The sequence below is a fragment of the Streptomyces misionensis genome, from assembly GCF_007896895.1.
GTDB classification, from domain to species: Bacteria; Actinomycetota; Actinomycetes; order Streptomycetales; family Streptomycetaceae; genus Streptomyces; species Streptomyces misionensis_A.
Window position 1 is genome coordinate 10,280 of the sequence record NZ_VOGW01000074.1, and the last position, 51,476, is coordinate 61,755.

Sequence of the window (51,476 nt, forward strand, 5' to 3'; positions counted from 1 at the left end):
CCATAATCGTCCCGTGAGCGACGAAACCGGCACCCCGGGCACCCCGGAGGGCCCCGCGGGCGGCCCTCGCCCCGAACCCCTGCGCTTCTTCGGCACGTCCTGGGTGCACCACGACGACGGTTACGCGCTGCGCCGCGCCGGGGTCGCCATCGGCTCCCTGGCCGCGGCGGTCGTCTCCTGCCTGGTGCTGCGCTTCGCCTTCCAGGGCATCCGGATCGCCGCCACCGGCACCTTCGTGACCGTGCTGATCGTCGTCATGTTCACGGTCTGCACCGCACTCGCCTTCGGCAACACCTGGGGCGGCTTCGGCAAGCGCCCCGATCCAGAGCGCCAGTCCTCCCTGCGCGGCCTGCTCGCCATCGGCTTCGTCGGCATCCTGCTCGCCTACTTCCTGCGCTCCCTCACCGAGGCCCCCGGCGAGCGGCTGCACCGCGCGGAGTACGAGACGGCCCGCGCGGAACACGCCGCACGCACCACCCGCCGCTCGGGCAACCCGGCGAAGAAGAAGCGCCGCCGCTGACCCGGCGAGCCGAAAGTCGCTGTCGCCGGCACCGGCCACCGAGCACCATGGGGGGATGACGACCACGCAGCCGCCCGCCGCCGAGCGCTCCGCCCGCGCCCACTCCTTCAACGCGGCCGCCGCTCAGTACGCGGCCAACCGCCCCTCCTACCCGCCCGCCCTCTTCGACACCATCGAGAAGACGGCCGGCCGGTCCCTTTCCGGCGCGCGGGTGGTGGACGTCGGCGCGGGCACCGGCATCGCCACCGCGCTGCTGCACGCGCGCGGCGCGAAGGTCCTCGCGATCGAGCCCGGCGAGGGCATGGCCGCGGAGTTCCGCCGCGGCAACCCGGACATCCCGCTGCTGCGGGCCGACGGCGACGCCCTTCCCCTCGCCGACGCCACGGCCGACTTCCTCACCTACGCCCAGGCCTGGCACTGGACCGACACGGCCCGCTCGGTGCCGGAGGCGCTGCGGGTGCTGCGACCGGGCGGCGCGCTGGCGCTGTGGTGGAACACGGACGCCTTCGACATCGAGTGGATCGCGCGGGCGGCGGAGCGCGAGGGCCGCTTCTTCGGCTTCGACCCTGCCGAGCGGTACGCGAAGGCCGACGAGCGGCTGGACCTCGCCGACCCGAGCGGCCGCCTCGACTTCACCCGCCACAAGATCCGCTGGAGCCGCCGGGTCACCCTCGACACCCACCTCGCCAACATCGGCAGCCACTCGCTCTTCCTGGTCCTGGACGAGCCCCGGCGCACCGCCTTCCTCGACGAGGAGCGCGGTCACCTCCTGAAGGTCTTCCCGGACGGCGTCGTGGAGGAGACCTACGACGTGCTCCTGCTGGTGGCCAGGAAGGGCTGACGGAGTCCCGGGGACGCGCCGTCCCGCCAACCGGACAACCGCCCCGCCGCCCGGACGAGCGGTGCCAGACTGAACCGCATGAGCCAGAAAGTCGCAGTACTCGGCACCGGCAAAATCGGCGAAGCCCTGCTCAGCGGAATGATCCGGGCCGGCTGGGCCCCCGCCGACCTCCTGGTCACCGCCCGCCGCCCCGAACGCGCCGAAGAACTCCGCGCCCGCCACGGCGTCACCCCGGTCACCAACGCCGAGGCCGCCAAGTCCGCCGACACCCTGATCCTCACGGTCAAGCCGCAGGACATGGGCACCCTCCTGGACGAGCTGGCCCCGCACATCCCCGCCGACCGCCTGGTCATCAGCGGCGCCGCCGGCATCCCCACCGCCTTCTTCGAGGAGCGACTCGCCGAGGGCACCCCGGTCGTGCGCGTCATGACCAACACCCCCGCCCTCGTCGACGAGGCCATGTCGGTCATCTCCGCCGGCACCCACGCCACCCCGGACCACCTGGCCACCGCGGAGAACATCTTCGGCGCCGTCGGCAAGACCCTGCGCGTCCCCGAGAGCCAGCAGGACGCCTGCACCGCTCTGTCCGGCTCGGGACCGGCGTACTTCTTCTATCTGGTCGAGGCGATGACGGACGCGGGCATCCTGCTCGGCCTGCCCCGCGACAAGGCACACGAACTCATCGTCCAGTCCGCGATCGGCGCCGCCGTGATGCTCCGCGACAGCGGCGAGCACCCGGTCAAGCTCCGCGAGAACGTCACCTCCCCGGCAGGTACGACGATCAACGCCATCCGCGAGCTGGAGAACCACGGCGTCCGCGCGGCCCTCATCGCCGCCCTGGAGGCCGCCCGCGACCGCAGCCGCGAGCTGGCCTCCGGCAAGAAGGACTGACCCCGGCCCGGGGGACCGGCCGAGAGTTGACACACCTCGGGGCGATCCGTAAGGTACTCCGAGTTGTCCGACGTGAGCGCCGACTCCGGTCGGTCCCCGGACAGCCATTCCGTGAGCACCACCCACTCTCGACACCTCGGTGTCGAAAGTTTTGGCGTGCGTATTTGCGAAATGAGGAATCCGCGTTCGAAAGGGCGCAGGACCCCGATTAGCTCGGGAGCCGGGAATCCGCTAAAGTCTCACTCGTCGGAACGGCCCAACGGCCGGGAAGACAAACCCCCCTGACTGGGAGTCAGACGCCGAAAGGATCTGATAGAGTCGGAACCGCCGGAAAGGGAAACGCGGAAGCGGGAACCTGGAAAGCACCGAGGAAATCGGATCGAGAAAAGATCTGATAGAGTCGGAAACACCGAAGGGAAGCGCCCGGAGGAAAGCCCGAGAGGGTGAGTACAAAGGAAGCGACCGTTCCTTGAGAACTCAACAGCGTGCCAAAAGTCAACGCCAGATATGTTGATACCCCGTCCATCGGATCACCGATGGTCGAGGTTCCTTTGAAAAAACACAGCGAGGACGCTGTGAACGATCGGACTATTCCTCCGGTCGTTCCGCTCTCGTGATGTGTCACCGGCTGAAATGTTTTTCGGCCGAGTAAACATTCACGGAGAGTTTGATCCTGGCTCAGGACGAACGCTGGCGGCGTGCTTAACACATGCAAGTCGAACGATGAAGCCCTTCGGGGTGGATTAGTGGCGAACGGGTGAGTAACACGTGGGCAATCTGCCCTGCACTCTGGGACAAGCCCTGGAAACGGGGTCTAATACCGGATATGACCATCTTGGGCATCCTTGATGGTGTAAAGCTCCGGCGGTGCAGGATGAGCCCGCGGCCTATCAGCTTGTTGGTGAGGTAATGGCTCACCAAGGCGACGACGGGTAGCCGGCCTGAGAGGGCGACCGGCCACACTGGGACTGAGACACGGCCCAGACTCCTACGGGAGGCAGCAGTGGGGAATATTGCACAATGGGCGAAAGCCTGATGCAGCGACGCCGCGTGAGGGATGACGGCCTTCGGGTTGTAAACCTCTTTCAGCAGGGAAGAAGCGAAAGTGACGGTACCTGCAGAAGAAGCGCCGGCTAACTACGTGCCAGCAGCCGCGGTAATACGTAGGGCGCAAGCGTTGTCCGGAATTATTGGGCGTAAAGAGCTCGTAGGCGGCTTGTCACGTCGGTTGTGAAAGCCCGGGGCTTAACCCCGGGTCTGCAGTCGATACGGGCAGGCTAGAGTTCGGTAGGGGAGATCGGAATTCCTGGTGTAGCGGTGAAATGCGCAGATATCAGGAGGAACACCGGTGGCGAAGGCGGATCTCTGGGCCGATACTGACGCTGAGGAGCGAAAGCGTGGGGAGCGAACAGGATTAGATACCCTGGTAGTCCACGCCGTAAACGGTGGGCACTAGGTGTGGGCAACATTCCACGTTGTCCGTGCCGCAGCTAACGCATTAAGTGCCCCGCCTGGGGAGTACGGCCGCAAGGCTAAAACTCAAAGGAATTGACGGGGGCCCGCACAAGCGGCGGAGCATGTGGCTTAATTCGACGCAACGCGAAGAACCTTACCAAGGCTTGACATACACCGGAAAGCATTAGAGATAGTGCCCCCCTTGTGGTCGGTGTACAGGTGGTGCATGGCTGTCGTCAGCTCGTGTCGTGAGATGTTGGGTTAAGTCCCGCAACGAGCGCAACCCTTGTCCCGTGTTGCCAGCAGGCCCTTGTGGTGCTGGGGACTCACGGGAGACCGCCGGGGTCAACTCGGAGGAAGGTGGGGACGACGTCAAGTCATCATGCCCCTTATGTCTTGGGCTGCACACGTGCTACAATGGCCGGTACAATGAGCTGCGATACCGTGAGGTGGAGCGAATCTCAAAAAGCCGGTCTCAGTTCGGATTGGGGTCTGCAACTCGACCCCATGAAGTCGGAGTCGCTAGTAATCGCAGATCAGCATTGCTGCGGTGAATACGTTCCCGGGCCTTGTACACACCGCCCGTCACGTCACGAAAGTCGGTAACACCCGAAGCCGGTGGCCCAACCCCTTGTGGGAGGGAGCTGTCGAAGGTGGGACTGGCGATTGGGACGAAGTCGTAACAAGGTAGCCGTACCGGAAGGTGCGGCTGGATCACCTCCTTTCTAAGGAGCACTTCTTACCGGGCTTGCCCGGTCAGAGGCCAGTACATCAGCGAATGTCTGATGCTGGTTGCTCATGGGTGGAACGTTGACTACTCGGCACGGTCCAGGATGGACCAGGCGCTAGTACTGCTCTTCGGGGCGTGGAACGCTGATCTGGTTGGCTGGTCGTGTCGGGCACGCTGTTGGGTGTCTGAGGGAATGAACTTCTCCTCAGTCGCCGGCCCCAGTGCACTCGGACCTTTGGGTTCGGGGTGATGGGTGGCTGGTCGTTGTTTGAGAACTGCACAGTGGACGCGAGCATCTGTGGCCAAGTTTTTAAGGGCGCACGGTGGATGCCTTGGCACCAGGAACCGATGAAGGACGTGGGAGGCCGCGATAGTCCCCGGGGAGTCGTCAACCAGGCTTTGATCCGGGGGTTTCCGAATGGGGAAACCCGGCAGTCGTCATGGGCTGTCACCCTTGCCTGAACACATAGGGCAAGTGGAGGGAACGAGGGGAAGTGAAACATCTCAGTACCCTCAGGAAGAGAAAACAACCGTGATTCCGGGAGTAGTGGCGAGCGAAACCGGATGAGGCCAAACCGTATGCGTGTGAGACCCGGCAGGGGTTGCGTGTGCGGGGTTGTGGGATCTCTCTTCTGCGGTCTGCCGGCCGTAGGGCGAGTCAGAAACCGTTGATGTAGACGAAGGACATGCGAAAGGTCCGGCGTAGAGGGTAAGACCCCCGTAGTCGAAATGTCAGCGGCTTGCTTGAGAGACACCCAAGTAGCACGGGGCCCGAGAAATCCCGTGTGAATCTGGCGGGACCACCCGCTAAGCCTAAATATTCCCTGGTGACCGATAGCGGATAGTACCGTGAGGGAATGGTGAAAAGTACCCCGGGAGGGGAGTGAAATAGTACCTGAAACCGTGTGCCTACAAGCCGTGGGAGCGTCGGAATGGAGCTTGCTCTGTTCTCGTGACTGCGTGCCTTTTGAAGAATGAGCCTGCGAGTTTGCGGTGTGTTGCGAGGTTAACCCGGGTGGGGAAGCCGTAGCGAAAGCGAGTCCGAATAGGGCGATTTTAGTAGCACGCTCAAGACCCGAAGCGGAGTGATCTAGCCATGGGCAGGTTGAAGCGGAGGTAAGACTTCGTGGAGGACCGAACCCACCAGGGTTGAAAACCTGGGGGATGACCTGTGGTTAGGGGTGAAAGGCCAATCAAACTCCGTGATAGCTGGTTCTCCCCGAAATGCATTTAGGTGCAGCGTCGTGTGTTTCTTGCCGGAGGTAGAGCACTGGATAGGCGATGGGCCCTACCGGGTTACTGACCTTAGCCAAACTCCGAATGCCGGTAAGTGAGAGCGCGGCAGTGAGACTGTGGGGGATAAGCTCCATGGTCGAGAGGGAAACAGCCCAGAGCATCGACTAAGGCCCCTAAGCGTACGCTAAGTGGGAAAGGATGTGGAGTCGCACAGACAACCAGGAGGTTGGCTTAGAAGCAGCCACCCTTGAAAGAGTGCGTAATAGCTCACTGGTCTAGTGATTCCGCGCCGACAATGTAGCGGGGCTCAAGCGTACCGCCGAAGTCGTGTCATTGCAGCATAAGGGCCAACGCCTGTTGTGATGGGTAGGGGAGCGTCGTCTGCCGGGTGAAGCAGCACCGGAAGGTAGTTGTGGACGGTTGACGAGTGAGAATGCAGGCATGAGTAGCGATTCACACGTGAGAAACGTGTGCGCCGATTGACTAAGGGTTCCTGGGTCAAGCTGATCTGCCCAGGGTAAGTCGGGACCTAAGGCGAGGCCGACAGGCGTAGTCGATGGATAACCGGTTGATATTCCGGTACCCGCTGTGAAGCGTCAAACATCGAGCATCGTGATGCTAAGGCCGTGAAGCCGCCCTGGAGCCTTCGGGCAAAGGGGAGTGGTGGAGCCGCTGAACCAAGCGGTTAGTAGGTGAGTGATGGGGTGACGCAGGAAGGTAGTCCATCCCGGGCGGTGGTTGTCCCGGGGTAAGGGTGTAGCCCGAGTGGTAGGTAAATCCGCCACTCATGCAGGGTGAGACCTGATGCCGAGCCGATTGTGGTGAAGTGGATGATCCTATGCTGTCGAGAAAAGCCTCTAGCGAGTTTCATGGCGGCCCGTACCCTAAACCGACTCAGGTGGTCAGGTAGAGAATACCGAGGCGTTCGGGTGAACTATGGTTAAGGAACTCGGCAAAATGCCCCCGTAACTTCGGGAGAAGGGGGGCCACACCTGGTGATGATCTTTACGGTCTGAGCTGGGGGTGGCCGCAGAGACCAGCGAGAAGCGACTGTTTACTAAAAACACAGGTCCGTGCGAAGCCGTAAGGCGATGTATACGGACTGACGCCTGCCCGGTGCTGGAACGTTAAGGGGACCGGTTAGCTTCACTTCGGTGGGGCGAAGCTGAGAACTTAAGCGCCAGTAAACGGCGGTGGTAACTATAACCATCCTAAGGTAGCGAAATTCCTTGTCGGGTAAGTTCCGACCTGCACGAATGGCGTAACGACTTCTCGACTGTCTCAACCATAGGCCCGGTGAAATTGCACTACGAGTAAAGATGCTCGTTTCGCGCAGCAGGACGGAAAGACCCCGGGACCTTTACTACAGTTTGATATTGGTGTTCGGTTCGGCTTGTGTAGGATAGCTGGGAGACTTTGAAGCGGCCACGCCAGTGGTTGTGGAGTCGTCGTTGAAATACCAGTCTGGTCGTGCTGGATGTCTAACCTGGGTCCGTGATCCGGATCAGGGACAGTGTCTGATGGGTAGTTTAACTGGGGCGGTTGCCTCCTAAAGGGTAACGGAGGCGCCCAAAGGTTCCCTCAGCCTGGTTGGCAATCAGGTGTTGAGTGTAAGTGCACAAGGGAGCTTGACTGTGAGACCGACGGGTCGAGCAGGGACGAAAGTCGGGACTAGTGATCCGGCGGTGGCTTGTGGAAGCGCCGTCGCTCAACGGATAAAAGGTACCCCGGGGATAACAGGCTGATCTTCCCCAAGAGTCCATATCGACGGGATGGTTTGGCACCTCGATGTCGGCTCGTCGCATCCTGGGGCTGGAGTCGGTCCCAAGGGTTGGGCTGTTCGCCCATTAAAGCGGTACGCGAGCTGGGTTTAGAACGTCGTGAGACAGTTCGGTCCCTATCCGCTGTGCGCGTAGGAGTCTTGAGAAGGGCTGTCCCTAGTACGAGAGGACCGGGACGGACGAACCTCTGGTGTGCCAGTTGTTCTGCCAAGGGCATGGCTGGTTGGCTACGTTCGGGAGGGATAACCGCTGAAAGCATCTAAGCGGGAAGCCTGCTTCGAGATGAGGACTCCCACCCACTTGATGGGGTAAGGCTCCCAGTAGACGACTGGGTTGATAGGCCGGATCTGGAAGCCAGGTAACTGGTGGAGGTGACCGGTACTAATAGGCCGAGGGCTTGTCCTCAGTTGCTCGCGTCCACTGTGTAAGTTCTGAGGCAACGAACAGTTGTCGGCTCAGAGCAGAACGCATAACTACAAAGTGTGCTTGTTCGCTCGAAACCATTAGGGTTTCGGTGGTTATAGCGTGAGGGAAACGCCCGGTTACATTCCGAACCCGGAAGCTAAGCCTCACAGCGCCGATGGTACTGCAGGGGGGACCCTGTGGGAGAGTAGGACGCCGCCGAACAATCTTTGGAGGACCCCTGGTCCCAGCGTTCAGCTGGGACCAGGGGTCCTTTCGTTTTTACAATGCTTGCGGTACCGAAGACAGGAGTCACCATGTCCACCAACTCTCCCGACGATCGACCGGAGCGCGACCAGCGGCGACGGGACAGTGGTGACCGGGGCGACCGCGGCGGCTACCGCGGTGACCGTGGTGACCGCGGCGGCTTCCGTCGCGATGACCGTCGTGACGACAACCGCGGTGGCGGGTACGGCCGTCGCGACGACAACCGTGGCGGCTTCCGCCGTGACGACCGTCGCGATGACCGTCGTGACGACAACCGTGGTGGCGGCTACGGCCGGCGTGACGACCGTGACCGCGGCCCGCGCCGTGACGACCACGGCGACCGTGGCTTCCGCCGTGACGACGACCGTGGCGGCTTCCGTCGCGATGACCGGCGCGATGACCGCCGGGACGAGCGGCGTGACGACCGTCCGTCGTACCGCCGTGACGACTCCCGTCCGCCCTACCGGCGCGACGACGACCGCGGTGGCTTCCGCGGCCGGGACGACCGCCGTGACGACAACCGCGGTGGCGGCTACGGCCGTCGCGACGACAACCGCGGTGGCTTCCGTCGCGACGACCGCCGGGACGACAACCGCGGCTACGGCCGCCGTGACGACCGTCGGGACGACCGGCGCGAGGGCGAGCGTTCCTCGCGTCCGGCGTTCCACCGTGACGACCGTGACCGTGGCCCGCGCCGTGACGACCGCGGCGACCGTGGCTTCCGCCGCGACGACCGCCGCGACGACCGTCCCTCGTACCGCCGTGACGACGACCGCCCGTCCTACCGTCGCGACGACGACCGCCCGTCCTACCGCCGTGACGACGACCGTGGCAGCTACGGTCGCCGGGATGACCGTCGGGATGACCGGCGCGATGACCGCCGGGACGAGCGGCGTGACGACCGTCCGTCGTACCGTCGTGACGACTCCCGTCCGCCCTACCGGCGCGACGACGACCGCGGTGGCTTCCGCGGCCGGGACGACCGCCGGGACGACAACCGCGGTGAGCGCGGCGGGTTCCGCGGCCGGGACGACCGTGGCGGCCGTGGCCCCCGTCGCGACGACCGCGGCGGCCGCCCCGGTGGCTTCCGTGGGCGTGACGGGCGCGACGACCGCCGTGGCGACGACCGCCGTGGCGACGACCGCCGTGGTGGTGGCCGCTTCCGCGACGAGCGGGACCGTGACCGGGACCGCGAGCCGATCAAGCGGCTGCCGATCCCGGAGGACGTCACCGGCGACGAGATCGACAAGGACGTCAAGCAGGAGCTGCAGAGCCTGCCCAAGACGCTCGCCGAGGACGTCGCCCGCAACCTGGTGATGGTCGCCCGGCTGATCGACGAGGACCCCGAGGGCGCCTACGGCTACTCCCGGGTCGCCCTGCGCCTGGCCTCCCGGGTGGCCGCCGTGCGCGAGGCCGCCGGCTTCGCCGCGTACGCGAACCAGAAGTACAGCGAGGCCCTCGCCGAGTTCCGGGCCGCCCGGCGGATGACCGGCACCGTCGAGCTGTGGCCGGTGATGGCCGACTGCGAGCGCGGGCTCGGCCGCCCGGAGAAGGCGCTGGACATGGCCGGCGCCCCGGAGGTGCACAAGCTGGACAAGGCCGGCCAGGTCGAGATGCGGCTGGTCGCGGCCGGTGCCCGGCGTGACATGGGCCAGCTGGACGCGGCCATCGTCACTCTCCAGAGCTCCGAGCTGGCCTCGCACTCCATCCAGCCGTGGACCGCGCGGCTGCGCTACGCCTACGCCGACGCCCTGCTGGCGGTCGGCCGGCAGGACGAGGCGCGGGAGTGGTTCGCGAAGGCCGTCGAGGCCGACCGGGACGGCAGCACCGACGCCTCCGACCGGCTCGCCGAGCTGGACGGCGTGGAGTTCGTGGACGCCCTGGACGAGCACGAGGGCGAGGACGAAGGTCAGAGCGGCGGCGCCGAGGGCGAGTCCGCCGACGCCGCCCCGCAGGAGGACGGCGACAAGGACTGACGCGAGTCCGTGAGACAAGAGAAGGGGGGTGGGTTCCCGGTGGAACCCACCCCCCTTCTCCATGTCCGGGGAGACTCAGATCTCCAGGGCCCGCAGCACCAGGCCCGTCGCCGGCTTCGGCCCGAACGACGTCGACTTGCGCGGCACCGTCACGCCCTGGCGGGCCAGATCGCGCACGACCTCCTCGCGCACCGGGTGCATCAGCACGGCCGTACCGCCGTCGTGCTCCGCCTTCGCGACGGTCGCGGCCGTGTCGTGGATGTAGGCGATGTGGGCGGGGGAGTCCTCGGGGATGTGCCAGACGTGTTCCAGCAGGGTCGCGTGCAGCACCGTCGCGTCCATGGAGCGCCAGGCCTCCGGGCGGTCGGCCGGCACGGTGCGGGCCAGCAGGGCGGGGTCCGGGCGGTCCAGCAGATGGAAGGCGCCGTCGCCGGCCAGCAGGAAGGCGTTGCCCGCGCAGGACGCGTCGGCCAGCGCCGCCAGCGCCTCGGACAGCGGCACCCGCAGGTGCCGTACCCGGAACAGGCCCTCCACGGCGGCCAGCGCGTCCGCCACCGGCAGGCCGTGCAGCAGGCGGTGGATGGCGCGGACACGCAGCGGGTAGCGGGCCGTGTCGACCAGCAGGACCAGGCCGTAGTCCCAGGGGCCGGGGGCCGGCTGCTCGGCGCGCAGCCGCAGATAGGTGGCCCAGCGGTGGTGGCCGTCGGCGATCAGGGCCTGATGCCGGGACAGGTCGTCCTGGACGCGGGCCACGTCGGCGGCGTCGGTGACGGCCCACAGCCGGTGCCGGACACCGTCCTCGGTGGTGGTGGCCAGCAGCGGGGGCTTCTCCGCGGTGCGCTCCACGACCTCGGCGGCGGTGCCGTCGCCGCGGTAGCTCAGCAGCAGCGGCTCCAGATTGGCGCGGGTGGCGCGCAGCAGGGCGGCACGTTCGGCGACGACGGGCGGCATGACGTCCTCGTGCGGCAGCACCACGCCCTCGGCCGGTTCGGAGACCCGCAGGGCGCCGATGACGCCGCGCTGGAGCATGCCCTCGCCGTCCCGCTGCTCGTACACGTACAGGGCGGGTTCCGGGTCCGCGGCCAGGACGCCCTCGTCCAGCCAGCGGCGCAGGGTGTCGGCGGCCTGCTCGGTGCGGGCGCTGGGGGTACCCGCCTCGGGCAGGATCAGCCGGACGATGTTGTACGGATCCGCCGACTGGAGGTGGTGCACCCCGTCGGGCCGCACGACGACGTCGTACGGAGGGGAGGTGACGGAGGCCAGGCTGCCGACCCGGTCGGGGTCGTAACGAAGGCCGCGGAACGGGGTGAGTTCCAGGCCCCGGCGCGCCATTGCTTCCGAGTGACCTGCAGTGTCCATCCCGGCATCGTACGTGTGCCGGCGGCATGCGGGATGATCGGGGGAAAGGCCAGTGAGCGAGGAGAGACACGGATATGAGCCAGGGCGTCGGTACCGGTCCGCGGGGCAGCGAGCGGCCCCTGAACGAGGCGTACGACACGGCGCTGCTCGACCTGGACGGGGTGGTGTACGCGGGCGGGCAGGCGATCGCGCACGCGGTCCCCTCGCTGGAGCGGGCCCGCGCGGGCGGGATGCACCTCGCCTACGTCACCAACAACGCGCTGCGTACGCCGCAGGCGGTCGCCGAGCACCTGACCGAGCTGGGGATACCGGCCGGGGCCGAGGACGTCATCACCTCGGCGCAGGCGGTGGCGCGGCTGATCGCCGAGCAGGTGCCGGACGGGTCGCGGGTGCTGGTGATCGGCGGCGAGGGGCTGCGGGTGGCGCTGCGCGAGCGGGGCCTGGTGCCGGTGGAGTCGGCGGACGACGATCCGGCGGCGGTCGTGCAGGGGTACGGCGGGATGGAGCTGCCCTGGGGGCGGTTCGCGGAGGCCTCGTACGCGGTGCGGCGCGGGGTGCCGTGGTTCGCGTCCAACACCGATCTGACGATTCCCAGCGGTCGCGGGATCGCCCCGGGCAACGGCGCTGCGGTGGAGGTCGTACGGATCGCGACGGGCAAGGAACCGCAGGTGGCGGGCAAGCCGCTGCCGCCCATGCACCGGGAGACGATCCTGCGCACGGGTGCGCGGCGCCCGCTGGTGGTCGGGGACCGGCTGGACACCGACATCGAGGGCGCGTTCAACGGCGGGGTGGACTCGCTGCTGGTGCTGACCGGCGTCACCGACGGGGCCCGGCTGCTGGCCGCGTCCCCGGAGCACCGGCCGACGTACGTGGACGCGGATCTGCGGGGGCTGCTCACCGGCCAGCCGGAAATCACCCGAGAGGGTGACGGTTTCCGGTGCGGCGGGTGGACGGCGACGGCCGGGGCGGACCGGCTGGAGCTGAGCGGCGACGGCGAGCCCCTGGACGGGCTGCGGGCGCTGTGCGCGGCGGCCTGGACGGCGGCCGGGGAGGGCTCCTGCGAGCTGGACGGGGAGAAGGCGCTGGCCCGGCTCGGACTCTGAGCAGTCCTCAGCTCGGCGGGGGTTTTCCGCACCCCGGGATCTCGACCGGAAGCGAGGATAGGCTAACCTAACCTCGTGTTGGTCGACAGTCCTCCGGAACAGCGCGCGGCGACCGCTCCCGCGCCCCCGACTCGCCGTGCGGTACGGCCCCTTGGGCTGCTGCTGGCCGTCGCGGTCCTGGTGCTCGTCGCCCTGGCGAGCATCGCGATCGGGGCGAAGGCGCTCTCCCCGGACCAGGTCTGGCACGGCCTGTTCCACGACACGGGGACCTACGGTGACGTCGTGGTGGACGAGCGGCTCGCGAGAACCCTTCTCGGGCTGCTGGCCGGTGCCGCGCTCGGTCTGTCGGGCGCGGTGCTCCAGGCGCTCACCCGCAATCCGCTGGCCGACCCCGGGCTGCTCGGCATCAACGCCGGCGCCTCGGCCGCCGTCGTCACCGCCATCACCTTCTTCGGCGTCACCAGCCTTTCCGGCTATGTGTGGTTCGCCTTCCTCGGGGCCGCGGCGGTGGGCGCGCTGGTGTGGTTCCTCGGCGGCAGCCGGGGCGCCACCCCGGTGCGGCTCGCGCTCGCCGGCACGGCGATCAGCGCCGCCCTGTACGGCTACCTCCAGGCCGTGATGATCATGGACGACGCGGCGCTGGGCCGGATGCGCTTCTGGACGGTCGGCTCGCTGGCCTCGGCCACCGACGCGACCGTCGTCCAGGTGCTGCCGTTCCTCGCGGCGGGCACCCTGCTGGCGCTCGCGCTGGCCCGGCCGCTGAACGCCATGACGATGGGCGACGACACCGCCCGCGCCCTCGGCGCCCGACCGCACCGCACCCGGGCCCTGGCCATGGTGGCCGCCATCGTGCTGTGCGGCGCCGCGACCGCCGCCTGCGGCCCCATCGTCTTCGTCGGCCTGATGGTCCCGCACGCGGTGCGCTCCTTCACCGGCCCCGACCTGCGCTGGATCCTGCCGTACGCGGCGGTCCTGTCGCCGGTGCTGCTGCTCGGCGCCGATGTCGTCGGCCGGGTGGTGGCCCGCCCGGCGGAACTCCAGGTCGGCATCGTCACCGCGGTCATCGGCGGCCCGGTCTTCATCTTTCTGGTACGACGACGGAGGACGGCCCAGCTGTGAGGACACACCCCACCAGGAGCCGTGCCGTACGCGTCCCCGGCGGCCTCTCGCTGCGCCTGGACCCGCGGGCGCTGATCGTCGTCGTCCTGCTGCTGGCCGCCGCGCTCGCGGCCGGCGTGGCGCTGATCGGCACCGGCGACGCGAAGATCCCGGCGGCCGACGTGCTGCGCACCCTCGCCGGACACGGCACCGCCTACCAGGACTTCATCGTCCGCGAGCTGCGCCTGCCCCGCGTCCTGGTCGGGCTGCTGGTCGGCGCCTCGCTCGGGCTCGGCGGCGCGCTGTTCCAGTCCGTCTCCCGCAATCCGCTGGGCAGCCCGGACGTCCTCGGCCTGTCGCAGGGGGCGACGGCGGGCGCGCTGGTGGTGATCGTGCTGATGTCCGGCAGCGCCGCCGCGGTCACCGCCGGAGCGCTGGCCGGGGGTCTGGTGACCGGGCTCGCCATCTATCTGCTGGCCTGGAGGCAGGGCGTGCACGGCTACCGCCTCGTCCTGGTCGGCATCGGCGTCAGCGCCGTGCTCACCGCCGTCAACGGCTATCTGCTCACCAAGGCCGACATGGTCGACGCGGCCCGCGCCGTCGTGTGGATGACCGGCTCCCTCAACGGCCGCGACTGGGACCAGGTCTGGCCGCTGCTCGCGCTGTGCGCCGTCCTCGTCCCGCTGGTCCTCGCCCACGCCCGGGGCCTGCGGATGCTGGAGATGGGCGACGACACCGCCGGCGCCCTCGGCGTTCCGGTGCAGCGCGTGCGGCTGGTGGTGATGACCGGCGCCGTGCTGCTGACCGCGGCCGCCACCGCCGCCGCCGGCCCCGTCAGCTTCGTCGCCCTCACCGCGCCCCAGCTCGCCCGCCGGCTGACCCGCTCGCCGGGCCCCAACCTGGTGCCCTCCCTCTGCATGGGCGCCGCCCTGCTGGTCACCGCCGACTGGGCCGCGCAGCGCGCCTTCGGCGCCGACCAGCTGCCCGTCGGGGTGGTCACCGGCGTCCTCGGCGGCGGCTATCTGCTGTGGCTGCTGGTCACCGAGCGCCGGGCGGGCCGGATATGAGCGGCCCGCGCACGAACATCCCTAGGAGCACCGTGAACCGTCTGTCCGCCGAGCACGTCACCCTCGCCTACGACCAGCGCGTCATCGCCGAAGAGCTGTCCGTGGAGATCCCGGACCGCTCCTTCACCGTGATCGTCGGCCCCAACGCGTGCGGCAAGTCGACGCTGCTGCGGGCGCTGTCCCGGATGCTCAAGCCGGACCGGGGCCGGGTGCTGCTGGACGGGCAGGCCATCCAGTCGCTGCCCGCCAAGCAGGTCGCCCGCACCCTCGGCCTGCTCCCGCAGTCGGCCGTGGCGCCGGACGGCATCACCGTCGCCGACCTGGTCGGCCGGGGCCGCTATCCGCACCAGGGCCTGCTGCGCCAGTGGTCGGCCGAGGACGAGCGGGTGGTCCAGGAGTCCATGCGGCAGACCGGCGTGGACGCCCTCGCCGACCGGTACGTGGACGAACTCTCCGGCGGGCAGCGGCAGCGGGTGTGGATCGCCATGGCGCTCGCCCAGCAGACCCCGCTGCTGCTCCTGGACGAGCCCACCACCTACCTCGACATCCAGCACCAGATCGACGTCCTCGACCTGTGCGCCGAACTGCACGAGACCCAGGGCCGCACCCTGGTCGCCGTGCTGCACGACCTCAACCACGCGGCCCGCTACGCCACCCACCTGATCGCCCTGCGCGACGGCGAGGTGATCGCCGAGGGCGCCCCCCACGACATCGTCACGGCCGACCTGGTCGAGCGGGTCTTCGGGCTGAAGTGCAAGGTCATCGAGGACCCCGAGACCGGCACCCCGCTGATCGTGCCGGCGGCGCGCAAGGCGCGCGCCCAGCGGGTCACAGCAGCTTCCTGAGCCGGAACAGGTCCAGCAGGCTCGCCTCCAGGCGCACCCGGCCCTGCCCCCAGGCGGTCGCGAAGTGCAGCCCGCCGTCCACCAGCGCCAGCAGATCGTCACCGGCCATCGCCAGCCGGATCTGGGCCCGTTCGCTCGGGGGCCCGGGCAGGGTCCTCTCCACCGCCAGGCGGCCCCCGGTCATCCGCCCGGCGAAGGTGACGTCCAGGTCGGTGATGTGGCAGCTCACCGAGCGCTCCAGGGCGGCCGCCGCGCCCACGTCGCCCTCGGCGCCCCGCATGTTGTCCGAAAGCTTCTCCAGTGCGGCGCGGCACTCCTCGATCGTGGCCATCGCCACCGACGGTACCCCAGCGGTTCGCGGTAGCGTCTGGACATGAGCGAGTCCGCGTCCGAGGCAGAGACCACCGCCCGGGCCGTACCCGGGGCCACGCCCCCGAGCGAGCCCGGACCCGAGCACGAGCCCGCGGCCCCGGCCCCCCTGGACCTCCCGCGCACCCCGACCGGCGACGCCGAGATCGACGCGCGGCTGGCGCGGCTGGCCGATGCCGACCACCTCCCCACCGACGGACATGTCGAGGTGTACGAGGATGTACACCAGGGGCTGCGCGACGCGCTCACCGCGCTCGACGCCCGCCCGGGACCACCGGCGCCCCCACCGTCGCACCAACACAGGAGCTGAACCGAACGTGGCAGGAGTCGCACGCCGTCGTCTGGACGCGGAGCTGGTCCGCCGGAAGCTCGCGCGCTCGCGCGAGCACGCCGGCCAGTTGATCGCCGCGGGACGGGTCACCGTCGGCAAGACCGTGGCGACCAAGCCGGCCACGCAGGTGGAGACCGCCGCCGCGATCGTGGTCCAGGCCGACGACAGCGACCCCGACTACGTCTCCCGGGGCGGCCACAAGCTCGCCGGGGCGCTCGCGGCCTTCGTGCCGCGGGGGCTGGTGGTCGAGGGCCGGCGCGCGCTCGACGCCGGCGCGTCCACCGGCGGGTTCACCGATGTCCTGCTGCGCGCGGGCGCCGCCCACGTGGTCGCCGTGGACGTGGGCTACGGGCAGCTCGCCTGGTCCCTCCAGCAGGATGCCCGGGTCACCGTCAAGGACCGCACCAACGTACGGGAGTTGACGCTCGACGCGATCGACGGGGAACCTGTGGACCTGGTGGTGGGCGATCTGTCCTTCATCCCGCTCGGGCTGGTGCTGCCCGCCCTCAAGCGGTGTGTGAAGCCGGACGCCGACCTGGTGATGATGGTCAAACCGCAGTTCGAGGTGGGCAGGGAACGGCTCGGCAGCGGGGGTGTCGTACGGAGTCCGCAGCTGCGGGCGGAGGCCGTGCGAGGGGTGGCCGAGAAGGCCTGGGAGCTGGGGCTCGGGGCGCGGGGCGTCACCGCGAGTCCACTGCCGGGTCCCTCGGGCAACGTCGAGTACTTCCTGTGGCTGCGGTCCGGTGCCCCCCGCCTGGACCCGGCCGACGTCGATCGCGCAGTGGCGGAGGGGCCGCGTTGACACAGAATCTGGCGCGTACTGTTTTCCTGCTCGCCCACACCGGGCGGCCGGCGGCGATCCGCAGCGCGGAACTCGTCGTCAAGGGCCTGCTGCGGCACGGCATCGGTGTGCGGGTGCTGGAGGAGGAGGCGCGCGACCTGCCGCTCCCGGACGAGGTGGAGCTGGTGGGGGAGGCGACTCCCCGGTGCCTCGACGACTGCGAGCTGCTGATCGTGCTCGGCGGTGACGGCACCCTGCTGCGGGGCGCGGAGTTCGCCCGCGCCTCCGGGGTGCCCATGCTCGGCGTCAACCTGGGGCGCGTCGGGTTCCTCGCGGAGGCGGAACGCGACGACCTCGATCGGGTGGTCGACCGGGTGGTCGAGCGGTCGTACGAGGTCGAGGAGCGGATGACCGTCGACGTGGTGGTGCACCGCAACGGGGACGTCGTGCACACCGACTGGGCGCTGAACGAGGCGGCCGTGCAGAAGGCCGGCGCCGAGAAGCTGCTCGAAGTGGTGCTGGAGATCGACGGGCGGCCGGTGACCGGGTTCGGCTGCGACGGGGTGGTGCTGTCCACGCCGACCGGGTCCACGGCGTACGCGTTCTCCGCCGGCGGGCCGGTGGTGTGGCCCGAGGTGGAGGCGCTGCTGATGGTGCCGATCAGCGCGCACGCGCTGTTCGCCAAGCCGCTGGTGACCTCGCCGGACTCGGTGCTCGCCGTCGAGGTGCTGCCGCACATCCCGCCGGGGGTGCTGTGGTGCGACGGCCGGCGGACGATCGAGCTGCCGCCGGGGGCGCGGGTGGAGGTGCGGCGCGGGGCGGTGCCGGTGCGGCTGGCCCGGCTGCACCACTCGTCGTTCACGGACCGGCTGGTCGCGAAGTTCGCGCTGCCCACCACGGGCTGGCGGGGCGCCCCTCACTAGTGCTGCGACCGGAGAGGTTCGCCGGCTCGCGACGCCCGGCAAACCTTTCCGGCCACAGCACCGGAAGGAGCGGCCTGTGTGCGCGCGACGCCCGAGACCTCGTATGGTCTGTTCCGTGTTGGAGGAGATGCGGATACGGTCGCTCGGAGTCATCGACGACGCGGTCGTCGAGCTGTCACCGGGGTTCACCGCGGTCACCGGTGAGACGGGCGCGGGCAAGACCATGGTCGTCACCAGCCTGGGACTGCTGCTCGGCGGCCGGGCCGACCCGGCGCTCGTGCGGATCGGCGCCGGGAAGGCGGTCGTGGAGGGGCGGATCGCCGTACCCGCGGACTCCGCCGCCGTCGTACGGGCGGAGGAGGCCGGCGCCGAGCTGGACGACGGTGCCCTGCTGATCAGCCGCACCGTCTCCGCCGAGGGCCGCTCCCGGGCCCACCTGGGCGGGCGCGGCGTGCCCGTGGGACTGCTCGCCGAACTGGCCGACGACCTGGTCGCCGTGCACGGGCAGACCGACCAGCAGGGGCTGCTGAAGCTGTCCCGGCAGCGCCAGGCGCTGGACCGGTACGCGGGCGACGCGGTCGCCGTGCCGCTCGCCAAGTACGCCGGGGCCTATCGGCGGCTGCGCGCCGTCACCGCCGAGCTGGAGGAGATCACCACCCGGGCGCGGGAGCGGGCGCAGGAAGCCGACATGCTCCGCTACGGCCTCGACGAGATCGCCGCCGTGGAGCCGCGCGCCGGGGAGGACGCGGAGCTGGCCGAGGAGGCGGAGCGGCTGGGGCACGCGGAGGCCCTGTCGTCCGCCGCGACGGCCGCGCACGCCGCCCTCGCGGGCAACCCCGAGGACCCCGAGGGCATCGACGCGTCGACCCTCGTCGCGGGCGCCCACCGGGCCCTGGAGGCCGTGCGCTCGCACGACCCGGCGCTGGCCTCGCTCGCCGAGCGGATCGGGGAGATCGGCATCCTGCTCACCGACGTGGCCGGCGAACTGGCCGGATACGCGGACGACCTGGACGCCGACCCGCTGCGGCTGTCCGCGGTCGAGGAGCGCCGGGCCGCCCTGAACGCGCTGACCCGCAAGTACGGCGAGGACGTGAACGCGGTCCTCGCCTGGGCCGAGCAGAGCGCCGCCCGGCTGACCGAGCTGGACGGCGACGACGAGCGGATCGCCGAGCTGACCGCCGAGCGGGACGCGCTCCGCACCGAACTGGGCGGTCTCGCCCAGGCGCTGACCGACGCCCGCGCCGAGGCCGCCGAGCGGTTCGCCGCCGCGGTGACCGCCGAGCTGGCCTCGCTGGCCATGCCGCACGCGCGCGTCTCGTTCGACATCCGGCAGACCGAGGACCCCGAGGGCGTCGAGGTCGGCGGGCGCCCGGTCGCCTACGGCCCGTCCGGCGTCGACGAGGTCGAGCTGCTGCTCGCCCCGCACCCGGGCGCCCCGCCGCGGCCCATCGCCAAGGGCGCGTCCGGCGGTGAGCTGTCCCGGGTGATGCTCGCCGTGGAGGTCGTCTTCGCGGGCACCGACCCGGTGCCGACGTACCTGTTCGACGAGGTCGACGCGGGTGTCGGCGGCAAGGCCGCGGTCGAGATCGGCCGTCGGCTGGCCAAGCTCGCCAAGAGCGCCCAGGTCGTGGTGGTCACCCATCTGCCCCAGGTCGCCGCCTTCGCCGACCGGCAGCTGCTGGTGGAGAAGACCGACGACGGCTCCGTCACCCGCTCCGGCGTCAAGGTGCTGGAGGGCGAGGACCGCATCCGGGAACTCTCCCGCATGCTGGCCGGCCAGGAGGACTCGGAGACGGCCCGCGCCCACGCGGAGGAACTGCTGGCGACCGCGCGGGCCGACCGGTAGCGGCACCCGGCGCACCGGGAGCGGGACTTAGGGTGTCGGGATGACCGGCACCCGAAAGACCCGCTCCTTCCTGCTGTCCGCCGCCCTCACCCGGGCCGGCTACGCCCTGCTGCGCGCCGGCCGGCCCGGCGCTCCCGGGCGCTGGCAGCGGACGAACCACGCCGGGCGGGCCGTCGAGCTGTACGCCGGGCCCGCGACGGCCCTCGGCACCGCCCTCGCCGCCGCCCGGGTGCACCCCGGGGCCGGGCTCGCCGTACTGGCGGCGGGCGGCTGCGGGGCGTACGACGACGCGGCCGGGGACCACCGGCGGGGCTTCCGCGCCCACCTCGGCGCGCTGCGCGAGGGCGAGGTCACCAGCGGAGCCGTGAAGCTGTTCGGGATATCGGCGGCCGGACTCGCCGCGGGCGCGCTGCTGAAGGAGCGTCCGCTGGACCGGCTGCTCGCCGGGGTCGTCATCGCGGGCGCCGCGCACGTCGTGAACCTGGTCGACGTACGGCCGGGACGGGCGCTCGGGGCGGTGCTCGCGCTCGGCGCGCCGGGGTTGCTGCGCGGCGGGCCCGGCGGGGAGCTGGCCGCCGTCGCCACGGGCGGCGCGGCGGCCGTGCTGCGCGAGGACGTCGGCGAGCGGACGATGCTCGGGGACACGGGGGCGCACGCGCTCGGCGCCGCGCTGGGGGCGGCCGTGGTGGCGGGCAACGGGCGCGTCGGACTGCTCGCGCACGCCGCCGCCGTCGTGACCGCCACCGTGTACGGGGACCGGGTCACCGCCTGGGCGAAGGCGCTGTGAGCGCCTGACCTCGGGGGACGCGGGGCAGCGGCGTCAGCGGAGACCGAGCCTCCTTCACCCGTGTGGGTGATGTGCTCCGGCGCATTGCCCCGGCCCGCCGTCCCATGCGCCCACCCGCAATTCCCCAGCCGGCACCGCCTGCTGGCATGCTGGGCGGGGACACCGCCCGCGCGGGAGGCGCGCGACGTGCGTTCCCCCGCCCCCGTGCGCCCGCTACTTTCTGTACGTTGCCTCGTGACCGCCCCACGCCGAACCAGGAGCCCGGCCCTGTGAGCCCCCTGAGCAGCAACGCACCGCACGGCCGGCCGCCGCTGCGCACCGTGCAGGTGCTGGGCGGGGGCAACGCCGGCAGCAGCGCGCACGTGCGCTCCCTGGCCGCGGGGCTGGTCGCCCGGGGCGTGCGGGTCACGGTGTGCGCCCCCACCGAGGCCGACCGTACCTACGACTTCACCGGGACCGGCGCCGGTCACATCCATGTGCCGCGCAGCAGCGACCCCTCCTCGGTGACCGCGCTCCGGGCGGCCTGCGCCGACGCCGACCTGGTGCACGCGCACGGGCTGCACGCCTCCTTCCGGGCCGCGCTCGCCCTCGGCGGACGCACCACCCCGCTGGTCGTCACCTGGCACAACCGGTCGTACGCCGAGGGCGCGCGGGCCCAGCTGCTGCGCGTGCTGGAGCGCCGGGTGGCCCGGTCCGCGACCGTGGTCCTCGGCACCAGTCCCGATCTGGTCGAGCGCGCCCGCCGCACCGGCGCCCGGGACGCCCGGCTCGCCGCCGTCACCCTGCCGGGCCGCCCCCGCCCCGCGGCCGTACCCGACGAGCGGGACGCGCGGCGGCCCAAGGCACGCGCCGAACTGGGCGCCACCGGGCGCCCGCTGCTCCTGGCCGTCGGCCCCCTCGACAAGCACCGCGGCCACGAGACGCTGCTGGACGCGGCACGCGCCTGGCGGGACCTGGACCCGGTGCCGCTGGTCGCCGTCGTGGGGGAGGGCCCGCTGCGGCCGGTGCTCCAGCAGCGGATCGAGGCGGAGGAACTGCCGGTGCGGCTCCTCGGCGACCGCGACGACCTGCCCGCACTGCTCGGCGCCGCCGATCTGGCGCTGCTGACCGGCCGGTGGGAGTCCCGCCCGGTGCTCGCCCAGGAGGCGCTGTACGGGGGCGTCCCGCTGGTCGCCACCCGCGTCGGCGGTGTCCCGGACCTCGTGGGCGACGCGGCCGAACTCGTGCCGTACGGCGACCCGTCGGCGCTCGCCGCCGCCGTCTCGCGCCTGCTCGCCGATCCGGCGCGCCGGGAACTGCTGCGGGAGCGGGGCGCACGGCAGGCCGCGAGCTGGCCGACCGACGAGGAGACGGTGACCCAAGTGCTCAGCGTCTACGACGAGTTGACCCAGCCGCTGATCCTCTGAGGCGTCAGGGCGCGTGGCGGCGGGCCCGCAGGGCGAGGCTCAGGGCCAGGACCGTCTGCGGGTCGTCGAGGTCGGTGCCGAGCAACTCCCCGATGCGGGCGAGGCGGTTGTACAGGGTCTGCCGGTTCAGATGCAGCTCGCGGGCCGTCTCCGCCTTGCGGCCCGCGTGCGCGAGATAGGTCTCCAGGGTGGGCAGCAGCGGCGGCTTGGAGCGGCGGTCGTGGTCGCGCAGCGGGCCGATCGCCCGGTCCACGAAGGCCGCGAGGTCCGGATGGTCGCGCAGCCGCCACAGCAGCAGATCGATGTCGAGGCGGCGGGCGTCGTACCAGGGGCGGTCGGTCAGGCCCTGCGCCGCGGTCGCCGTCTCCGCCGCGTGCCGCAGCCCCGCCGAGGCCGCCGCCCAGCCGCCCGCCACCCCGACCACCACCACCGGCGGCGCACTGCCCGCGCGCCGCGCCCCGGCGCGCTCCACACCGGCCCGCAGGGCCGCCGCCACCCGGTCCGCGACCGCCGAGCGCTCCGTCTCCGCGCGCAGCCCGAGCAGCACCAGCACCCGGCCCTCCACCGGCCGCACACCCAGCAGCACCGGCACGCCGACCGCGGCCAGCTCCTCGGAGACGGCCCGGGCGAGGACCGCCCAGCCTCCCCCGCGCTCCGCTTCGCTCGCGCGGGCGGTACCGCCGGCGGGGGAGAGGGCGTCGCCGACCCGCATCACCACCGGCAGCAGCGGGCTGCTCCCCGGCTTGAAGCCGAGCACCCGGGCCTGGGCGGGCGCGTCCGTGGCCGAGATCCGGCCCTCGGCCAGATCGGTGAGGAAGTCGCCGCGCCCGCGCGCCGCCAGCTCCTCCTCCTGCCGGGCCTGCATCAGCACCACGGCCAGGATGCCCGCGGCCCGCTCCGCCGCCATCCGGTGCACCGGCGCCAGCGGGGAACGCACCGGCAGCAGCACCAGCCGGGCACGCACCGAACCCGCCGTGCCGGGGCCGCCGCCGGGCACGTCCACCAGCACCGAGCCGGCGGGCGGCGGCGCGTTCTTGTGCGGGCCGCGCAGCCCCTCCCACACCTGCAACGGGTCCGCGCCCTCCGGTCCCTCGCCGGCCGCGTACAGCAGCCGCCCGTCGGGGGTCTCCAGGAACACCGGGTTGCCGCCGAAGTCCGCCAGGATGCCCAGCACCTGGGGCACCCCGCCGCCGCCCAGCAGCGCCTCGGTGCAGCGCCGGTGCACCTCCTCGGCCCGCTGGAGCAGCGCGTAGTGGCCGTTGACGATCTCCGTGTGGATCTCCTCGGTGACCGCCACGAACGGCACCTCGCGGTGCAGCTGCACCAGCGGCAGCCCGGCCGCGCGCGCGGTGTCCACCAGCGCCGCCGGCAGCCGGCTGAAGCGCGGGCCCAGCTCCACCACCAGGGCGGCGATCCCGCGCTCGGCCAGCGTGCGCACGAAGGCCCGCTGCTCGGCCGGGCGGGTGCCGAGCCCGTACCCGGTGGTGAGCAGCAGCTCGCCGCCCTTGAGCAGCGAGGCGATGTTGGGCACCTCGCCCGCGTGCACCCAGCGCACGGTACGGCCGAGCCGGTCCGCGCCCGCGAGGATCTCCGGCAGCCCACTGCGCAACCCGGGCAGCTCCAGGGCCCGCTGAACGGTGATCCCCGCGCCCTGCGTCTCGGGCCTGCTGTCCGTACCGCTGTCCATGCTGCGGACGCTACCTGCGAAAACGCCCGAAGAGAATCTTCTGGCCAGGCCCTCTCGTCCGGATCAGGCCGGGCTCGCGGGGCCCGGCACGCACATCTGCCGCGTTGCCGCCTTGCATCCGCACGCACCAGGCCCCGCTCGCTGATCCGGCCCGATCCAGGCGGAAGACCCTAGACCGGCCTGATGTTGTGGTTGAAGCGGAAGACGTTGTCGGGGTCGTACCGCCGTTTCACCTTCTCCAGCCGCAGCGTGTTCCCCGCGCCGAGGCCCGCCCGGACCCGCTCGGGGCCCTCGTCGCCGACGAGGTTCAGCGGGACGTCCCCGGTGCTCCAGGGCCGCACGGCCGCGCGCACCCGGCGCACCCAGCCGGTGCACCGCCCGTCGTCGGCCGGGTCGGTCCAGACGGCGAACGGGTGCACCAGCCAGGGGGCGTCCCGGTACGCCACCGGGTACGCGTGCTCCCCGGCCGCGACGGCCCCGCCCTGCGGGAACAGGGCGAGCCGGGTGCCGGCCGGGCCCGGCATCTCGTCGCCGAGGGCGCAGAAGGCGTCCACCGCCGCGTCCGGCAGCGCGCCGAGGCACTCCGCCGAGCAGTGGCCGCGCAGCCCCGGCGGGGTGTCGAGCAGGCGCTGCGCGTCGGCGTACGGCACCTCGCCCACGAGGTGCGCTTCGTGCGGCAGCGCCCGCAACGGGGCGGCGAGGGCGCGCAGTTCCTCCTCGCCGCCCGCGTAGGTCAGCAGCGCCGCGCACAGCCTCCTGCCCGCGAGGCGCGGCGGCACCAACCGCGGTGGCGGGCCGGTGAGATACAGCACGGCTCCGCCCAGCGCGTCCGGACCGGTGCCCAGGATCTCCCGGAAGGCGCGCACCACCCGGGGCCCCGAACGCGCCGGACACAGCGTCAACGCCCGGCTGAACCGCGGCAGTTCGTGCAGTTCGAGAGTGAGCGCGGTGGCGATGCCGAAGTTGCCGCCTCCGCCGTGCAGCGCCCAGAACAGCTCCGGGTCGCCGTCGGCGCTCGCGGGCAGCCGCTCCGCGCCGGCGGTCACCAGCTCCACGCCGATGAGGTTGTCCACGGCCGGCCCGAAGGCCCGCTCCAGCCACCCGGAGCCGCCGCCCAGCACGCACCCGCCGACCCCCGTGCCGGAGTCCCGGGCACCCGTCGTCGCCAGGCCGTACGGCTGGGTCGCCCGGTCCAGATCGCCCGTCGTGGCCCCGCCGCCGACCCGGACCGCCTCCGCGGCCGGATCGACCATGACCTGACGCATCCGGCGCAGGTCCACGACGAGCGCGTTGTCCCCGAGCGCGCGGCCGCCGACGCCGTGACCGCCGCCGCGCACCGCCACCGGCAGGTCCAGGTCCCGCGCGAAGCGCACCGCGCGGACCACGTCGGCCGGGTGCGCGCACCGCGCGATCACGGCCGGGCGCCGGTCGGCCGTCCCGTCGAAGACCGCCCGGGCACCGTCGTACCCGGGGTCGTCCGGGGCGAGGACGTCGCCGGCCAGGTCCTCGCGGAGTGCGGCGAGGGCCGTACGCGCCTTCGAACGGGGTGCCACGGTTCCCAGCGTGGCACCGCGGGGCGCGTTCGGGCGCCCTCAGCCGCCGTACGCCCCCGAAGCCGTCAGCCGCAGCGCCGTGTCGATCAGCGGGACGTGGCTGAAGGCCTGCGGGAAGTTGCCCACCTGGCGCTTCAGCCGGGGGTCCCATTCCTCCGCGAGCAGACCGAGGTCGTTGCGCAGGGCGAGCAGCTTCTCGAAGAGCTTGCGGGCCTCGTCCACCCGGCCGATCATCGCCAGGTCGTCGGCCATCCAGAACGAGCACGCCAGGAAGGCGCCCTCGTCGCCGGGGAGGCCGTCGACGCCCTCGTCCTGGCCCTCGGTCGGGTAGCGCAGGATGAAGCCGTCGGAGGTGGACAGCTCGCGCTGGATCGCCTCGATGGTGCCGATGACGCGCTTGTCGTCCGGGGGCAGGAAGCCCATCTGCGGGATCAGCAGCAGGGAGGCGTCCAGCTCCCTGGAGCCGTAGGACTGGGTGAAGGTGTTGCGCTCCTTGTCGTAGCCCTTCTCGCACACGTCCCGGTGGATGTCGTCGCGCAGCTCGCGCCAGCGCTCCAGCGGGCCGTCCGCGTCCCCGGACTCGATCAGCTTGATGGTGCGGTCCACCGCGACCCAGGCCATCACCTTGGAGTGCACGAAGTGCCGGCGCGGACCGCGCACCTCCCAGATGCCCTCGTCCGGCTCCTGCCAGTGGTCCTCCAGGTAGCGGATCAGCTTCAGCTGGAGCAGGGACGCGTAGTCGTTGCGGGCCAGGCCCGTCATGTGGGCCAGGTGCAGGGCCTCGGTGACCTCGCCGTACACGTCCAGCTGGAGCTGGTGGGCCGCGCCGTTGCCGACCCGGACCGGGGCCGAGCCCTCGTAGCCCGGCAGCCAGTCCAGCTCGGCCTCGCCCAGCTCGCGCTCGCCCGCGATGCCGTACATGATCTGGAGGTTCTCCGGGTCGCCCGCGACCGCGCGCAGCAGCCACTCGCGCCAGGCGCGGGCCTCCTCGCGGTAGCCGGTGCGCAGCAGCGAGGACAGGGTGATCGCGGCGTCGCGCAGCCAGGTGTAGCGGTAGTCCCAGTTGCGCACGCCCCCGATGTCCTCGGGCAGCGAGGTGGTGGGGGCGGCGACGATGCCGCCGGTGGGCGCGTAGGTGAGTGCCTTCAGCGTGATCAGGGAGCGGATCACGGCCTCGCGGTACGGGCCGTGGTACGTACAGTGCTCCACCCACTCGCGCCAGAAGTGCTCCGTCGCCTCCAGCGACTGCTCCGGCTCGGGCAGCGCGGGCGGCTCCTTGTGCGAGGGCTCCCAGGAGACCGTGAACGCGATCCGGTCACCGGGGGCGACCGTGAAGTCCGCGTAGGTGGTCAGTGACTTTCCGTAGGTCTCGACATCGGTGTCGAACCACACGGAGTCGGGCCCGGCGACGGCGACCGTGCGGCCCTCGTGCTTGTGCACCCAGGGCACGACCCGGCCGTAGGAGAAGCGCATCCGCAGGGCCGAGCGCATCGGCACCCGGCCGGTGACGCCCTCCACGATCCGGATCAGCTGCGGGGCGCCGTCGCGCGGGGGCATGAAATCGGTCACGCGGACGGTGCCGCGCGGGGTGTCCCACTCCGACTCCAGGATCAGCGAGTCGCCCCGGTAGCCGCGGCGGGCCGCCGTGGGCGGCTGGGCGTCGGCCGCGTACGCCGGGCCGAGCCGCCAGAAGCCGTGCTCCTCGGTGCCCAGCAGGCCGGCGAAGATGGCATGCGAGTCGAAGCGGGGCAGGCACAGCCAGTCCACCGTGCCGTCCCGGCAGACCAGTGCGGCGGTCTGCATGTCTCCGATGAGTGCGTAATCTTCGATGCGCCCGGCCACGTGCAACTCCAGTCGAACGGCCACGTCACACCCCCGCGCGAGGGGGCTGTCGCTAGTGCGGTCAAGGGGTCGTTGTTGTGCGTCGTTGAGCGGTGAAGCAAAGCAGCCCGCCGAGCCCTGAGGCAAAACGACAGTCTTTGCTCAACGAACTGCCGCGCTCTCGTTGTTCCGGGTGACGAGGCGGGGGTGTGCCGTCGTCCGGCCGGGCCCGGCAGTGAATGTCCGAGCAGGATACGACGCACCCGGATGATCCGCGTGCCGCTCCGGGCAACCCGTGTGCGCCGAACGAGTGACCCCTTGGTGATGATCGTGTGAGGCGGACGAGACTGTGCTTACGCCTGGGACCGCCGGGGCCAGTGGTGCCTGCGCACCCCCGCTCCCGGTGCCGGCCCGTGCGCGTCCGCATGCGGAAGGTGGCCGAAAGTCGACGCATCCGTGCACGGAGCGTGGCCGGAAGCCATTGCCTCCGGGCGCTGATACCCTGGTAGCCCGTGGACCGGTGGGCCCGAAACCCCCGAACCGCAGCGACGGCACCCTCGGAGCGATCCGGGGCGGACAGCCGCACCGCACGACAGCCAGCGACCACGGGAGCCCCCTCTTGGCCATGCCGCCGAAATCTACGACGACCAAGCACATCTTCGTCACCGGGGGTGTCGCCTCCTCGCTCGGCAAGGGCCTCACCGCCTCCAGCCTGGGCATGCTGCTCAAGGCCCGTGGCCTGCGCGTCGTGATGCAGAAGCTCGACCCCTACCTGAACGTCGACCCGGGCACGATGAACCCCTTCCAGCACGGTGAGGTGTTCGTCACCAACGACGGCGCCGAGACCGACCTGGACATCGGCCACTACGAGCGCTTCCTCGACCGCGACCTGGACGGCTCGGCCAACGTCACCACCGGCCAGGTGTACTCGACGGTGATCGCCAAGGAGCGCCGCGGCGAGTACCTGGGCGACACCGTGCAGGTCATCCCGCACATCACCAACGAGATCAAGCACCGCATCCGCCGCATGGCGACCGACGCGGTGGACGTCGTCATCACCGAGGTCGGCGGCACCGTCGGCGACATCGAGTCGCTGCCGTTCCTGGAGACCGTCCGCCAGGTCCGCCACGAGGTGGGCCGGGACAACGTCTTCGTGGTGCACATCTCCCTGCTGCCCTACATCGGCCCCTCCGGCGAGCTGAAGACCAAGCCGACCCAGCACTCCGTCGCCGCGCTGCGCAACATCGGCATCCAGCCGGACGCCATCGTGCTGCGCTGCGACCGTGAGGTCCCCACCGCCATCAAGCGCAAGATCTCGCTGATGTGCGACGTCGACGAGGCCGCCGTGGTGGCCTGCCCGGACGCCCGCTCGATCTACGACATCCCGAAGGTCGTGCACGCCGAGGGCCTGGACGCCTACGTGGTGCGCAAGCTCGACCTGCCCTTCCGGGACGTGGACTGGACGACCTGGGACGACCTGCTGGACCGGGTCCACAACCCGGAGCACGAGGTCACCCTCGCCCTGGTCGGCAAGTACATCGACCTGCCCGACGCCTACCTCTCGGTCACCGAGGCGATGCGCGCCGGCGGCTTCGCCAACCGCGCCCGCGTGAAGATCAAGTGGGTCACCTCCGACGACTGCAAGACCCCGGCCGGCGCCAAGGCGCAGCTCGCCGACGTCGACGGAATCTGCATCCCGGGCGGCTTCGGCGACCGCGGTGTGCTCGGCAAGGTCGGCGCCATCCGCTACGCCCGCGAGAACAAGATCCCGCTGCTCGGCCTCTGCCTCGGCCTCCAGTGCATCGTGATCGAGGCCGCGCGCAACCTGGCCGACATCCCGGACGCCAACTCCACCGAGTTCGACCCGGCCACCGCCCACCCGGTGATCTCCACCATGGCGGAGCAGCTGGACATCGTGGCCGGCGAGGGCGACATGGGCGGCACCATGCGCCTGGGCATGTACCCGGCCAAGCTGGCCGAGGGCTCCCTGGTGCGCGAGGCGTACGACGGCAAGGAGTACGTCGAGGAACGGCACCGTCACCGCTACGAGGTGAACAACGCCTACCGCGCGGAGCTGGAGAAGAAGGCGGGCATCCAGTTCTCCGGCACCTCCCCGGACGGCAAGCTCGTGGAGTACGTCGAGTACCCGCGTGAGACGCATCCCTACCTGGTCGCCACCCAGGCGCACCCGGAGCTGCGCTCGCGGCCGACCCGCCCGCACCCGCTCTTCGCCGGCCTGGTGAAGGCCGCGGTCGAGCGGAAGATCGCGAAGTAACGCGGGAGTTGTACGGTGGCCGGGGCGCGCGTGTCCGTGAGGACCGCGCCCCGGCCGTTCGCGCACATGGGGAAGGACACGGCATGACGACGATCAAGGACACCCGCGAGGAGTGGGAGATCCGGGCGACGGATACCCCCTTCGTCGGCAACAAGACCTCGGTGCGCACCGACGACGTGGTCATGCCCGACGGTTCGGTGGTCCGCCGCGACTACCAGGTCCACCCGGGCTCGGTCGCCGTCCTCGCCCTCGACGAGGAGGACCGGGTGCTGCTGATCAACCAGTACCGCCACCCGGTGCGCCACAAGCTGTGGGAGATCCCGGCCGGGCTGCTCGACGTGCCCGGCGAGAACCCGCTGCACGCCGCCCAGCGCGAGCTGTACGAGGAGGCGCACGTCAAGGCCGAGGACTGGCGGGTGCTCACCGACGTGTACACCACCCCCGGCGGCTGCGACGAAGCCGTGCGGATCTTCCTCGCCCGAGGGCTGTCCGAGGCCGAGGGCGAGCGCTTCGCGGCGGAGCACGAGGAGACCGACATGCAGCACGCCCGGGTGCCGGTCGACGAGCTGGTGCGCCTCGTCCTCGCCGGTGACGTGCACAACAACTGCCTGGTCGTCGGGGTGCTGTCCCTGGTGGCCGCGCGCGGCGGGGAAGGGCTGGACGCCCTGCGCCCGGCGGACGCGCCCTGGCCGGCCCGCCCCTTCTCCTCCTGAACCCCGCGCGGAACCATATTGGTGTGACGATCGCCTGATCCGATCGGGCGATGTCCCCGCCGTGCCCGCCGTGCTCCGAGCGGAACGTCGCAGAGCGTGAACTAGGCTCTTCAACGCCCGTACCGGAAGATCCGGCGGGCTTGCGCGTGCGGTGTGGGACGGGAGTGTGGCCCGTGACGGATCAGGCGGTGGACACAGGCGGTGCGCGGCTGTCCGCGCCCTCGGCCGACGGGGACCATTTCCTGGGCCGCACACGGGAGTTGAAGGAGCTGCGCGCCGACATCGAGCGCGCGGGCCTGGACACCATCGCCGGCCGCAAGGCGCCCCGCGCGCGGGTCCTGCTGATCGCCGGACGCCCCGGTTCCGGCCGCACCGCCCTCGCCGCCGAACTGGTCCGCCAGGTCGCGCACCGTTACCCCGACGGGGTGCTGCGGGCCCGGCTCGGCGAGGCCGACGGCACCCCGGTCCCGGTGGAGCGGGCCGCCCGCGAGCTGCTCGCCGCGCTGCGGGTGCCCGCCCCGGCCGGCGCCGCCGAGGACGATCTGACCGAGGCCCTGCGCACCGCCCTCGCCGGCCGCCGGGCGCTGCTGCTCCTGGACGACGCGGCCGGGGCCGAACAGGTCGACGCGCTGCTCCCGGACGCCCCGGACTGCCTGGTGGTGGCCGTCTCCAAGGGCCCGCTCACCGGCATCGCGGACGTCCGCCCCTGCACCCTGGGCGGCCTGGACACCAAGTCCGCCGTCGAGCTGCTCACCCGCTACACCGGCTCGGTCCGCGTCACCGTCGACCCCCGCTCCGCAGAGAGCCTGGTGGAGGCCTGCCAGGGCCACCCGGCCACCCTGGTGCTGGCCGGCGGCTGGCTCGCCGCCCGCCCCAAGGCCGCCGTCTCCGACCTCGCCAAGCGGATGCACACCCCTGGGCAGGACGGCGCGGACGACGCCGACGCCACCCCATTGGCCCGCGTCTTCCGGCTGGTGCACGAGGAGCTGCCCGGCCCTGCCGCCCGGATACTGCGACTGCTCAGCCTGGCCCCGGCCGGCCCGGTCGACGACCACACGGCCTCCGCGCTGGCCGGCTGCTCGGTGGAGGCCGCCCGCGCCACCTTGGACGACTTCGTCGCCCTCGGCCTGCTGCGCCCGGTGGACTCACCGCTCGCCGAGTACGAGGTGCCGGGCTGGCTGCACCCGCTGCTGCGCGCCCTGGCCGAGGCCCAGGAGCGGCCCGGGGAGCTCCAGCTGGCCCGGGCGCGGATGCTGGAGCGCACGGTACGGCTGCTGCACTCCTGCCGGACGATCACCGAGACGGACAGCCCGCAGTCCCGGGAGAAGATCCAGGCCCTGCCCCCGGCGGTGCGCTTCGCCGACCCCCGGGAGGCCGCCGAGTGGCTGCGCGTGCGCAGGCCCGCGCTGCTGGCCTCCGCCCGGCTCGCGGTGGCCGACGGGGAGCTGGACACCCTGGCGAGGCGGCTGCTGTCGCAGCTGGTCCGGGCCTTCGCGGCGCATGTCGGCACCCAGGCGGCGGCCGCCGACCTGTACGGCGTGCACGGCCTGGTGCTGGACGTCGCCGAGCGGCGCGGACTGCCCCGGGAGCGGGCCGCGGCGCTGCTGAACCTGGGCGATCTGGACGCCCAGACCGGCCGCACCCGGGACGCGCTGGCCCGCTACCGGGACGCGCTGGACGCCGGGCGCGCGGCGAACGACCCGTACGCGACCGGCCGCGCGATGGAATCCGTAGGCGGCGCCCACCAGGAGCTGGGGGACTACGACCGGGCCGCCGACTGGTTCGGTCGGGCGCTGGCCGACCGGCTGGCCCGCGGCGAGCGCACCGAGGCCGCCCGGCTGTACGGCCGGATCGCCACCGCCCACACCTACGCGGGCCGCTACGGCGAGGCGCTGCGGAACTGGCGGGCGGCCTGCGCGGCCTACCGCAAGAGCGGTGAAGTCGCCGCCTACGCAAGGGCGTTGAGCGAACTGGCCCGGGTGCAGGAGTACGCGGGACGGCCGCAGGAATCGCTGCACACCTGCCAGGAGGCGGTGGAGTGGGCACGGCGCGCGGACGACGTCCGCCTCCAGGCCGCGTTGCAGCTGCGCCTGGCCGACACTCTGGAGCGCCTCGGCGACCCGACGGCGGCCCGGTTGCACCGGGCCGCGGCCGGGCGTCTGCTGGGTGAGGAGGGCCCGGAACGGCCGTCGGAGCAGGACACAGGCCCGGAACAGGACGCAAACGCCTGCGAAATCCGCGGTGCATCGTCTGAAGATTGATGCAATGAAAGGCTAGACAGGCGGAACACCTTCATTAAACTGGCTCTGCCGCATGTTCCTGCGGTGTCTCCCGGTATGCCTAGGCATGACTGGGTACGTCTGTAATGCACCCCCATACCCCTGAGCCAAGGACCGTGATCGACGTGAAGGTCGGCATCCCCCGCGAGGTCAAGAACAACGAGTTCCGGGTGGCCATCACCCCCGCCGGCGTGCACGAGCTGGTGCGCAACGGCCACCAGGTCGTCATCGAGCGGGGCGCCGGCGTCGGCTCCTCGATCACGGACGACGAGTACGTGGCCGCCGGTGGCCGGATCCTGGACACCGCCGACGAGGTCTGGGCCGCCGCCGACCTGCTGCTGAAGGTCAAGGAGCCCATCGCTGAGGAGTACCACCGCCTTCGCAAGGACCAGATCCTCTTCACCTACCTGCACCTGGCCGCCTCCAAGGAGTGCACCGACGCGCTGATCGAGTCCGGCACCACGGCCATCGCCTACGAGACGGTCGAGCTGCCCAACCGCTCGCTGCCGCTGCTCGCCCCGATGTCCGAGGTCGCGGGCCGGCTGGCCCCGCAGGTCGGCGCCTACCACCTGATGCGCGCGGGCGGCGGCCGCGGTGTGCTGCCCGGCGGTGTCCCGGGTGTGACCCCGGCCAAGGCCGTGGTCATCGGCGGCGGCGTCTCCGGCTGGAACGCCACCCAGGTCGCCGTCGGCATGGGCTTCGACGTGACCCTGCTGGACCGCGACATCAACAAGCTGCGCGAGGCCGACAAGATCTTCGGTACGAAGGTCAAGGCGATCATGTCCAACGCCTTCGAGCTGGAGAAGGCCGTCCTGGACGCCGACCTGGTCATCGGCGCGGTCCTGATCCCGGGTGCCAAGGCCCCGAAGCTGGTCACCAACGAGCTGGTGGCCCGGATGAAGCCCGGAAGTGTCCTTGTCGACATCGCGATCGACCAGGGCGGCTGCTTCGAGGACTCCCGTCCCACCACCCACGCCGAGCCGACCTTCCAGGTCCACAACTCGGTCTTCTACTGCGTCGCCAACATGCCGGGCGGTGTGCCGAACACCTCCACCAACGCCCTCACCAACGCGACGCTGCCGTACATCGTCTCCCTCGCCAACAACGGCTGGGTCGAGGCGCTGCGCCGCGACGCCGCGCTCGCCAAGGGTCTCAACACCCACGACGGCAAGGTGGTTTACAAGGAGGTCGCCGAGGCCCACGGCCTGGAGCACGTCGAGCTGGCCTCGCTGCTCGGCTGACCTCCGCGACCCGGTGGGTCGCTGAGTCACTTACCGGCAAAAGGCGATTCGTCAACACGTCTCGTCAACCGCCCACGCCCGGCCGGACCTTGCCCGACAAGGTCCGGCCGGATGTGTGTATGGTCACTTTGCGACTCTCGGCCAACTCGCCTCGAACGTAACCGTTCAACCGATTCGCACCCCGGTGAAACCTGCTGTGCGACGGTCGTACGCCCTTGACAGCGACATGTTTCATTGCCGACACATCCTGCCGGGTCCGGCGGATTGTGTTGCTGCGGACCGCCGACACGCCATAGAGTCGCCAACCGTCGGCATGGTGCCACGCTGACCTTGTCTAGAAGTTTCCTGGTCACCAAGGAGGTAAGACGACTTGTGAATGAGTCGACATTTTCTCCCGGGGGTGGTCAACCAGGAATGCCCGCAGGGGGCCAGGGGCCCGCGGGATTCGAGGCTGTCGGCTCCGTAGCTGTGCGCACCTTCGCAGCCCACCAGAGTCCGGGAGCGCCCAGGCCCCGGACAGCACACCAGAGCATGGATGGCCATCACGTGAACGCCATGGCCGGCGACGGAAGTGGCGCGCCCCACAACCACTTCGCCGACTACGACGAACTGCCCGAGGGGCACTTCTACGACCCCGACGCCGAGTACGAGCCCGATCCGGAGTACGCGGCCACGCTCGCGCCCGACGCGGCCCGCCAGCGCCGTGAGCGCATCGGTCCCACCGGACGCCCGCTGCCGTACTTCCCGATCCCGGGCCCGCTGACCGACCACGGCCCCGCGAAGATCATCGCGATGTGCAACCAGAAGGGCGGCGTCGGCAAGACGACGTCGACCATCAACCTGGGTGCCGCGCTCGCGGAGTACGGCCGGCGCGTGCTGCTCGTGGACTTCGACCCGCAGGGCGCGCTGTCGGTGGGTCTCGGCGTCAACCCCATGGAACTCGACCTCACGGTCTACAACCTGCTCATGGAGCGGGGCATGTCCGCGGACGAGGTCCTGCTGAAGACCGCGGTCCCCAACATGGACCTGCTGCCCTCCAACATCGACCTGTCGGCCGCCGAGGTCCAGCTGGTCTCCGAGGTCGCGCGCGAGTCCACGCTCCAGCGGGCGCTCAAGCCGCTGCTGCCCGACTACGACTACATCGTGATCGACTGCCAGCCCTCGCTCGGCCTGCTCACGGTGAACGCGCTGACCGCCGCGCACAAGGTGATCGTGCCGCTGGAGTGCGAGTTCTTCGCGCTGCGCGGTGTCGCCCTGCTGACCGAGACCATCGAGAAGGTCCAGGAACGGCTCAACCCCGAGCTGGAGCTGGACGGCATCCTCGCCACCATGTACGACTCGCGCACGGTGCACAGCCGCGAGGTCCTCGCCCGGGTGGTCGAGGCGTTCGACGACCACGTCTACCACACGGTCATCGGGCGCACGGTCCGCTTCCCGGAGACCACGGTCGCCGGTGAGCCGATCACCACGTACGCCTCCAACTCCGTCGGTGCCGCCGCCTACCGCCAGCTCGCCAGGGAGGTGCTCGCCCGGTGTCACGCCGAGTGAGTCTGCCGGGGGCCGACGAACTCTTCCGTACGACAGGGGGGACGGCGTTGCAGCCGTCGACTCCCCGGCGCGCGGCGGGCGGTGAGGCCCGGGTGCCGGCTCCCGCGCAGGAGAGCGACGACGTGGCCGCCGCCGAGGACGCGCCGCAGGCCGTGCCCGTGCAGAGCGGCGACGGCGAGGGCGCCGAGCACATGGCGGCGGAGGCGGAGCCCGCCGACGCCGAGTCCCGCGGCCGGCGCCGGCAGTCCGCGCCGGACGGCCCCGCGGCCGCCGCCCAGCCGCGCAAGCGGGGGCGGGCGGCCAGCCGCCGGCCCAGCGGGCGCGAGCGGCACGACGAGAAGATCACCGTGTACGTGTCCGCCGAGGAACTGATGGACCTGGAGCACGCGCGGCTGGTGCTCCGGGGCGAGCACGGACTCGCGGTGGACCGCGGGCGCATCGTGCGCGAGGCGGTGGCCGTGGTGCTGGCCGACCTGGAGTCCCGGGGGGACGCGAGCATCCTCGTGCGACGGCTGCGGGGGCGTTAGCGGTAGCCTGCGGGGGCCATGACCTCGTTCGACCTCCCCGACCCCGGTACCGCCGGACGTCGGCGTGCGCTGGGGCGGGGACCGGGCGCCGCGGCGGTCGAAGAGGCCCGCAGGACGGCCGTATCCGACGAACCCCCTGCCGCCGAGCCCGATCCCGCACCGGAGCCGGAGCCGGAGCCGGAGCCCGATCCCGGGCCGGAGACCGAGGCCGCCTCCGAGCCGGGGCCGGAGCCCGCGCCCGACGGGATGCCCGACGGCGTCTTCACGGTCCGCCTCGCCAACTTCGAGGGCCCCTTCGACCTGCTCCTCCAGCTGATCTCCAAGCACAAGCTGGACGTCACCGAGGTCGCCCTGTCGAAGGTGACCGACGAGTTCATGGCGCACATCAGGGCGATGGGCCCGGACTGGGACCTGGACCGGACGACGGAGTTCCTGGTCGTGGCGGCCACCCTGCTCGATCTGAAGGCGGCCCGGCTGCTGCCCGCCGCCGAGGTGGAGGACGAGGCCGACCTCGCGCTGCTGGAGGCCCGGGACCTGCTGTTCGCGCGGCTGCTCCAGTACCGGGCGTACAAGCGGATCGCCGACATCTTCAACGCGCGCGTCGAGGAGGAGGCCCGGCGCCACCCCCGTACCGTCGGCCTGGAGCCCGAGCACGCCGAGCTGCTGCCCGAGGTCGTGATCAGCATCGGCCCCGAGGGGTTCGCCAGGCTCGCGGTCAAGGCGATGCAGCCCAAGGCCAAGCCGCAGGTCTACGTCGACCACATCCACGCCCCGCTGGTCAGCGTGCAGGAGCAGGCGCGGATCGTGGTCGCGCGGCTGCGGGAACTGGGCGAGGCCGGCTTCCGGGCGCTCGTCGAGGACACCGACGACACCCTGACCGTGGTGGCCCGCTTCCTGGCACTGCTGGAGCTGTACCGGGAGAAGGCCGTCGCCCTGGAGCAGGAGACCGCCCTCGGCGAGCTGCTGGTGCGCTGGACCGGCGGGGACGGGGACGCGGCCCTCGCGGTCACCGACGAGTTCGACCGGCCGCCGCAGCGAGGCGAGGAGGAGAAGCAGCCGTGAGCGAGACCACCGAGGTGCCCGAGGAAGCGGGCGCCGTCGCCGGGCTGGAGCTCAAGCCCGCCCTGGAGGCCGTCCTCATGGTCGTGGACGAGCCCGCGACCGAGGACCACCTCGCCAGGATCCTGGAGCGGCCCCGGCGGCGGATCGCGGACGCGCTGCGCGAGCTGGCCGACGAGTACACCGCGCAGGGCCGCGGCTTCGAGCTGCGCCACGTCGCGGGCGGCTGGCGCTTCTACACCCGCGCCGCCTACGCGCCCGCCGTGGAGCGGCTCGTCCTGGACGGCCAGACCGCCCGGCTCACCCAGGCCGCGCTGGAGACGCTCGCGGTCGTCGCCTACCGCCAGCCGGTCAGCCGCAGCCGGGTCTCCGCCGTGCGCGGAGTGAACTGCGACGGCGTGATGCGCACCCTGCTCCAGCGCGGTCTGGTCGAGGAGGCGGGCGCGGAACCCGAAACAGGTGCGATCCTGTACAGGACGACGAACTACTTCCTGGAGCGGATGGGCCTGCGCGGCCTGGACGAGCTTCCGGAGCTCGCGCCCTTCCTCCCGGAGGCGGAGGCGATCGAGGCCGAGACCCAGGAAGGGGTTCCGTCGTTCGACCCGGACGCGCCCGACGCGCCGGGCGTAGAGGACGCAGACGACTAAGACGGAACTTTGATGCGAAGCAGCGGCAGCGGCAAGAGTGGCGGGCGCGGTAACCACCGCGGCGCCGGCAACAACCGGGACGAGCGGCAGGGGCAGGGCCGTCCCCGCAAGCCCCGCCCCGAGGAGCGCCGCTACGACGTGGGCCCCGGCGCGACCCAGGACGGCCCCAAGTCCGGGCGCGGCGGCACCGCGCGCGGCGGCGCCAAGGGCGGCCCGAAGCGGCCCCAGCAGGGCGGTCGTACGGCGCCCTCGCGTTCGCGTGAGTACGAGACGCGGGTCGAGGAGCGCAACCGGGAGCGGTACGCGGGCAAGAAGGACGTCAAGCTGCCCAAGACCTTCCCGGGCGCCGAGCAGGAGGGCGAGCGGCTCCAGAAGGTGCTCGCGCGCGCGGGCTACGGCTCCCGGCGCGCCTGCGAGGAGCTGATCGAGCAGGCCCGGGTCGAGGTCAACGGCGAGATCGTCCTGGAGCAGGGCAAGCGGGTCGACCCGGAGAAGGACGAGGTCAAGGTCGACGGCCTGACCGTGGCGACCCAGTCGTACCAGTTCTTCTCGCTGAACAAGCCGGCCGGCGTCGTCTCCACCATGGAGGACCCGGAGGGCCGCCAGTGCCTCGGCGACTACGTCACCAACCGGGAGACCCGGCTCTTCCACGTCGGCCGGCTGGACACCGAGACCGAGGGCGTCATCCTGCTCACCAACCACGGTGAGCTGGCCCACCGTCTCACCCACCCCAAGTACGGCGTGCGCAAGACCTACCTCGCGCACATCGTGGGCCCGATCCCGCGCGACCTCGGCAAGCGCCTGAAGGACGGCATCCAGCTGGAGGACGGCTACGCCCGCGCCGACCACTTCCGGGTGGTGGAGCAGACCGGCAAGAACTACCTGGTCGAGGTGACCCTGCACGAGGGCCGCAAGCACATCGTGCGCCGCATGCTCGCGGAGGCCGGCTTCCCGGTCGACAAGCTGGTGCGCACCGCCTTCGGCCCGATCACCCTCGGCGACCAGAAGTCGGGCTGGCTGCGCCGGCTGTCGAACACCGAGGTCGGCATGCTGATGAAGGAAGTCGATCTGTAGGCGGCACGCCTTGCGCCGTCCGGCATCCCCCTTTATTGTCACCATGACGATAAAGGGGGATGATCTTTTATGTCCAAGCGGCCGGCCACCGGAGCGCTCCTCGGCCTCGCCCTCGGGGACGCCCTGGGCTTCCCGACCGAGTTCAAGACCGTCGAGCTGATCGAGTCCATGTTCGGGCCCTGGCGGACGCTGGAGCTGCCGCAGCGCGCCCGCGTCTCCGACGACACCCAGATGACGCTCGCCCTCGGGCGCGGCCTGCGGCGGGCGATGGCGCGCGGCCCCCTCACGCCCGCGGGTCTGGAACCCCCGCTGCGCGAGGAGTTCGTGGACTGGTACGAGTCGCCGGACAACAACCGCGCGCCGGGCAACACCTGCCTGACCGCCTGCCGGCTGCTGATGGACGAGGGGCGCGGCTGGCAGGACGCCAGCCAGATCGGCTCCAAGGGCTGCGGCGCCAACATGCGCGTCGCCCCGATCGGGCTCGCCCCGGGGCTCAGCGCCGAACAGCGTTCCGGCGCCGCCCAGTTGCAGTCCGCGCTCACCCACGGCCACCCCACCGCGCTGGCCGCCTCCGACCTCACCGCCCACGCGGTCCACCTGCTCGCGGGGGGCACGCGGCCGGCCGCGCTGGTCGGCCGGCTGCGTGCCCACGCCCTCGAACGGCGCACCCGCTACGACCACCTCTGGCTCGGCGACCTGTGGACCCGCTCCCAGGACCCCGGCCCCGAGCACTTCGTCGCGCGTGGCTGGGACGAGTGCCTGGCGATCCTGGACCGGATCGAGGCGGCCGTCGCGACCCACTCGCCGGAGACCGACCCCTGCGTGGCCACCGGGGAGGGCTGGGTCGCCGAGGAGGCCTTCGCCACCGGCCTGCTCTGCTTCCTGCTCTTCCCCGACGAGCCCGTCACCGCCCTGCGTCGGGCCGCCTGCACCGCCGGCGACTCCGACTCCATCGCCTGCCTCACCGGCGCCTTCGCGGGCGCCTGGCTGGGCGCGGACGCCTGGCCCGCCGACTGGACCGGGCGGATCGAGTACCGGGAGGACCTGTTGGCATTGGGCACGCTCTGGGACGCTTAGGCCCATGATCGACAACCTCGACATGGATCTCGCGCCCGTCGTCGCCGAACAGCCCGACCCCCTGCTGTTCGCCACCGTCTCCGGGGCCCACCTGTACGGCTTCCCCTCGCAGGACTCGGACGTGGACCTGCGGGGCGTCCACCTGCTGCCCACCGCCGACCTCGTGGGCCTGCACGAGCCGGAGGAGACCCGGTCGAAGGCCTGGGTGCGCTACGGCGTCGAGCTGGACCTCGTCACCCACGACCTGCGCAAGTTCGTCCGACTGATGCTGCGCCGCAACGGCTATGTGCTCGAACAGCTGCTCTCGCCGCTGGTCGTGCACACCGGCGAGGCCCACCGCGAGCTGGCCGCCCTCGCCCCGGACGTGCTCACCAGCCACCACGCCCACCACTACCGGGGGTTCGCGGTCACCCAGTGGCGGCTGTTCGAGAAGACCGGCGAACTCAAGCCGCTGCTCTACACGTTCCGCGTGCTGCTCACCGGCATCCACCTCATGCGCACGGGCGAGATACAGGCCCACCTGCCCACCCTGGCCGCCGAGTGGGACGCGCCCGCCTATCTGCCGGAGCTGATCGCCGCGAAGGCGGAGCGGGAGCACGGGGTGTTCCCCGGGCTCGACCAGGCGCGGGTGGCGGAGGACGTGGAGCGGCTGCACACGGCCCTCGACGAGGCCCAGGGCGCGTCGGCGCTGCCGGACGCGGCGGGCGGGCACGAGGCGCTGCACGATTTCGTGGTGCGGGTACGGCTGGCGGGCTGAGGGCCGGCCGGCGGGGTCACGGGCCGATCCGGCGGGTCACAGGAGCGGGGGCGACGCCAGGGCGGAGGCGCGGCGGGCCCGGAACAGGAAGTCCGCCACCCGGGCGTGGTCCGGTTCCGGCGGCAGCGGGGTGTGGCACAGGGCCGCCTCCGCCTCGGCCCCGAGCCGGGCCATCCGCGCCTCGACCTCGCTCCAGGGCACCTCGCCCCGCTTCACGGCCAGCAGCGGCTCGCGCTCGTCGCCCACGTCGATGCGCAGCTCACCGCTGCGCAGCAGATCGCGGCAGCTGATCAGCAGCCGCAGCAGATGCATGGCGTGCTTCCAGCGCGGGGCACCCGTCGTCCGCACATCGGCGTCGAGCTTTCTGCGCTGGCCGAGGGCGTAACGGGTGAAGGTGCCGTACGCCCTGCGGGAGAGGAACGCGTCGCGCAGGCAGAGCAGTTCGCGGCCGGTGTCGTCCACCCGCTCCACCAGCGGGGAGTGCAGGCACTCCAGGATGTTCGGGTTGCCCCGCAGCGCCAGCTCGCAGAACCGCTCCAGCTCCCAGGAGAACCGTTCCTCGCCCGGCCCCTCCACATGCGTCGGCGGCTTCTCGAACCGCCAGAACAGGGCGGTGGGCGCGAGGAACACGCCCCGCCGGTCGGTGTCGCTCGCCTCCGTGGCGAGGCCGAAGGCCCGGGACCCCATGACACAGGAGTAGATCGTGTGGTCGCGTACCAGGTCCTCGGGCTGCATGCCCGGAGCCTACGCGGCGGCTCAGCCCAGCTCGATGGAGTTTCCCTCGACCTTGATCGGCTTCTCCGCCAGCGGCTTGGTCGCCGGGCCCTCGGCCACCGAACCGTCCGCGATCTTGAACTTGCTGCCGTGGCAGGGGCAGTCGATGGTGCCGTTCTGCACCCGGCTCACCGTGCACCCCATGTGCGTGCAGATCGCCGAGAACGCCTTGAACTCGCCCTTCACCGGCTGCGTCACCACGATCTTCTGCGCGTCGAAGACCTTGCCACCGCCCTCCGGGATGTCGCCGGTGCTCGCCAGCTTCCTCGCCTCGGCCGCCGGGGAGGTGGGGGAGGCGGGCGAGGCCGGGGACGCCGGCTTCGTCGGAGAGGGGCTCTCGGTCCGGGTGTTGTCGGCGGCGGCGCTGGTGCTGCCGCCGTTGTTGCCGCCGCAGCCGGTCGCGAGCGCCGCCGCGCCCGTCGCGATCACCGTGCGCCGCGTCGCGCCCTGGGTCATCTCACCACTCCGTACACATGTCGGGATGCGGATACCGGCGCTTCGAAAAAAGCGCCGAAACCGGAAGAAACCGGTATGCGCATCGTCTCAGCGATCGGGCGCTCCGCGCTCCGCTGACGCGGGCTGACTACGCTGGACGGGCGAGCACGACAACACCTGTCAGCGAGGAGCGACGCCGTGGCGGTACGAGCGGTCCGGGGGGCCGTCCAGCTGGAGCGGGACGAGGCCGGTCACGGCGGCGAGCGGGTCGGCGCCCGGCTCCTCGCCCACCTGGAGCCGGACCGGCCCCGCGCCGGCATCGCCCGCGTCCGCCCCGGCGCCGCGGCCGCCCTGCGCAAGGACATCGCCCAGTGAGAACCGCACTCGTCATCGGCACCGGCCTGATCGGCACCTCCGCCGCCCTGGCCCTGACCCAGCGCGGCGTCACCGTGCACCTCGCCGACCACGACCCGGAGCACGCCCGTACCGCCGCCGCGCTCGGCGCCGGCACCGACGCGCCCCCCGAGGGCCCCGTCGACCTGGCGATCGTCGCCGCCCCGCCCGCGCACGTGGCCACGGTCCTCGCCGACGCCATGCGCCGCGGACTGGCCCGCGGCTACCTGGACGTGGCCAGCGTCAAGGGCGGCCCCCGCCGGGAGCTGGAGGCGCTCGGCCTGGACCTCACCGCGTACCTCGGCACCCACCCGATGTCCGGCCGGGAGAAGTCCGGCCCGCTGGCCGCCACCGGCGACCTCTTCGAGGGCCGCCCCTGGGTGCTCACCCCCACCCGGGACACCGACACCGAGGTGCTCAACCTCGCCCTGGAACTGGTCTCGCACTGCCGGGCCGTCCCGGTCGTCATGGACGCCGACGCCCACGACCGCGCCGTGGCCCTCGTCTCCCACATGCCCCACCTGGTCTCCAGCCTGGTCGCCGCACGCCTGGAGCACGCCGACGAGGCCGCCGTACGGCTGTGCGGGCAGGGCATCCGGGACGTGACCCGGATCGCCGCCTCCGACCCGCGGATGTGGATCGACATCCTCTCCGCCAACCCGGGCCCGGTCGCCGACCTGCTCGCCGACGTCGCCGCCGACCTGGACGAGACCGTGGCGGCCCTGCGCGCCCTCCAGTCCTCCGACGAGGACAAGCGGCGCGCGGGCAGCACCGGGGTGGAGAAGCTGCTGCGCCGCGGCAACGCGGGCCAGGTGCGGGTACCCGGCAAGCACGGCAGCGCGCCGCGGGTCTACGAGACCGTCGTCGTGCTCATCGACGACCAGCCCGGCCAGCTGGCGCGGATCTTCGCCGACGCGGGCCGCGCCGGGGTCAACATCGAGGACGTGCGCATCGAGCACGCCACCGGGCAGCAGGCCGGCCTGATGCAGCTCATGGTCGAGCCGCACGCCGCGCCGGTGCTCAGCAGCGCGCTGCGCGAGCGGGGCTGGGCACTGCGGCAGTAGAGCGGCGGGAGGAGGGCGGCGATCTGCGTCCGGACGAGTGACCCACACCCAGTAACCTTGTGCGGGGCGCTCTCGCTCCCCGACCCCGCCCACACCGCACACCAGGAAGGTGTCCCCCCGTGGAAAACGGCGCCGCCCCGACCGCCAAGCCCGTGATCGTCGCGATCGACGGTCCCTCCGGCACGGGCAAGTCGAGCACGTCGAAGGCCGTGGCCGCGCAGCTCGGCCTGAGCTACCTGGACACCGGCGCCCAGTACCGGGCCATCACCTGGTGGATGGTGAACAACGGCATCGACCTGACGGACCCCACCGCCGTCGCGGCCGTCGCGGGCAAGGCCGAGATCGTCTCCGGCACCGACCCGGCCGCCCCCACCATCACGGTCGACGGCGTGGACGTGGCCGCGGCGATCCGCACCCAGGAGGTCACCTCCAAGGTCAGCGCGGTCAGCGCGGTGCCCGAGGTGCGTACCCGGATCACCGAGCTCCAGCGCTCGCTGGCGGCCGGCGCCGAACGGGGCATCGTGGTCGAGGGCCGGGACATCGGCACGACGGTGCTGCCGGACGCCGACCTGAAGATCTTCCTCACCGCCTCCCCGGAGGCCCGCGCCGCCCGCCGCAGCGGCGAGCTGAAGGGCGCGGACCTGCACGCCACCCGCGAGGCGCTGATCAGGCGGGACGCCGCCGACTCCAGCCGCAAGACCTCCCCGCTCGCCAAGGCCGACGACGCGGTCGAGGTGGACACCACCGAGCTCACCCTCGCCCAGGTCGTCGAGTGCGTCGTCACCCTGGTCGAGGAGAAGCGGACCGGGAAGTGAGCCTGCCCTCCGAAAGAGGCGCCGAGGTCGGGCGGCGCATCGGCGTCGGCCTGATGTACGGCCTGTGGAAGCCGCGGGTGCTCGGCGCCTGGAAGGTGCCCGCCACCGGCCCGGTGATCCTCGCGGTGAACCACTCGCACAACGTCGACGGCCCGATGGTCATGGGCGTGGCGCCCCGGCCGACGCACTTCCTGATCAAGAAGGAGGCGTTCGTCGGCCCGCTGGGCGGCTTCCTGACCGGCATCGGCCAGCTGAAGGTGGACCGCGCCGCCGCCGACCGCGCCGCCATCACCGACGCCCTCGGCGTCCTGGCCGCCCAGGGAGTGCTCGGCATCTTCCCGGAGGGCACCCGGGGCGAGGGAGACTTCGCCTCGCTGCGCGCGGGCCTCGCCTACTTCGCGGTCCGCAGCGGGGCGCCGATCGTGCCGGTGGCCGTCATGGGAAGCTCGGACCGGCCGGGGCGGTTGATAAAGGCGCTGCCCCCGCTGCGCTCCCGCGTCGACGTCGTCTTCGGCGACCCGTTCGAGGCGGGCGACGGATCGGGGCGGCGCACGCGCCGGGCGCTGGACGAGGCGACCGAGCGCATCCAGAAGCAGCTCACCGGCCACCTGGAAAACGCCAGGCGCCTGACCGGGCGCCGGGCGACACTTGAGTAGTGGATCAGCCCACGCCGGGACCAGCCCGCGAGGGCCTGTTCCACCGATCACCACGATGAACGACGAGGTACGGACTTCATGAACGACGACATCCAGCCCGACGGCTCGGCCGCGCACGAGTACGAGCACGGGGCTCTCGGCGACGCCGAGTACGCGGAGTTCATGGAGCTCGCCGCGGAAGAGGGCTTCGACATCGAGGACGTCGAGGGCGCCATCGAGGCGGCGGGCCACGGCCCGCTGCCCGTGCTCGCCGTCGTCGGCCGCCCCAATGTCGGCAAGTCGACCCTGGTCAACCGGATCATCGGCCGCCGCGAGGCGGTCGTCGAGGACAAGCCGGGCGTGACCCGCGACCGTGTCACCTACGAGGCCGAGTGGGCGGGCCGCCGCTTCAAGGTGGTCGACACCGGCGGCTGGGAACAGGACGTCCTCGGCATCGACGCCTCGGTGGCCGCCCAGGCCGAGTACGCGATCGAGGCCGCCGACGCGGTGGTCTTCGTGGTCGACGCCAAGGTCGGCGCGACCGACACCGACGAGGCCGTCGTCCGGCTGCTGCGCAAGGCCGGCAAGCCGGTGGTGCTGTGCGCCAACAAGGTCGACGGCCCGAGCGGCGAGGCCGACGCCGCCTATCTGTGGAACCTGGGCCTCGGCGAGCCCCACCCCGTCTCCGCCCTGCACGGCCGCGGCACCGGCGACATGCTGGACGCCGTCCTGGAGGCGCTGCCCGAGGCGCCCGAGCAGACCTTCGGCACCGCGCTCGGCGGCCCCCGCCGCATCGCGCTCATCGGCCGTCCGAACGTCGGCAAGTCCTCCCTGCTGAACAAGGTGGCCGGCGAGGAGCGCGTCGTCGTCAACGAGCTGGCCGGCACCACCCGCGACCCGGTGGACGAGATCATCGAACTCGGCGGCGTCACCTGGAAGTTCGTGGACACCGCCGGTATCCGCAAGCGGGTCCACCTCCAGCAGGGCGCCGACTACTACGCCTCGCTGCGCACCGCCGCCGCCGTGGAGAAGGCCGAGGTCGCGGTCGTCCTGATCGACGCCTCCGAGAACATCTCCGTGCAGGACCAGCGGATCGTCACCATGGCCGTCGAGGCGGGCCGCGCCCTGGTCATCGCCTACAACAAGTGGGACACCCTGGACGAGGAGCGCCGCTACTACCTGGAGCGGGAGATCGAGACCGAGCTGGGCCAGGTCGCCTGGGCGCCCCGGGTGAACGTGTCCGCGCGCACCGGCCGCCACATGGAGAAGCTGGTACCGGCGATCGAGACCGCGCTCGCCGGCTGGGAGACCCGTGTCCCCACCGGCCGGCTCAACGCCTTCCTCGGCGAGCTGGTCGCCGCCCACCCGCACCCGGTCCGGGGCGGCAAGCAGCCGCGCATCCTCTTCGGCACCCAGGCCGGCACCAAGCCGCCGCGCTTCGTGCTCTTCGCCTCCGGCTTCATCGAGGCGGGCTACCGGCGCTTCATCGAGCGCCGGCTGCGCGAGGAGTTCGGCTTCGAGGGCACCCCGATCCACATCTCGGTACGGGTGCGCGAGAAGCGCGGCTCCAAGAAGAAGTAGCCCCACCGGTACGACGTGAAGGGCGGCCCCCGTCTTCGGGGGCCGCCCTTCACCGTGGGTCCGGCACGCTCATGCGCCCCGGCGCGGCCCCGGCGGCAGTGCGGCGGGCACATGGTGCATCCCGGTGTCCGGGTCCGGCCGCCCGATGGTGCCGACCCGCTGCCACTGCGACTGCTGGCGGGCGTTGTAGGCCCCCGCGCTGTAGGCGCTGTAGGAGCTGCTGAACGAGCCCGCCCGATGGCCGCCGTACGACCATCCCGTCCGGTCCGGCAGACCGAAGGGGACGAACCTCAGCCCCTCCTCCCCGCTGCGGTCGCCCGGCAGCGTGCGAAAGGCCTTGACCCACTCCGCGGAGAGCATGTCGAAGATCGGCGTGGCCGATGCACCACCCGCCCCTTCCTGTCCCGTCCGGGCGGACGGAACGGAGGAGTACGAGGACCGGCGGGGCGAAGTGTCGTATGCGTGCACGTATGTCCAAACGACGGCGCCCCCGAAGAGATGCGGTTTCGTGACCTGCCTTCGGGGGCGCGGTTGCTCAGGTCCCCGCGAGCGGCAGCGCCGCGGCCACCAGCCTGCCCTGGGCCGCGGCCCGGTCGAGGGAGTCCCGCAGCAGGTCCTCGCGGGGCTGGCGGCCGATGGAGCCCACCGGGGCGGCGAACATCAGCACCTGCTGGTGCTTGTTGGCCGAGGCCCGCCAGCCGTCGGTGACCTGGAGCGGCTGGTGCGCCTGCCACCAGGCCACCGGCTGGCCGCCGTGCGGGCCCGGCTGGAGGACCGCGTGCAGCTGGCCCACCGCCAGCAGCACCGACCAGCCGTGCAGCACCGGCGGTACGGCGGCGAGTTCGGTCACCGGCATGAAGCCCTGCTCGATCAGCAGCGGCAGGAAGTCGTCCCCGGCCCCGGTGGTGCCCGGGCGCACGATGGGCGAGGTGGGCTCGACCACCAGCGCGGGGTGCAGCTCGCCCTCGATCAGGACGAGTCCGCTGGTCACACCGAGCACCGCCTGCTCCGGCGCGGACCGCCGGGACCCGTCGTCGGCGGCCTGTGCGCCGATGGAGCGGACGGCGCCCTGCAACTGCTCCTCGGTGACCTGGACGACCTGCGAGGGCAGGCAGCTGGCGTGGGCGAAGGCGAGGACCGCGGTCTCCTCGCCGACGAACAGGACGGTGCTGGTGCGCTCCTGCTCGGAGTCGCCCGGGGTGCGGCAGGACGTGCAGTCGTAACTGCCCGGGGCGTTCTCTCCGGCGAGCAGCCGGTCGGCTTCTTCGTCGCCGATCTCGGCGCGTACGGCGTCACTGACGTCGAGCATGCGCGGCACGGGTGGCTCCCTTGGGATGCGTGCTGGACCGGTCGGGTGGCCCCCGGCCGATGAGCCCCAGGGTTCCGGGCTCATGAAGAAGACAACGGGCGTCCTGTGGTGGGAGTCACGCACGGCGGGGCACCGGTTCGAACCAACTGCCGCGCACGGTCACCCGTGGTGCGGAATCCGCCACTCACGGTCAACTCCGCGCCTCGTCAAGCGACTTGGAGGGGTGAAGTGGGTCACAGGGGGTCGCCGGGCATGGTCGAAAAATCGGGAAATCACTGTATGTAGTGGGTGGCCGAAAATCGCCGATACCCCCGGTAACGGTCAACTGGCCTGGAACGACGGCCATTTGGTTGAAGTCCGGCGCCGGCTCTCCCTACATTCCTCCGCCGTGTGCAACGAGCACCGCTCGGGTACGTCCGCCACCCGGCACCGGCAGCGCAGGATCGCCGGCACCGGGGGCGCGGACGGGGCGGGCGCACCTCACCGCGGTCCCGCGCGGCGAGGCGCGTGCCGTCCGGGGGAGCCCGGGTCGCTGGAAAGGGAATTACATGTCCGAGTGTGCCGATACCACCCGCACCACCGCCCGTGACGACAGCACGCGCCGGGGCCGCACGACGGCCGTACTCGCCGGCGCCGCGCTGCTGGCCCCGCTGGGGCTGCTGGCCGCGACCGGCAACGCCGCCGCCGCGGACGACGGGGTGTGGGACCGCATCGCCCAGTGCGAGAGCGGCGGCAACTGGCACATCAACACCGGCAACGGCTACTACGGCGGACTCCAGTTCTCCGCCCACACCTGGAGCGCCTACGGCGGCGCCGCGTACGCCTCCACGGCCGACCGGGCCTCCAAGGGCGCGCAGATCGCCGTCGCGACGCGGGTCCAGCGGGCCCAGGGCTGGGGCGCCTGGCCGGTCTGCTCGGGACGCGCGGGAGCGATGGGCTCCGCCCCCTCGCAGGTGAGCGTCGACAAGGGCCCGACGAAGAAGTCGGCTCCGGGCGGCACGAAGAGGCAGGCCCGGCAGACCCCGGCCAAGGCGCCGAAGACCTCGCACCCGTCCCGGGGCACCGGCGGCTACACCGTGCGCGCGGGCGACACGCTGTCCAGGATCGCCGCGCGGCACGGCACGACGTGGCAGCGCCTCTACGCCGCGAACAGGTCCGCGATCGGCGCCGACCCCGATGTGATCGTGCCCGGACAGCGCCTGACCCTCTGAGCCGACGGCACCGGGGCCACCCCGGTGACCCGCCCTCGGCCCGGCGGCCCCCGGCTCCACGCCGGGGGCCGCCGCCGCGTCCGCGTCCGCACCGCGAGCCATGTGCGGAATCCGTGGAATCTCCTATGCCCTGTCAGCTCCGGCGGCCCGGGCGGGATTCCCCGGGAATCATGCTCCCGGCCCTCCCGGTCTTCGCCGCGGTGCTTTCCGGCGGGTAATTCCGAAGGGCCGCCGTGACACGCGGGAATTCACATCGAATCCCCCGGTGAGCGGTACGGAAACCCCCGAACGTGTGAGGGAGTTCGGCCGGAACGAGACCCCGGAAGCTGTGACAGAAGTGTGACCCGGGCCGGAGGCCGCTCTTACCCGGACGTGCCCGGCTTCCGTCACCGCGCGTCGCGGCCTAGCGTGGCCGCATGGCACCGATTCCCACTCCGCCAGCGGAGCCCCAGGACAGTCCGGACGGGTACGTCGGCCTCGACGCGGCGAGCGCCGAGCGGCTGGCCCGGCAGCGCGGCTGGTCGACCGTTCGGTCGCTGCCGCCGGGCGCGATCATCACCATGGAGTACCGGGCGGGGCGGCTCAACTTCGAGGTGCGCGACGGCCGGGTGGCGCGCGCCTGGAAGGGCTGACGCCCGCACGCGTACGCACGGCGAAGGCCCCGTCCCCGGGAGGGGAGCGGGGCCTTCGCCGTGGCGCGGGGGCGGTTGTGCGTACCGGTCCCGCCGCCGTCCCGGCCGTCAGCCGCCTGTCAGGGGGCGGGCCGCCGGCTGGGAGGTGCCGCGGGGGGCCCGGTCGCCGCCCGGCGGGCGGCGGCTGCCCGCCGGGGTGACCGGGCTGCGCTCGGAACGGACGGTGTGCGGTCCCGGTGCCAGGTGCACCAGGCCCCGGGAGGCGCGGGTCGAGGAGACCGGCTCGCGGGCCGGCGCGGACTGCTCGGCGTCGGCGCCGCGCGGTGCCAGCAGCACCGGCGCCAGCGGGGCGGCCGGCTCCGGCACGGGCCGGGTGCGCCGGGCGCGCCAGCGGTCGCGCAGGTCGAACAGCCAGGTCTCGGTCCTGGCGATCAGCGGCTCGAACCACGGCAGGGCGAGCAGGATCAGCAGGCCGGCGGCCCAGCCGAGGAGCACGTCGCTGAGCCAGTGCGTACCGAGGTAGACGGTGGTGAGGCCGACGCCCAGCGAGGTGATCGCGGACACCGCCGACAGCCAGCGCCGTGCGCGCGGGGTGGAGGCCAGATAGGCCAGGATGCCCCAGGTCACCACCGCGTTGGCGGTGTGCCCGCTGGGAAATATATCGCCGCCCAGGCCCATCTCGTTCGAGCCGATCACGGTCGCGTAGTGCGGACCGAGCCGCCCCATGCCGTACTTGGCGGCGCCGACCGTGGCGTTCAGCAGCAGCAGCGAGGTCGCCAGGGTGAGCAGCGGGCGCAGGGTGTGCTGGCGCCAGGAGCGCCAGCCGAGCCAGGCCGCGACCATCACCGCGGTGGGGCCGCGCTGGCCGAGCACCACGTAGTAGTCGAGGAAGGCGTGGATCTGCGGCCACTGCTGGTACGGCCGGAAGAACATGACCTGCCAGTCGAGCCGGACGAGCCAGGAGGTGGTCACCACGGCCCACACGATCGCCAGGTAGAAGGCGAGGGTCGCGGAGAACAGCACGACCCGGTGCCGGCTCATCACCGGCACATCGATATGGGCCGGCCGTTCCGGCTCCCGGTCCAGCCTGGCGAACACCCGGTCCAGACGCCGGGTGAGGTTCCGTTCGGTACGCACCCAATCGACGTTACAGCGAGTGAGCTGTGTTCCCGGTCGTAACAGCGGCTTTGTGATGACGATGTGATGTGGGAAACCTCTCAAGGGCGGTCGAATTCCGCCGGATTCCGCAATCCTGTGAGGCCGCGCTCTGTAATTCCTTTGATCGTGCCGGGTGTTGTTTATATGGCGCTTATAAATGCGTTAACCCGGTCCTGGGTCGCAATTCCCCGGAGCTTCACCGGCCGGTCCGAGTCGATCACGGGGGACCGGAGCCGTTCAGCCAGAACGCCCCGTACACCGCGGAGACGATCGCCAGGGCCGCCGTGACCAGGACCGATCGGGAGGTCCGCGACCGGGCGAGGGCCTCGGCGAGCGGGAGGAGCACCGGGAAGGCCGGCAGCAGCAGCCGGGGCTTGGAGCCGAAGTAGCTCGACGCGCACAGCGCCAGCGCCAGCACGACCCCCGTGTACACCAGCAGTTCGACCGGCTGACCCCGGCGCACCCCGCTGACGTACAGCCGCAGGAGCAGCGCGACACCGGCGATCAGGCCGACGCCCGCGAGCGCGGACGGGAATGACGTGAACTTGTCGGCCACGAAACACGCGAAGGCGTAACCGCCGTCGAAGCCGTTGCGCCATCCGGCCTGGACGTCCAGATAACCGAACGGGCCCTCGCCGGTGCGGTGGCCGACCCAGAGCACGTAGCCGGCCGCGCCGAGCGGGGCGATCAGCACGCCGAGGAGACGACGGAGAGTGAAGGGGACAAGGACGCGTGTTGACGGCCCCGCGACGGGGGAAGGGGCGTGCGCCGTGCGCCGCACGCCGTCCGCGCGCGCCGCGCTTCGCTCCCGCACGAAGGAGACCACGGCCGCCGCCCACACCGCGGCGACCACCGCACCGCCCACCGGCCGGGTCAGCCCCGCCAGCGCCGCGAGCAGCCCCGCGCTCACCCACCGCCCGGTCAGCAGGGCGTACAGCGCCCAGGCCGCCAGCGCCGTGAACAGCGACTCGCTGTACGCCATCGACTGGACCACCGCGACCGGCAGCACCGCCCACAGCAGCACGGCGCAGACGCCCACCCGCCGCCCGTACACGTGCTCGGCGACCGCGTAGATCCCCGCCGCCGCGGCGGCGGGGATCTACGCGGTCGCCGAGCACGTGTACGGGCGGCGGGTGGGCGTCTGCGCCGTGCTGCTGTGGGCGGTGCTGCCGGTCGCGGTGGTCCAGTCGATGGCGT

42 protein-coding genes, 3 rRNA genes and 1 pseudogene are annotated in these 51,476 nt (G+C 71.7%); 35 read left to right on the top strand and 11 right to left on the bottom strand.

Annotated elements, in window-relative coordinates; translation table 11 throughout:
- The first annotated feature begins 13 nt into the window (after positions 1-13).
- The 7 genes from FRZ03_RS13240 (at position 14) to FRZ03_RS39770 (ending at position 10,099) form a co-directional block, all read left to right on the top strand.
- Positions 14-520: an EamA/RhaT family transporter gene (locus FRZ03_RS13240; RefSeq protein WP_146465343.1), complete on the top strand. Its 507-nt coding sequence runs from the start codon at positions 14-16 to the stop codon at positions 518-520.
- Positions 521-575: 55 nt separating this feature from the next.
- Positions 576-1,361, top strand: coding sequence for a class I SAM-dependent methyltransferase (locus FRZ03_RS13245; RefSeq protein ID WP_146465344.1), 786 nt, complete (start codon positions 576-578; stop codon positions 1,359-1,361).
- A gap of 78 nt (positions 1,362-1,439) precedes the next feature.
- The gene (proC, locus tag FRZ03_RS13250; RefSeq protein WP_146465345.1) at positions 1,440-2,252 is read left to right on the top strand and encodes a pyrroline-5-carboxylate reductase; all 813 of its coding nucleotides are present in this window, start codon (positions 1,440-1,442) and stop codon (positions 2,250-2,252) included.
- Between the two features lie 655 nt (positions 2,253-2,907).
- A 16S ribosomal RNA gene (locus FRZ03_RS13260) occupies positions 2,908-4,432 on the top strand.
- Positions 4,433-4,737: 305 nt separating this feature from the next.
- Positions 4,738-7,859 (top strand): 23S ribosomal RNA (locus FRZ03_RS13265).
- Positions 7,860-7,964: 105 nt separating this feature from the next.
- Positions 7,965-8,081, top strand: a 5S ribosomal RNA gene (gene rrf, locus FRZ03_RS13270).
- The 16S, 23S and 5S rRNA genes sit together here, the layout of an rRNA operon.
- Positions 8,082-9,331: 1,250 nt before the next feature.
- Positions 9,332-10,099, top strand: coding sequence for a tetratricopeptide repeat protein (locus FRZ03_RS39770; RefSeq protein WP_222443371.1), 768 nt, complete (start codon positions 9,332-9,334; stop codon positions 10,097-10,099).
- A gap of 75 nt (positions 10,100-10,174) precedes the next feature.
- Here FRZ03_RS39770 and FRZ03_RS13280 read toward each other — a convergent pair whose 3' ends face one another.
- Positions 10,175-11,458, bottom strand: a complete 1,284-nt coding sequence (locus FRZ03_RS13280) for a DUF1015 domain-containing protein (RefSeq protein WP_146465347.1) — start codon at positions 11,456-11,458, stop codon at positions 10,175-10,177.
- A gap of 74 nt (positions 11,459-11,532) precedes the next feature.
- On the opposite strand from FRZ03_RS13280, the gene FRZ03_RS13285 reads away from it, so the two are divergent.
- The 4 genes from FRZ03_RS13285 to FRZ03_RS13300 all read left to right on the top strand — a co-directional run bounded on the left by FRZ03_RS13285 (position 11,533) and on the right by FRZ03_RS13300 (position 15,571).
- Positions 11,533-12,561: an HAD-IIA family hydrolase gene (locus FRZ03_RS13285; RefSeq protein ID WP_146465348.1), complete on the top strand. Its 1,029-nt coding sequence runs from the start codon at positions 11,533-11,535 to the stop codon at positions 12,559-12,561.
- A gap of 75 nt (positions 12,562-12,636) precedes the next feature.
- A complete protein-coding gene (locus FRZ03_RS13290; RefSeq protein WP_146465349.1) occupies positions 12,637-13,680 on the top strand; it encodes a FecCD family ABC transporter permease in 1,044 nt (347 codons plus the stop codon).
- Positions 13,677-14,726: a FecCD family ABC transporter permease gene (locus FRZ03_RS13295; protein ID WP_146465350.1), complete on the top strand. Its 1,050-nt coding sequence runs from the start codon at positions 13,677-13,679 to the stop codon at positions 14,724-14,726. The genes FRZ03_RS13290 and FRZ03_RS13295 overlap by 4 nt, the downstream gene beginning before the upstream one ends.
- Positions 14,723-15,571, top strand: a complete 849-nt coding sequence (locus FRZ03_RS13300; protein ID WP_146465351.1) for an ABC transporter ATP-binding protein — start codon at positions 14,723-14,725, stop codon at positions 15,569-15,571. The genes FRZ03_RS13295 and FRZ03_RS13300 overlap by 4 nt, the downstream gene beginning before the upstream one ends.
- Here the strand turns inward: FRZ03_RS13300 and FRZ03_RS13305 are convergent.
- Positions 15,555-15,902, bottom strand: coding sequence for a sterol-binding protein (locus FRZ03_RS13305; RefSeq protein WP_146465352.1), 348 nt, complete (start codon positions 15,900-15,902; stop codon positions 15,555-15,557). The two genes, FRZ03_RS13300 and FRZ03_RS13305, sit on opposite strands and share 17 nt — an antisense overlap.
- A 42-nt stretch (positions 15,903-15,944) precedes the next feature.
- On the opposite strand from FRZ03_RS13305, the gene FRZ03_RS13310 reads away from it, so the two are divergent.
- The 6 genes from FRZ03_RS13310 (at position 15,945) to FRZ03_RS13335 (ending at position 22,014) form a co-directional block, all read left to right on the top strand.
- Entirely contained in the window at positions 15,945-16,250 is a 306-nt protein-coding gene (locus tag FRZ03_RS13310; protein WP_146465353.1) for a hypothetical protein, read from the top strand.
- 7 nt (positions 16,251-16,257) lie between these two features.
- Positions 16,258-17,073, top strand: a complete 816-nt coding sequence (locus FRZ03_RS13315) for a TlyA family RNA methyltransferase (RefSeq protein ID WP_146465354.1) — start codon at positions 16,258-16,260, stop codon at positions 17,071-17,073.
- Positions 17,070-17,975, top strand: coding sequence for an NAD kinase (locus tag FRZ03_RS13320; RefSeq protein WP_070028018.1), 906 nt, complete (start codon positions 17,070-17,072; stop codon positions 17,973-17,975). Before FRZ03_RS13315 ends, FRZ03_RS13320 begins: the two co-directional genes overlap by 4 nt.
- Before the next feature lie 103 nt (positions 17,976-18,078).
- Complete coding sequence (recN, locus tag FRZ03_RS13325; RefSeq protein ID WP_186785400.1) at positions 18,079-19,821, top strand: DNA repair protein RecN; 1,743 nt, start codon at positions 18,079-18,081, stop codon at positions 19,819-19,821.
- A gap of 40 nt (positions 19,822-19,861) precedes the next feature.
- The gene (locus FRZ03_RS13330; RefSeq protein WP_146465355.1) at positions 19,862-20,608 is read left to right on the top strand and encodes a hypothetical protein; all 747 of its coding nucleotides are present in this window, start codon (positions 19,862-19,864) and stop codon (positions 20,606-20,608) included.
- Between the two features lie 269 nt (positions 20,609-20,877).
- A complete protein-coding gene (locus FRZ03_RS13335) occupies positions 20,878-22,014 on the top strand; it encodes a glycosyltransferase family 4 protein (protein ID WP_146465356.1) in 1,137 nt (378 codons plus the stop codon).
- A gap of 4 nt (positions 22,015-22,018) precedes the next feature.
- Here FRZ03_RS13335 and FRZ03_RS13340 read toward each other — a convergent pair whose 3' ends face one another.
- The 3 genes from FRZ03_RS13340 to FRZ03_RS13350 all read right to left on the bottom strand — a co-directional run bounded on the left by FRZ03_RS13340 (position 22,019) and on the right by FRZ03_RS13350 (position 27,096).
- A complete protein-coding gene (locus FRZ03_RS13340; protein WP_146465357.1) occupies positions 22,019-23,701 on the bottom strand; it encodes a PucR family transcriptional regulator in 1,683 nt (560 codons plus the stop codon).
- 170 nt (positions 23,702-23,871) lie between these two features.
- Entirely contained in the window at positions 23,872-25,254 is a 1,383-nt protein-coding gene (locus FRZ03_RS13345) for an FAD-binding protein (protein ID WP_146465358.1), read from the bottom strand.
- Between the two features lie 39 nt (positions 25,255-25,293).
- Positions 25,294-27,096 (bottom strand): glycoside hydrolase family 15 protein, encoded by a 1,803-nt coding sequence (locus FRZ03_RS13350; RefSeq protein WP_146465382.1) that lies wholly within the window; start codon positions 27,094-27,096, stop codon positions 25,294-25,296.
- Between the two features lie 604 nt (positions 27,097-27,700).
- On the opposite strand from FRZ03_RS13350, the gene FRZ03_RS13355 reads away from it, so the two are divergent.
- The 11 genes from FRZ03_RS13355 to FRZ03_RS13405 all read left to right on the top strand — a co-directional run bounded on the left by FRZ03_RS13355 (position 27,701) and on the right by FRZ03_RS13405 (position 40,272).
- Positions 27,701-29,350 carry a CTP synthase gene (locus FRZ03_RS13355; RefSeq protein ID WP_146465383.1) on the top strand — a complete coding sequence of 550 codons (1,650 nt, stop codon included), beginning with the start codon at positions 27,701-27,703 and terminating at the stop codon, positions 29,348-29,350.
- Positions 29,351-29,433: 83 nt separating this feature from the next.
- Positions 29,434-30,063 carry an NUDIX domain-containing protein gene (locus tag FRZ03_RS13360; RefSeq protein ID WP_146465359.1) on the top strand — a complete coding sequence of 210 codons (630 nt, stop codon included), beginning with the start codon at positions 29,434-29,436 and terminating at the stop codon, positions 30,061-30,063.
- Positions 30,064-30,236: 173 nt separating this feature from the next.
- Positions 30,237-32,324, top strand: coding sequence for a tetratricopeptide repeat protein (locus FRZ03_RS13365; protein ID WP_146465360.1), 2,088 nt, complete (start codon positions 30,237-30,239; stop codon positions 32,322-32,324).
- 134 nt (positions 32,325-32,458) lie between these two features.
- Positions 32,459-33,583 carry an alanine dehydrogenase gene (ald, locus tag FRZ03_RS13370; protein WP_146465361.1) on the top strand — a complete coding sequence of 375 codons (1,125 nt, stop codon included), beginning with the start codon at positions 32,459-32,461 and terminating at the stop codon, positions 33,581-33,583.
- Positions 33,584-33,997: 414 nt separating this feature from the next.
- Positions 33,998-35,131 carry a ParA family protein gene (locus tag FRZ03_RS13375; protein ID WP_146465362.1) on the top strand — a complete coding sequence of 378 codons (1,134 nt, stop codon included), beginning with the start codon at positions 33,998-34,000 and terminating at the stop codon, positions 35,129-35,131.
- Complete coding sequence (locus tag FRZ03_RS13380; RefSeq protein ID WP_186785401.1) at positions 35,116-35,658, top strand: hypothetical protein; 543 nt, start codon at positions 35,116-35,118, stop codon at positions 35,656-35,658. Before FRZ03_RS13375 ends, FRZ03_RS13380 begins: the two co-directional genes overlap by 16 nt.
- An 18-nt stretch (positions 35,659-35,676) precedes the next feature.
- Positions 35,677-36,720 carry a segregation and condensation protein A gene (locus FRZ03_RS13385; RefSeq protein WP_146465364.1) on the top strand — a complete coding sequence of 348 codons (1,044 nt, stop codon included), beginning with the start codon at positions 35,677-35,679 and terminating at the stop codon, positions 36,718-36,720.
- Entirely contained in the window at positions 36,717-37,364 is a 648-nt protein-coding gene (scpB, locus tag FRZ03_RS13390; protein WP_146465365.1) for an SMC-Scp complex subunit ScpB, read from the top strand. The genes FRZ03_RS13385 and scpB overlap by 4 nt, the downstream gene beginning before the upstream one ends.
- A 12-nt stretch (positions 37,365-37,376) precedes the next feature.
- Positions 37,377-38,438, top strand: coding sequence for a pseudouridine synthase (locus FRZ03_RS13395; protein WP_146465366.1), 1,062 nt, complete (start codon positions 37,377-37,379; stop codon positions 38,436-38,438).
- 69 nt (positions 38,439-38,507) lie between these two features.
- Positions 38,508-39,515: an ADP-ribosylglycohydrolase family protein gene (locus tag FRZ03_RS13400; protein WP_146465367.1), complete on the top strand. Its 1,008-nt coding sequence runs from the start codon at positions 38,508-38,510 to the stop codon at positions 39,513-39,515.
- 4 nt (positions 39,516-39,519) lie between these two features.
- Complete coding sequence (locus tag FRZ03_RS13405; RefSeq protein ID WP_146465368.1) at positions 39,520-40,272, top strand: nucleotidyltransferase domain-containing protein; 753 nt, start codon at positions 39,520-39,522, stop codon at positions 40,270-40,272.
- 36 nt (positions 40,273-40,308) lie between these two features.
- On the opposite strand, the gene FRZ03_RS13410 is transcribed toward FRZ03_RS13405, so the two are convergent.
- Complete coding sequence (locus FRZ03_RS13410) at positions 40,309-41,007, bottom strand: nucleotidyltransferase domain-containing protein (protein ID WP_146465369.1); 699 nt, start codon at positions 41,005-41,007, stop codon at positions 40,309-40,311.
- 21 nt (positions 41,008-41,028) lie between these two features.
- Complete coding sequence (locus FRZ03_RS13415) at positions 41,029-41,502, bottom strand: Rieske (2Fe-2S) protein (protein ID WP_146465370.1); 474 nt, start codon at positions 41,500-41,502, stop codon at positions 41,029-41,031.
- A gap of 177 nt (positions 41,503-41,679) precedes the next feature.
- Here FRZ03_RS13415 and FRZ03_RS39080 point away from each other — a divergent pair, with 177 nt between their 5' ends.
- The 5 genes from FRZ03_RS39080 (at position 41,680) to der (ending at position 45,969) form a co-directional block, all read left to right on the top strand.
- Positions 41,680-41,856, top strand: a complete 177-nt coding sequence (locus tag FRZ03_RS39080) for a hypothetical protein (RefSeq protein ID WP_186785402.1) — start codon at positions 41,680-41,682, stop codon at positions 41,854-41,856.
- Positions 41,853-42,938, top strand: coding sequence for a prephenate dehydrogenase (locus tag FRZ03_RS13420; RefSeq protein WP_146465371.1), 1,086 nt, complete (start codon positions 41,853-41,855; stop codon positions 42,936-42,938). The genes FRZ03_RS39080 and FRZ03_RS13420 overlap by 4 nt, the downstream gene beginning before the upstream one ends.
- Before the next feature lie 119 nt (positions 42,939-43,057).
- Positions 43,058-43,753: a (d)CMP kinase gene (gene cmk, locus FRZ03_RS13425; RefSeq protein WP_146465372.1), complete on the top strand. Its 696-nt coding sequence runs from the start codon at positions 43,058-43,060 to the stop codon at positions 43,751-43,753.
- Between the two features lie 53 nt (positions 43,754-43,806).
- Positions 43,807-44,409 (top strand): lysophospholipid acyltransferase family protein, encoded by a 603-nt coding sequence (locus FRZ03_RS13430; protein WP_261398992.1) that lies wholly within the window; start codon positions 43,807-43,809, stop codon positions 44,407-44,409.
- Positions 44,410-44,487: 78 nt separating this feature from the next.
- On the top strand, positions 44,488-45,969 hold the full coding sequence (gene der, locus FRZ03_RS13435; RefSeq protein ID WP_146465374.1) for a ribosome biogenesis GTPase Der: 1,482 nt from the start codon (positions 44,488-44,490) through the stop codon (positions 45,967-45,969).
- A 69-nt stretch (positions 45,970-46,038) separates the two neighbouring features.
- Here der and FRZ03_RS13440 read toward each other — a convergent pair whose 3' ends face one another.
- Together FRZ03_RS13440 and FRZ03_RS13445 are read right to left on the bottom strand one after the other, a co-directional pair.
- Positions 46,039-46,437 carry a hypothetical protein gene (locus FRZ03_RS13440; protein WP_146465375.1) on the bottom strand — a complete coding sequence of 133 codons (399 nt, stop codon included), beginning with the start codon at positions 46,435-46,437 and terminating at the stop codon, positions 46,039-46,041.
- A 67-nt stretch (positions 46,438-46,504) separates the two neighbouring features.
- Positions 46,505-47,287 (bottom strand): hypothetical protein, encoded by a 783-nt coding sequence (locus FRZ03_RS13445; RefSeq protein ID WP_146465376.1) that lies wholly within the window; start codon positions 47,285-47,287, stop codon positions 46,505-46,507.
- Positions 47,288-47,826: 539 nt separating this feature from the next.
- Here FRZ03_RS13445 and FRZ03_RS13450 point away from each other — a divergent pair.
- Positions 47,827-48,489, top strand: coding sequence for a LysM peptidoglycan-binding domain-containing protein (locus tag FRZ03_RS13450; protein WP_146465377.1), 663 nt, complete (start codon positions 47,827-47,829; stop codon positions 48,487-48,489).
- Between the two features lie 416 nt (positions 48,490-48,905).
- A complete protein-coding gene (locus tag FRZ03_RS13455; RefSeq protein ID WP_070027992.1) occupies positions 48,906-49,121 on the top strand; it encodes an I78 family peptidase inhibitor in 216 nt (71 codons plus the stop codon).
- Positions 49,122-49,229: 108 nt separating this feature from the next.
- On the opposite strand, the gene FRZ03_RS13460 is transcribed toward FRZ03_RS13455, so the two are convergent.
- A complete protein-coding gene (locus FRZ03_RS13460; RefSeq protein ID WP_146465378.1) occupies positions 49,230-50,258 on the bottom strand; it encodes a phosphatase PAP2 family protein in 1,029 nt (342 codons plus the stop codon).
- A 238-nt stretch (positions 50,259-50,496) separates the two neighbouring features.
- Positions 50,497-51,369 (bottom strand): annotated as a pseudogene (locus FRZ03_RS13465) (hypothetical protein); the annotation flags it as partial.
- Positions 51,370-51,476 lie beyond the last annotated feature (107 nt).

Bases quoted from the DNA above. Each gene is read 5' to 3' on its own strand.
- FRZ03_RS13305 (WP_146465352.1), bottom strand. From the start codon at position 15,902: ATGGCCACGATCGAGGAGTGCCGCGCCGCACTGGAGAAGCTTTCGGAC.
- FRZ03_RS13285 (WP_146465348.1), top strand. From the start codon at position 11,533: ATGAGCCAGGGCGTCGGTACCGGTCCGCGGGGCAGCGAGCGGCCCCTG.
- FRZ03_RS13280 (WP_146465347.1), bottom strand. From the start codon at position 11,458: ATGGACACTGCAGGTCACTCGGAAGCAATGGCGCGCCGGGGCCTGGAA.
- FRZ03_RS13405 (WP_146465368.1), top strand. From the start codon at position 39,520: ATGATCGACAACCTCGACATGGATCTCGCGCCCGTCGTCGCCGAACAG.
- FRZ03_RS13300 (WP_146465351.1), top strand. From the start codon at position 14,723: ATGAGCGGCCCGCGCACGAACATCCCTAGGAGCACCGTGAACCGTCTG.
- recN (WP_186785400.1), top strand. From the start codon at position 18,079: ATGGTCTGTTCCGTGTTGGAGGAGATGCGGATACGGTCGCTCGGAGTC.
- FRZ03_RS13340 (WP_146465357.1), bottom strand. From the start codon at position 23,701: ATGGACAGCGGTACGGACAGCAGGCCCGAGACGCAGGGCGCGGGGATC.
- FRZ03_RS13450 (WP_146465377.1), top strand. From the start codon at position 47,827: ATGTCCGAGTGTGCCGATACCACCCGCACCACCGCCCGTGACGACAGC.
- proC (WP_146465345.1), top strand. From the start codon at position 1,440: ATGAGCCAGAAAGTCGCAGTACTCGGCACCGGCAAAATCGGCGAAGCC.
- FRZ03_RS13245 (WP_146465344.1), top strand. From the start codon at position 576: ATGACGACCACGCAGCCGCCCGCCGCCGAGCGCTCCGCCCGCGCCCAC.
- FRZ03_RS13400 (WP_146465367.1), top strand. From the start codon at position 38,508: ATGTCCAAGCGGCCGGCCACCGGAGCGCTCCTCGGCCTCGCCCTCGGG.
- FRZ03_RS13375 (WP_146465362.1), top strand. From the start codon at position 33,998: ATGCCCGCAGGGGGCCAGGGGCCCGCGGGATTCGAGGCTGTCGGCTCC.
- FRZ03_RS13395 (WP_146465366.1), top strand. From the start codon at position 37,377: ATGCGAAGCAGCGGCAGCGGCAAGAGTGGCGGGCGCGGTAACCACCGC.
- FRZ03_RS13415 (WP_146465370.1), bottom strand. From the start codon at position 41,502: ATGACCCAGGGCGCGACGCGGCGCACGGTGATCGCGACGGGCGCGGCG.
- FRZ03_RS13310 (WP_146465353.1), top strand. From the start codon at position 15,945: ATGAGCGAGTCCGCGTCCGAGGCAGAGACCACCGCCCGGGCCGTACCC.
- FRZ03_RS13410 (WP_146465369.1), bottom strand. From the start codon at position 41,007: ATGCAGCCCGAGGACCTGGTACGCGACCACACGATCTACTCCTGTGTC.
- FRZ03_RS13455 (WP_070027992.1), top strand. From the start codon at position 48,906: ATGGCACCGATTCCCACTCCGCCAGCGGAGCCCCAGGACAGTCCGGAC.
- FRZ03_RS13330 (WP_146465355.1), top strand. From the start codon at position 19,862: ATGACCGGCACCCGAAAGACCCGCTCCTTCCTGCTGTCCGCCGCCCTC.
- FRZ03_RS13385 (WP_146465364.1), top strand. From the start codon at position 35,677: ATGACCTCGTTCGACCTCCCCGACCCCGGTACCGCCGGACGTCGGCGT.
- der (WP_146465374.1), top strand. From the start codon at position 44,488: ATGAACGACGACATCCAGCCCGACGGCTCGGCCGCGCACGAGTACGAG.
- FRZ03_RS13360 (WP_146465359.1), top strand. From the start codon at position 29,434: ATGACGACGATCAAGGACACCCGCGAGGAGTGGGAGATCCGGGCGACG.
- FRZ03_RS13430 (WP_261398992.1), top strand. From the start codon at position 43,807: ATGTACGGCCTGTGGAAGCCGCGGGTGCTCGGCGCCTGGAAGGTGCCC.
- FRZ03_RS13355 (WP_146465383.1), top strand. From the start codon at position 27,701: ATGCCGCCGAAATCTACGACGACCAAGCACATCTTCGTCACCGGGGGT.